General features: G+C 36.7%; 49 protein-coding genes and 2 other annotated features (2 of these 51 only partly in view). Of the genes, 32 read left to right on the forward strand and 17 right to left on the reverse strand.

Going from position 1 to position 57,671, the window contains the following annotated elements; genetic code table 11:
* Positions 1–106, forward strand: partial view of an ATP-dependent nuclease gene (locus tag BLT48_RS11065; RefSeq protein ID WP_267462148.1) — the 3' portion only. 1,559 nt of this gene lie to the left of the window's left edge; 106 of the gene's 1,665 nt are visible here — the last part of the coding sequence; its start codon lies off the left edge, out of view; it ends in the stop codon at positions 104–106.
* Between the two features lie 259 nt (positions 107–365).
* On the opposite strand, the gene BLT48_RS11070 is transcribed toward BLT48_RS11065, so the two are convergent.
* Genes BLT48_RS11070 through BLT48_RS11080 form a run of 3 tightly spaced genes read right to left on the reverse strand, consistent with a single transcriptional unit; the run spans position 366 to position 5,157 of the window.
* Positions 366–2,189: an ABC transporter substrate-binding protein gene (locus BLT48_RS11070; RefSeq protein WP_089977964.1), complete on the reverse strand. Its 1,824-nt coding sequence runs from the start codon at positions 2,187–2,189 to the stop codon at positions 366–368.
* Positions 2,190–2,245: 56 nt separating this feature from the next.
* Entirely contained in the window at positions 2,246–3,709 is a 1,464-nt protein-coding gene (locus tag BLT48_RS11075; protein WP_089977967.1) for an ABC transporter permease, read from the reverse strand.
* Between the two features lie 17 nt (positions 3,710–3,726).
* Positions 3,727–5,157 carry an ABC transporter permease gene (locus BLT48_RS11080; RefSeq protein WP_089977969.1) on the reverse strand — a complete coding sequence of 477 codons (1,431 nt, stop codon included), beginning with the start codon at positions 5,155–5,157 and terminating at the stop codon, positions 3,727–3,729.
* A 113-nt stretch (positions 5,158–5,270) separates the two neighbouring features.
* Positions 5,271–5,556, reverse strand: a binding site (T-box leader).
* A 217-nt stretch (positions 5,557–5,773) separates the two neighbouring features.
* On the opposite strand from BLT48_RS11080, the gene BLT48_RS14390 reads away from it, so the two are divergent.
* From BLT48_RS14390 to BLT48_RS14565, 4 genes are all read left to right on the forward strand, one after another.
* Positions 5,774–7,504 carry an ABC transporter ATP-binding protein gene (locus BLT48_RS14390; RefSeq protein ID WP_089977972.1) on the forward strand — a complete coding sequence of 577 codons (1,731 nt, stop codon included), beginning with the start codon at positions 5,774–5,776 and terminating at the stop codon, positions 7,502–7,504.
* Positions 7,505–7,945: 441 nt separating this feature from the next.
* Positions 7,946–8,320, forward strand: a complete 375-nt coding sequence (locus BLT48_RS11090; RefSeq protein WP_439328947.1) for an NAD(P)H-dependent oxidoreductase — start codon at positions 7,946–7,948, stop codon at positions 8,318–8,320.
* A 57-nt stretch (positions 8,321–8,377) separates the two neighbouring features.
* Positions 8,378–8,548 (forward strand): hypothetical protein, encoded by a 171-nt coding sequence (locus tag BLT48_RS13920; protein ID WP_176944119.1) that lies wholly within the window; start codon positions 8,378–8,380, stop codon positions 8,546–8,548.
* A 2-nt stretch (positions 8,549–8,550) separates the two neighbouring features.
* On the forward strand, positions 8,551–8,805 hold the full coding sequence (locus BLT48_RS14565) for a cyclic nucleotide-binding domain-containing protein (RefSeq protein WP_369332861.1): 255 nt from the start codon (positions 8,551–8,553) through the stop codon (positions 8,803–8,805).
* A 200-nt stretch (positions 8,806–9,005) separates the two neighbouring features.
* On the opposite strand, the gene BLT48_RS11095 is transcribed toward BLT48_RS14565, so the two are convergent.
* On the reverse strand, positions 9,006–10,277 hold the full coding sequence (locus tag BLT48_RS11095; RefSeq protein WP_089977981.1) for a DEAD/DEAH box helicase: 1,272 nt from the start codon (positions 10,275–10,277) through the stop codon (positions 9,006–9,008).
* 683 nt (positions 10,278–10,960) lie between these two features.
* Between BLT48_RS11095 and BLT48_RS11100 the strand changes: the two genes are divergently transcribed.
* From BLT48_RS11100 to BLT48_RS11110, 3 genes are read left to right on the forward strand one after another with little or no spacing between them, the layout of a single operon-like run.
* A complete protein-coding gene (locus BLT48_RS11100) occupies positions 10,961–12,001 on the forward strand; it encodes an ABC transporter substrate-binding protein (protein WP_089977983.1) in 1,041 nt (346 codons plus the stop codon).
* Between the two features lie 24 nt (positions 12,002–12,025).
* Positions 12,026–13,093, forward strand: a complete 1,068-nt coding sequence (locus BLT48_RS11105; RefSeq protein WP_089977984.1) for a FecCD family ABC transporter permease — start codon at positions 12,026–12,028, stop codon at positions 13,091–13,093.
* A gap of 2 nt (positions 13,094–13,095) precedes the next feature.
* Positions 13,096–13,854, forward strand: coding sequence for an ABC transporter ATP-binding protein (locus tag BLT48_RS11110; protein WP_089977985.1), 759 nt, complete (start codon positions 13,096–13,098; stop codon positions 13,852–13,854).
* Between the two features lie 497 nt (positions 13,855–14,351).
* Here the strand turns inward: BLT48_RS11110 and BLT48_RS11115 are convergent, their stop codons facing one another.
* Together BLT48_RS11115 and BLT48_RS11120 are read right to left on the reverse strand one after the other, a co-directional pair.
* Entirely contained in the window at positions 14,352–15,062 is a 711-nt protein-coding gene (locus BLT48_RS11115; protein ID WP_035021545.1) for an SWIM zinc finger family protein, read from the reverse strand.
* Positions 15,059–17,596 (reverse strand): DEAD/DEAH box helicase, encoded by a 2,538-nt coding sequence (locus tag BLT48_RS11120; protein ID WP_089977986.1) that lies wholly within the window; start codon positions 17,594–17,596, stop codon positions 15,059–15,061. The genes BLT48_RS11115 and BLT48_RS11120 overlap by 4 nt, the downstream gene beginning before the upstream one ends.
* Positions 17,597–17,808: 212 nt before the next feature.
* Here BLT48_RS11120 and mazE point away from each other — a divergent pair, with 212 nt between their 5' ends.
* On the forward strand, positions 17,809–18,033 hold the full coding sequence (gene mazE / locus BLT48_RS11125; RefSeq protein ID WP_023176946.1) for a type II toxin-antitoxin system PemI/MazE family antitoxin: 225 nt from the start codon (positions 17,809–17,811) through the stop codon (positions 18,031–18,033).
* Between the two features lies 1 nt (position 18,034).
* Positions 18,035–18,409 (forward strand): type II toxin-antitoxin system PemK/MazF family toxin, encoded by a 375-nt coding sequence (locus tag BLT48_RS11130; protein ID WP_023176947.1) that lies wholly within the window; start codon positions 18,035–18,037, stop codon positions 18,407–18,409.
* Positions 18,410–18,460: 51 nt separating this feature from the next.
* Here BLT48_RS11130 and BLT48_RS11135 read toward each other — a convergent pair whose 3' ends face one another.
* On the reverse strand, positions 18,461–18,859 hold the full coding sequence (locus BLT48_RS11135; protein WP_035021552.1) for a VOC family protein: 399 nt from the start codon (positions 18,857–18,859) through the stop codon (positions 18,461–18,463).
* 243 nt (positions 18,860–19,102) lie between these two features.
* Between BLT48_RS11135 and BLT48_RS11140 the strand changes: the two genes are divergently transcribed.
* Positions 19,103–19,915, forward strand: a complete 813-nt coding sequence (locus BLT48_RS11140; protein ID WP_089977990.1) for an alpha/beta fold hydrolase — start codon at positions 19,103–19,105, stop codon at positions 19,913–19,915.
* A gap of 74 nt (positions 19,916–19,989) precedes the next feature.
* Here BLT48_RS11140 and BLT48_RS11145 read toward each other — a convergent pair whose 3' ends face one another.
* Together BLT48_RS11145 and BLT48_RS11150 are read right to left on the reverse strand one after the other, a co-directional pair.
* Positions 19,990–21,804 (reverse strand): ABC transporter ATP-binding protein, encoded by a 1,815-nt coding sequence (locus BLT48_RS11145; protein WP_089977992.1) that lies wholly within the window; start codon positions 21,802–21,804, stop codon positions 19,990–19,992.
* Positions 21,797–23,545: an ABC transporter ATP-binding protein gene (locus BLT48_RS11150; protein WP_226776718.1), complete on the reverse strand. Its 1,749-nt coding sequence runs from the start codon at positions 23,543–23,545 to the stop codon at positions 21,797–21,799. Before BLT48_RS11150 ends, BLT48_RS11145 begins: the two co-directional genes overlap by 8 nt.
* 162 nt (positions 23,546–23,707) lie before the next feature.
* Here BLT48_RS11150 and BLT48_RS11155 point away from each other — a divergent pair, with 162 nt between their 5' ends.
* Both BLT48_RS11155 and BLT48_RS11160 read left to right on the forward strand, forming a co-directional pair.
* Positions 23,708–24,526, forward strand: coding sequence for a MerR family transcriptional regulator (locus tag BLT48_RS11155; protein ID WP_089977999.1), 819 nt, complete (start codon positions 23,708–23,710; stop codon positions 24,524–24,526).
* Between the two features lie 171 nt (positions 24,527–24,697).
* Positions 24,698–25,249: an HAD-IIIA family hydrolase gene (locus tag BLT48_RS11160; protein WP_089978003.1), complete on the forward strand. Its 552-nt coding sequence runs from the start codon at positions 24,698–24,700 to the stop codon at positions 25,247–25,249.
* A 593-nt stretch (positions 25,250–25,842) separates the two neighbouring features.
* Here the strand turns inward: BLT48_RS11160 and BLT48_RS11165 are convergent.
* Positions 25,843–27,345 (reverse strand): WD40/YVTN/BNR-like repeat-containing protein, encoded by a 1,503-nt coding sequence (locus BLT48_RS11165; protein WP_244885821.1) that lies wholly within the window; start codon positions 27,343–27,345, stop codon positions 25,843–25,845.
* A gap of 446 nt (positions 27,346–27,791) precedes the next feature.
* Between BLT48_RS11165 and BLT48_RS11170 the strand changes: the two genes are divergently transcribed.
* The 4 genes from BLT48_RS11170 to BLT48_RS11185 all read left to right on the forward strand — a co-directional run bounded on the left by BLT48_RS11170 (position 27,792) and on the right by BLT48_RS11185 (position 32,743).
* Entirely contained in the window at positions 27,792–28,448 is a 657-nt protein-coding gene (locus BLT48_RS11170) for a potassium channel family protein (RefSeq protein WP_023176953.1), read from the forward strand.
* Between the two features lie 4 nt (positions 28,449–28,452).
* Positions 28,453–29,802, forward strand: a complete 1,350-nt coding sequence (locus tag BLT48_RS11175; RefSeq protein WP_035021564.1) for a TrkH family potassium uptake protein — start codon at positions 28,453–28,455, stop codon at positions 29,800–29,802.
* A gap of 168 nt (positions 29,803–29,970) precedes the next feature.
* On the forward strand, positions 29,971–30,678 hold the full coding sequence (locus BLT48_RS11180) for a DsbA family oxidoreductase (RefSeq protein WP_089978006.1): 708 nt from the start codon (positions 29,971–29,973) through the stop codon (positions 30,676–30,678).
* 289 nt (positions 30,679–30,967) lie between these two features.
* Complete coding sequence (locus BLT48_RS11185; RefSeq protein ID WP_226776716.1) at positions 30,968–32,743, forward strand: DUF2207 domain-containing protein; 1,776 nt, start codon at positions 30,968–30,970, stop codon at positions 32,741–32,743.
* Between the two features lie 113 nt (positions 32,744–32,856).
* Here the strand turns inward: BLT48_RS11185 and BLT48_RS11190 are convergent, their stop codons facing one another.
* Positions 32,857–33,744 carry a GIY-YIG nuclease family protein gene (locus tag BLT48_RS11190; protein ID WP_089978009.1) on the reverse strand — a complete coding sequence of 296 codons (888 nt, stop codon included), beginning with the start codon at positions 33,742–33,744 and terminating at the stop codon, positions 32,857–32,859.
* A gap of 47 nt (positions 33,745–33,791) precedes the next feature.
* Positions 33,792–34,274: a DNA-deoxyinosine glycosylase gene (locus BLT48_RS11195; RefSeq protein ID WP_089978012.1), complete on the reverse strand. Its 483-nt coding sequence runs from the start codon at positions 34,272–34,274 to the stop codon at positions 33,792–33,794.
* A gap of 234 nt (positions 34,275–34,508) precedes the next feature.
* Between BLT48_RS11195 and BLT48_RS11200 the strand changes: the two genes are divergently transcribed.
* Together BLT48_RS11200 and BLT48_RS11205 are read left to right on the forward strand one after the other, a co-directional pair.
* Positions 34,509–35,042, forward strand: coding sequence for an RDD family protein (locus BLT48_RS11200; RefSeq protein WP_081896474.1), 534 nt, complete (start codon positions 34,509–34,511; stop codon positions 35,040–35,042).
* The gene (locus tag BLT48_RS11205) at positions 35,043–35,807 is read left to right on the forward strand and encodes a class I SAM-dependent methyltransferase (protein WP_089978014.1); all 765 of its coding nucleotides are present in this window, start codon (positions 35,043–35,045) and stop codon (positions 35,805–35,807) included.
* A gap of 502 nt (positions 35,808–36,309) precedes the next feature.
* On the opposite strand, the gene BLT48_RS11210 is transcribed toward BLT48_RS11205, so the two are convergent.
* Both BLT48_RS11210 and BLT48_RS11215 read right to left on the reverse strand, forming a co-directional pair.
* Positions 36,310–37,962, reverse strand: coding sequence for a peptide ABC transporter substrate-binding protein (locus tag BLT48_RS11210; RefSeq protein ID WP_089978017.1), 1,653 nt, complete (start codon positions 37,960–37,962; stop codon positions 36,310–36,312).
* A 239-nt stretch (positions 37,963–38,201) separates the two neighbouring features.
* Positions 38,202–38,606, reverse strand: a complete 405-nt coding sequence (locus tag BLT48_RS11215; protein ID WP_089978020.1) for a zinc ribbon domain-containing protein — start codon at positions 38,604–38,606, stop codon at positions 38,202–38,204.
* A gap of 259 nt (positions 38,607–38,865) precedes the next feature.
* Here BLT48_RS11215 and BLT48_RS11220 point away from each other — a divergent pair, with 259 nt between their 5' ends.
* The 7 genes from BLT48_RS11220 to BLT48_RS11250 all read left to right on the forward strand — a co-directional run bounded on the left by BLT48_RS11220 (position 38,866) and on the right by BLT48_RS11250 (position 47,084).
* Positions 38,866–40,050, forward strand: a complete 1,185-nt coding sequence (locus BLT48_RS11220) for a CapA family protein (protein ID WP_035021576.1) — start codon at positions 38,866–38,868, stop codon at positions 40,048–40,050.
* A 58-nt stretch (positions 40,051–40,108) separates the two neighbouring features.
* Entirely contained in the window at positions 40,109–41,023 is a 915-nt protein-coding gene (locus BLT48_RS11225) for an ABC transporter ATP-binding protein (RefSeq protein ID WP_089978024.1), read from the forward strand.
* Positions 41,024–41,025: 2 nt separating this feature from the next.
* A complete protein-coding gene (locus tag BLT48_RS11230) occupies positions 41,026–42,624 on the forward strand; it encodes an ABC transporter permease (RefSeq protein WP_089978028.1) in 1,599 nt (532 codons plus the stop codon).
* 146 nt (positions 42,625–42,770) lie between these two features.
* Positions 42,771–43,038 (forward strand) — a binding site (T-box leader).
* A 60-nt stretch (positions 43,039–43,098) separates the two neighbouring features.
* On the forward strand, positions 43,099–43,944 hold the full coding sequence (locus BLT48_RS11235) for an SAM hydrolase/SAM-dependent halogenase family protein (RefSeq protein ID WP_089978031.1): 846 nt from the start codon (positions 43,099–43,101) through the stop codon (positions 43,942–43,944).
* Between the two features lie 20 nt (positions 43,945–43,964).
* Positions 43,965–44,519 (forward strand): ECF-type riboflavin transporter substrate-binding protein, encoded by a 555-nt coding sequence (locus BLT48_RS11240; RefSeq protein WP_089978034.1) that lies wholly within the window; start codon positions 43,965–43,967, stop codon positions 44,517–44,519.
* A 31-nt stretch (positions 44,520–44,550) separates the two neighbouring features.
* Positions 44,551–46,266, forward strand: coding sequence for an ABC transporter ATP-binding protein (locus tag BLT48_RS11245; protein WP_089978038.1), 1,716 nt, complete (start codon positions 44,551–44,553; stop codon positions 46,264–46,266).
* Positions 46,257–47,084, forward strand: a complete 828-nt coding sequence (locus BLT48_RS11250) for an energy-coupling factor transporter transmembrane component T family protein (protein WP_035021583.1) — start codon at positions 46,257–46,259, stop codon at positions 47,082–47,084. Before BLT48_RS11245 ends, BLT48_RS11250 begins: the two co-directional genes overlap by 10 nt.
* A gap of 309 nt (positions 47,085–47,393) precedes the next feature.
* Here BLT48_RS11250 and thiD read toward each other — a convergent pair whose 3' ends face one another.
* On the reverse strand, positions 47,394–48,221 hold the full coding sequence (gene thiD / locus BLT48_RS11255) for a bifunctional hydroxymethylpyrimidine kinase/phosphomethylpyrimidine kinase (RefSeq protein WP_035021584.1): 828 nt from the start codon (positions 48,219–48,221) through the stop codon (positions 47,394–47,396).
* A 541-nt stretch (positions 48,222–48,762) separates the two neighbouring features.
* The gene (locus BLT48_RS11260; RefSeq protein WP_089978041.1) at positions 48,763–49,851 is read right to left on the reverse strand and encodes an iron-containing alcohol dehydrogenase family protein; all 1,089 of its coding nucleotides are present in this window, start codon (positions 49,849–49,851) and stop codon (positions 48,763–48,765) included.
* 744 nt (positions 49,852–50,595) lie between these two features.
* On the opposite strand from BLT48_RS11260, the gene BLT48_RS11265 reads away from it, so the two are divergent.
* From BLT48_RS11265 to BLT48_RS11280, 4 genes are all read left to right on the forward strand, one after another.
* Complete coding sequence (locus BLT48_RS11265; RefSeq protein ID WP_089978045.1) at positions 50,596–51,582, forward strand: mannose/fructose/sorbose PTS transporter subunit IIA; 987 nt, start codon at positions 50,596–50,598, stop codon at positions 51,580–51,582.
* Positions 51,583–51,618: 36 nt separating this feature from the next.
* On the forward strand, positions 51,619–52,419 hold the full coding sequence (locus BLT48_RS11270; protein WP_023176994.1) for a PTS mannose/fructose/sorbose transporter subunit IIC: 801 nt from the start codon (positions 51,619–51,621) through the stop codon (positions 52,417–52,419).
* A gap of 21 nt (positions 52,420–52,440) precedes the next feature.
* The gene (locus BLT48_RS11275; RefSeq protein WP_035021587.1) at positions 52,441–53,352 is read left to right on the forward strand and encodes a PTS system mannose/fructose/sorbose family transporter subunit IID; all 912 of its coding nucleotides are present in this window, start codon (positions 52,441–52,443) and stop codon (positions 53,350–53,352) included.
* Between the two features lie 155 nt (positions 53,353–53,507).
* Positions 53,508–53,885, forward strand: coding sequence for a DUF956 family protein (locus BLT48_RS11280; protein ID WP_035021588.1), 378 nt, complete (start codon positions 53,508–53,510; stop codon positions 53,883–53,885).
* A gap of 195 nt (positions 53,886–54,080) precedes the next feature.
* On the opposite strand, the gene BLT48_RS11285 is transcribed toward BLT48_RS11280, so the two are convergent.
* Complete coding sequence (locus BLT48_RS11285; protein ID WP_267462146.1) at positions 54,081–54,365, reverse strand: helix-turn-helix domain-containing protein; 285 nt, start codon at positions 54,363–54,365, stop codon at positions 54,081–54,083.
* An 8-nt stretch (positions 54,366–54,373) separates the two neighbouring features.
* On the opposite strand from BLT48_RS11285, the gene BLT48_RS11290 reads away from it, so the two are divergent.
* Both BLT48_RS11290 and BLT48_RS11295 read left to right on the forward strand, forming a co-directional pair.
* A complete protein-coding gene (locus tag BLT48_RS11290; protein ID WP_226776762.1) occupies positions 54,374–56,146 on the forward strand; it encodes an alpha-galactosidase in 1,773 nt (590 codons plus the stop codon).
* 714 nt (positions 56,147–56,860) lie between these two features.
* A protein-coding gene (locus tag BLT48_RS11295; protein ID WP_035021590.1) for a peptide ABC transporter substrate-binding protein crosses the window boundary here: on the forward strand, positions 56,861–57,671 show its 5' portion. 1,157 nt of this gene lie beyond the right edge of the window; only the first 811 of its 1,968 coding nucleotides appear in the window; the start codon lies at positions 56,861–56,863; the stop codon falls past the right edge of the window.

A 57,671-nucleotide genomic window follows, 5' to 3' on the forward strand; every position in this document is an offset into this window, starting at 1 on the left:
GGAAATTGTTAATAATATTTTTAATGAGGTCAATGAAGATTGCAAGCAAAGTTCTGTAGAAGCAGAAACAGAAACAGAAAAAGTTAAATTAATTACTAATAGTTAACTTTTATATTTTAAAAACGGCTTTGTAAGTCCAAGTCGGGAGCGTCAATGGTGTTTGATAGTTCAACGACTTTCGTGGGATATTATTTCTTTTGTTTGCGATGATATCCGCCACCGTGAATTACCAGCAGGTTATGGTGACTTTAATTCTATAGGGGAACTCACTTGTTTTCCATTTAGACAAAATAAAGGACGTTAGTGAGATTTCTCTCACCAACGTCCTTTATTGTACAACCACGAAGAGCCGTTTTTTTATGAGTTTAGTTCGCTGAATCTAAATAATTTTGATAGAATTCTTCTACTTTAGCTGGATCGGCTACTAACTCATTTCCAGTGTCGACTAACGGACTAACAGTCGAGTAAGCTTTTAATTTCAAACCATCGTAAGCAGAACTGATTTCATCTTGGTTGATGGAGTAAAGAATCGATTTACGCAAATCGGCACTATCAGAAACATCCCGTCCATTGGTATTGAACAACATGTACGTTACACCATTACTTGGCATACTTTGTAATGTTAAGCTGTCTTCGCCTTCAACAACGTCATATTTTGTTTCATCTAATCCATACAATAAGTGGATTTCACCAGAACGTAAAGCAGATAGGGCACTATCCGCATCTCCGATAAAACGAACCGTCACATTAGCAATCTGTGCTTCGTTTTCTGTTCCAGCCATATAAGCCGGATTTTTTTGGAAAGTTGCGGCATAGTCGTCTTTTTGGATCATGATGTAAGGACCGCTGGCATACAAATGATTGTCATATGTTTCGCCTTTTGTTACGGTCCGTTGGTCTCCGTAAGGGATATCAGTAGTGATATCAAAGTTTTCGATATCGTATGTGTTGATGCTTTCAACTTGTTCTTGTGACACGATTCCTGCAGATTGGTGCGCCAAGTAGTTTAAGACTTGCGGGAAAGGTTCTGTTGTGGTCATTTTGATCACTTGGTAATTTCCTGAAGCATTATCAACTTGTTCTGCATCTTCTACAACTGCAGCAATAGGAGCTTCTAAACCAGCTTCTAAAGCTTCTTTGACAGACCCGCTGCCGTCAGACAACTGAGCATTTTCAAGTTCAGCAAGATCTGTAACCAAGCTAGCCGAGTCGATGTGCTCATGTAAACTGTACGTCCGGTGGTCTGGTACAGAATTCGGATTTTTTGCGCGGTTTAATGAGAAAATAGCATCTTGACCACTGACCATTTTACCAGTATCGACAGCTTGTCCATCTTCAACGGCTGCAAAATTAATATCATCGCGTAAAATGAAGTAGTAATCCGAGTTGCCGTCTGCGATTGCGTGGTTGTAACTTAAAGAGCCATCAGAAACAACTTTGTCATCATCTGTTAAGTTCACTAAGCGGACATACATATTCGTATTCAATTGATTAATCGATCCGTCATTGCCTTTGATAGGGTCTAATGAAGTCAAATCTCCCATCGTTTGCGTCAACAGCAGGGATTCTGTATCGTTCAAAGCTGTATCGTTAAATTGCACGTTTTCCCAAGCAAAAGCACGTGATTTTGACAAACGAATAGAATCAGGCTTTAAGAGTTCGCTGTTAAATGCTTGAGCTTTTAAAGAAGTATACAGCGGGGCGATATAAGCATTTTCAGTAACTAAGACATCTTCTAATTCTTTATACGTTTGAGTATACTCATCAGCAGTTTGCAGAGCTGCTTCATCAATCAAAGCATCTACTTCGCTGTTTGACATGCTGCTGTTATCGCCGTCTGTAATAAATAAAGAACGCACAGCATAGTCAGGATTTCCGGTTACAGTTGTCCAGCTTGAGATCGCTAGATCATAATTACCAGCTTCTTTTTGGGTTTGGAAACTAGCATAGTCCGGCTGAGTATTCAATTTTACATCGAAGCCATTTTTGATCAATTGATCTCTGACGATATTCATGTCGGTTTCATTGCTTGAAGTGCCTAATAGTTCAATGGTATTTTTTGCCGTTGTTTCACTCGTCGAAGCAGCAGAGTTGCCGTTGCTCGCTTGGTCTTCTGTTTGCACACCACAAGCTGCTAATAAAACCACACCAGCTGTAAGAGTTAGTAGAGATAATAATCGTTTTTTCATTGCACTTAACCTCCAAGTTTTTTTATTGTCTATAAAACAAAGATAATGAACCCTTATTAATTCAATTTTGGATCGGTGGCATCTCGGATACCATCGCCTAAGAAATTAAACGATAAAACCAGCAGGATAATCGCTAACCCTGGATAGATCGCCAAATACGGACTAGTCTCTAAGTATTGGCTGCCGATCCTTAAAATATTTCCCCACTCTGGAATGTGAGGTTCAACCCCAAGTCCAAGATAACTTAAACTGCTTGTCGAAATAACGGCCGTTCCGATTGTTAACGTTGAACGAACGATCATTGGAGCCATCGCATTCGGGATAACATGCCTTGAAATGATCCGGCCGTTAGTTTGTCCCAAAGCCCGAGCTGATTCAATGTATTCCAAATTGCTGACTTGCATGACATTGGCTCGCATCGTTCTAGCATAAGATGGAATCGAGCCTAAACTTAATGCAATGACTAAGTTCGTTGTTGAAGCGCCAAATGCCGCTATGATCGTAATGGCTAACAGCATGCCGGGAATGGCGTAAAGCACATCCAATAATCGCATGATCACGTTGTCGGTCGTACGGCCGTAAAAACCAGATATTGCGCCTAAAACACCGCCAACGACTAAAGGAATAGCAGTTGCGATCAAACCGACAGACAACGAAATTTGTGTGCCGAAAATAATTCTTGAAAAAACATCGCGTCCATAATTATCCGTGCCAAAAGGATAACGTAAAGAAGGACTTTGCAAAATCGAGCTGTAGTCATTTTGAACCGCAAAAGAATAACTAAACGTCCAATTACAGGTAACCGCCAGCATGATCAAAAAAGTAATGAACAGCAGTCCAAGCAAAGCGGCTTGATTTTTGATCAACTTTTCGCGAATACTGGTTTGACGTTTCCCTATGTGGTCGGGTTTATTATTTTGATACAAAGAAGCTGCGACAAAAAAGACAAGTATGTTCCCTGTAAGACCGGTCAGCGCCAGTATGAGCAACGTTATTTTTTGAACCGTTGGCTGCCAGTCAAACCATCTTTGTCCAAAGGCTAAAACGAAGCTATGGAAAATCAGAGAAGCAATCATCAGATAAAAGAGCGGTAAAAAAGTGTTCGATACAAACGGTTTGAACACATTCAATGCCGTCACAGCAATGACGAGTACATCTACCAACACCATATAAATAGCATAAATCAGGCTAGTCGTTAGTGTTTTTTTCAGCGTGATGATTCCTGAAATAAAAGCAAAGATATTTCCAATCAAAAGACTAAAGAGCATGACCACTGAAAGGATTTTAACTGAAGGAAGTTTTATTTCAGCATGGAAATCGTCTTTTTTGACCATTTGGAGTAACCATTGGTGTACTAAACTGACGAGTACATTTAAAACACCTATTCCTAGAATCACCGGTTTAAATCCAAACGGCTGAAATTGAATGCTCAGCAGTATCCATAATGCGGCATACCCCCAAGTCAATCCATTGTTGAAGCGGATTTGTTGGTAAACTAAATTTGTTTGGTATGATTTCACTTAAGAGACACCTGCTTTCATCGTCCGCTTTTGATCCGAGAACGAATTCGTGGATCAATAAAGCTGTAAAGTAAGTCAATAAAGACATTGACCATCGATAAGATAACGGCGATATAAATAACGCCGCCCATAACACTTGGGATATCTGGAACAAACTGTTTATCGACAATATAGCTCCCTACACCATTGATATTAAATACTTTTTCCGTCACAGAGGAGCCGCCCAGCATTCCGCCAAACTGTAAGCCAATAATCGTAACGATCGGAATCAAAGCGTTTGGTACGGCATGCCGCAGAATAACTCTTCTAGTTGACAGGCCTTTAGCTCGGGCTGTCAAAATGTAATCTTCATTGATGACTTCCAGTGTCGATGAACGGGTCATTCGCGCAACCGAAGCCATCAAGCCCGTTCCCAGAACAACGGCTGGCATAATAAGAGAAACCAGATTGTCCGCATTGTAAGTAGCCGGCAGCCACCCTAAGTTGATAGAGAATGTCAAAATAAAGATCAATCCTTGCCAGAAACTAGGAATGGATATTCCGATCAAAGCAATCAACATAAAAAGATGGTCAAACGTTGTGTTAGCTTTAACCGCTGCATAAATTCCAGCAGGGAGAGCAACTACAACGGAAAGCGCCAAGGCGAATAAAGTCAATTGTAAAGTGACTGGGAAGCGACGCATGATCATTGTTACAACACGTTCATTTCCTTCAAAAGCATTGCCTAGATCAAATGTGAAAATACCTTTGATGGTTCGGCCCAACTGGATCAGATAAGGATCATCTAAGCCATGAACAGCATTAAAGTTGATAATTTGTTCAGGCGTTGCTTGTACTCCTAAAATGTTTGTCGCTGAATCTGAAGGCGATAAGTACAATAAAGTAAAGACGATAATGGTAACGCCGATAATAACGAACACCATCATAATTAAGCGATCAACAATGTAGCGCAACGTAGGAATAGAGACGATCAACAAGAGTACATACATAGGCAAGCCCAGAAATAGAGACAAAACAAAACCCAGCGGCTGCTGCAGCCATTTGACGGTTTCATTCAAGAAACTGGGCTGCTCGCTAGTTGATTCTTGGTAATAAGCCAATGTACGCTCCTTTAGTTCTTTTTGATAAGCCGTCTGATAAAGTTCATTCACTCTTTTTTCCATCTGTGCTTTCGAGCTGTTTTGCTGCAGAAAATCAGCCTTTCGTTTTTCTTGGTTCAGAAGGTTTTCCTTTAAAGCCGCTGCCGCACCGCTTTCTTCAAATGTTCGTTTGATTTTTTGCTCTACAGCGTGTAATTCAGATAAGCGATTCTTTAGTAAGTAGCGGATGAGCACGAGCAGTTGAAACGGGAAGCTGAGCAAACCTAAACCCAAGGCAATAATGCGTTGCTGAGAAGCTTCTTGATAAGATTGACTGATCGTTTGCAGCCAATTTGGTTTGGCGTGCATGGCATTTCCTCCTTTCGGTTTTTTATTTTTTTAGTGATTCGTTAGATGTGATTTTTCCTGAAAAACAAACAAAAAAGCCCTTAAACGGCTCTTCTTCATATGATGAAGAGCTGTTTAAGGGCAAAATGCAATATTTTACGGTTCCACCTTAATGGTTACAAAGAGAAAAAGAACTGCCATTCTTGTTTTACTTTGTATGCTTAATTCGGTACGGCGCCATAAATAACAGACGGATATACCGATTTGCTGTAACGGGCAAACCCGATATGGTCTAAAGAAATGTTCATTCAACCATACAACTCCAAGATGCACTTCCAAATTTTCTTCCAGATCCCTTTCCACCAGACGGGACTCGCTGTGCTGTCATCCAACTTGTACTTTTCTTTTCATCGTTTTTCAGAGGTGTTCACTTGTCTAACTAGACATAAATATAGCAAACACTCTTATATTCGTCAAGCGATTAAGTGAAAAACTTTTAATTAGTAAGTAACAGGGTTTATTTTTAGATTGAATCGTGTTACATTTCTAAGCAAGAGAACTGCCATTTAATACCTAAAACAGCCTAAACAGGATCATCTTTATTTATTTTGACTAAGAATGGTTAAAGGAGTCGCTTATGGAAACGCTATTGAATGTAAACAATTTATCTGTCTCTTTTACGACAGGAAGCAGTACACAGCAAGTCACCTCGAATGTTTCTTTCGCAGTTAAAAAAGGAGAAACACTGGGAATCGTTGGAGAATCTGGCAGCGGAAAGAGCGTAACGGCTCGCTCGATTATGGGGTTGTTAGCGCCCAATGCCTATGTTCATTCTAAAAGCAATATTGTATTTATGGGGAAAGATTTGCTTAGCCTGCCTGAGAAAAAAATGAGAGGTATACGGGGAAAAGATATCGGGATGATTTTTCAAGATCCGATGACTTCTTTGAACCCAACGATGACAGTCGGAAGCCAAATCACTGAAACGATTCTTTATCATGAAAAATTATCGAAAATAGAAGCAGAAATCCGAGCAAAAGACATTATGCATCATGTTGGGATCACTGATGTAGACGTACGGTACAAACAGTATGCCCATGAATTTTCAGGAGGCATGCGTCAGCGGATGATGATTGCTTTAGCGTTAGTCTGCAAACCGGCACTGTTGATCGCAGATGAACCGACAACAGCATTAGACGTCACGATCCAAGCTCAAATTTTGGACTTATTAAAAGAGGTTCAAGAGAAGTTTGGGACAGCGATTATTTTGATCACACATGACTTTGGTGTTGTAGCAAATATGTGCGATCAAGTGATCGTTATGAAAAATGGCCAAGTAGTAGAAACAGGCGAAACAAAAGACGTTTTTCAGCACCCGAAAGAAGCGTATACTAAAATGCTTTTGGCTGCCATTCCCAATTTGCATAAAGAAAAGTCAGAACGACATAAAAAAAAGCTGGCAGAAATCCACTCAGGAAAACGAAAAAAACTGCTAGACGTTTCTCATCTAGAAAAACATTTCCCTTTAGGAAAAACCGGTCTATTAAAAGCAGTAGACGACATTAGTTTTGCCGTTTACGAAGGAGAAACCCTTGGATTAGTCGGAGAATCGGGTTCGGGGAAATCGACTACTGGACGAACGATCCTTCGTTTACATGAAGCGACTGGTGGAGAAACGTTGTATCAAGGGTTTGACTTGAACCATTTGTCTCAAAAAGAATTAAAAACCATGCGCAAGCACATGCAGATCATTTTTCAAGACCCCTATGCTTCTTTGAACCCACGAATGAAAATTCAAGACATTATTGGTGAAGCTTTGGATATCCATCAGTTAGCAAAAAACAAAAAAGAACGCAACAATAAAGTGGCTGAATTGCTGAGTCTCGTTGGATTGGACGAAGGATTTGCCCAACGTTATCCACACGAATTTTCAGGTGGTCAAAGGCAACGAATCGGAATCGCACGAGCTTTGGCAGTGGATCCGGCATTTATTGTGCTCGATGAGCCGTTATCAGCGTTAGATGCTTCTATCCAAGCTCAAATTGTTGAACTGTTAGAAGAGTTGCAAGAAAAATTAGGGTTAACCTATTTGTTTATTGCCCATGATTTAGCAATGGTCAAACAGATTTCAGATCGAGTAGCTGTGATGTATAATGGGCGAATCGTAGAATTAGCCGACGCGGAAGAATTATTTTCAAATCCCATCCATCCGTATACGAAAAAACTTTTATCGGCTATTCCAGTTCCAGATCCAACTTACGAGGCGACCAAAAAGCCGATAAGCGCAGTGGCCGATGAACAAGCTGCTTTTCATTCGGAAAAAGCTACCTTTAAAGAAGTTAGGCCTCATCACTGGGTGGCTCAATGAGCGGAAAGACAGTAAACAGAAAGTAAAGACAATTTTAAATAATTGGGAACTAGGTTTCAAAAAAGAAAAAGGTTTAAATCAAAGGAGAATTTGATTTAAACCTTTTTTCTTTAAAGATAGTTACTGGTGTTAACACAATATTGCCATGAATTGACCGGTATGGCTACAAGGATACGCTATCATTGGTTAACGCAATAGTTGGTTGAGATGGTGTTTTTAGGCAAACAGCAGTAATGGGAACTGAAAAGTTTTTTAGCAATAAGATAGAGATTCAGAAAAAGCTTATCAACATACTGAATGGGCGTTAAAAGAGTTCCTTGTAAACATGATAGGAACTGAGTTTTAAAAATGACTTTCTTCCAGAATAAACAAGTTTACTCGCTACTTTAAAAATAAGAACAAACGAATGGTTGAAACTTGAAAGCTCGCGATTTGTGTGAAATGGGTTTTGATCCAGTGTTAAAAGCTGAAGAAACAAATCATATTAAAAATGGTGAGTTTATTCGTGATTTAAAGGGACCACTGGCAGACGTAAAGGTGGAGCAAGAATTAATTATTGAAGCAGATTTACTGCTTTATATTTTCCCGATTTGGTGGAATTCCATGCCAGCAATCATGAAAGGATATGTCAATCGGATATTTTCTCATGGGTTCTTTTACAATATGGACGGTAGCCCTGATCGTCGATTAATCGATATGCAAGCCTATATAATCAGTACGACAGGGCAACCCCAGGAATCGAGCGATAGTAATGGTTTAAATGATGCAATCAGACGTTTATCATCTGAATGGATGTTTATGACAATAACGGAATAAAACTAGGTAATTCATAGTACCAAGTAGCCCACAAACGGGTCTAAAGGAGGTCTCAACATGAATTTACGTGATAGCTGGGGAAAATACAAGGCTGTTGAAGATTTCAATTATTCCGATATAGAGGAGTATATTAGAGACATAGGGCAAACTAGGTTGTTTAATTCAGGTAAAGCGATTGTTGAAAAAAATGATTTTCTTCTTATATTTATTTTATCGTTGAAGGGATAGCAATTGGGCAAAGGCGCTATAAAGATGGCAATGAATTCAGTTATTTCCAAGTAGATAAAAAAAGCGGCAACATTGGTTTGTTGGAAGTACTGAGTAATAAAGAGCAGTATGTAGCTACGATTACTTGTCTAACAGATGTAACAGTTGTCAAATTAGAGTCCGCTGTTATATATGAACTCATCATGAATAATCTTAATTTACTCAGAAAATGTTCTTTTTTGTTGGCGAAAGATTTGTCTAACAGATCTGGTGTTTAGAAAGACCTGTTTGTATGTATTAGATATAAAAAAAAGCCACTCTCCATTGAGTAGCTTCAAACCTTAACTGCTGGCATATATTTTGATAGTAGTAAGTTGAAAAATAGTATATTAATACTTAATGAATGTTTTTTTTAGTTTCATCTACTTCACCTAAGTCATTACCGATGTAAAGCAGGAGGCTTTGTCAACCGGTTATTTTACGTGTTTTTCGTTTGTACACGAGGTCTTTGTGCGGATTTTTGACCGCCTCTTCGACCTTGTTTACTTTTAGCGCGTGTTCCACTATTGCGCGTGGCAACTGCTTTTCTCGCCTGCTGTGTTGGTGCTTGAGTGCCTTCTTTCAAAAGATAAGGATGGTCTTTTATGACTGGAACTTTCCTCTTACTAAGTTTTTCAATGTCGCGCAACAAGTCTGATTCTGTTTCATCACAGAAAGAGATAGCTTTTCCACTTAGCCCTGCGCGCCCTGTACGGCCGATACGGTGAACGTAGGTTTCTGGAACTTCAGGCAAGTCAAATTGGATAACTTGCGAAAGCTCAGGCACATCGATACCACGGGCTGCGATATCTGTCGCTACGAGAACGCTAGTTTTCATGGTCTTGAAGTTTTCTAAAGCTTGCTGACGCGCATTCTGAGACTTGTTGCCGTGAATCGCTTCGGCGGAGAAACCCGCTTGCAAAAGTTTTTTGACGATTTTATTGGCGCCATGCTTGGTTCTGGAGAAGACTAGGGAGCGCTCAACCTGCTTATTCTTCAAAAGATAGATAAGTAGGTTAGTTTTGTCGGTCTTGGCTACGCGGTAAACGTTCTGTTGGATGACTTCAACAGTTGATGAAACCGGATTGACTACCACTTTTACCGGGTTTGATAAAATGGTTCCTGCAAGTTTTTCGATTTCACTCGGCATCGTTGCTGAAAAGAACATGCTTTGACGTTTCTTAGGCAATTCGCGGATAATATGGCGTACATCACGTAACATCCCCATGTCCAACATCATATCGGCTTCGTCCAAGACGAAGAAATCAACCTGATTCAGTTTGACAAATCCTTGTCTGATAAGGTCCAAAAGTCTGCCTGGCGTCGCGACTAGGATATCCGTTCCACGTTTCAGCGCGGCTGTTTGAGGATTCTGGGAAACGCCACCAAAAATTACTTGGATATTCAATGGAAGGTATTTAGCGTATGTTTGGAAACTATCACCGATTTGTATGGCAAGTTCACGTGTAGGAGCAAGGATTAAGGCTTTGATGGCCCCTTTTCCAACGGTTTTTTCTTCCATAATATTTTGAAGGATGGGTAAAGCAAAGGCAGCTGTCTTACCAGTACCAGTTTGGGCACAACCCAACAAGTCCTTGTTGTTCATCAGATGCGGAATGGCATCCTCTTGGATAGGCGTTGCTTTCGTATAACCTGCTTCTTTCAGTGCGTGCAATAGGTGTTGGTTCAATTCTAATTCATTAAATAACAAATGGTTCTCCCTCGGCATGGTATACATGCATTTAATTTTTTGTGAATGTGTTTCGGATTAGGTTGGTTTAGCATACAAGAGTCTGACTATCTTTCAAAAATCGACCTAATCCGAACAAGTATATAGTTTCTCTGAGAAATAGCATGACTGGCCTATTGTATCAGAAATGGAAGTGAGAGTCACATTATTCCGGTTTTGGGGTTTTAGAGTTTTTATTTTTATATAATAGAGATTTCCAAAAACACTTGCTTTTGGAAAAATAACTATTTATCTTATGTTAATTTTTACTTTAGTGAAAGAAAATTTAAAATTCGTTTTATCATACTGCCATTGTTTAATAAAAAGAGACAATAGTGTCCGCAAGTGAAAAAAATCATAAGTTAGCCAAATTAAAATAGGATTTAGAATTCTAATGAATATATTTTGTCTAAAGGACTTTTTTGAATTAACCAATAGAAAAGTATCGAAATAGTAATTCTTATTCTGTTTATTTGTGAATATTTTAACATTTATATTTACTTTAACAAAATTCAATCATATAATTAGAAATGAAGATACTTATCAATTTAAAAAAGTTTGATTTGTCTTATCTGATACCTGATTTTAGACAATAACTGAAGGATTGAAAGTATAAAACTGAACGGATAAAAATAAAATACATACAATATTTGGAGATGAAAAAAATGACTATACTAAAAACTATGAAATTCTTAGGCCTTGTTACGGCTTCAACCTTATTGCTAGGTGCGTGTGGACAAAAAAATGTTGCAGAAGAGCAAACAGCTGCGAGTGAACAGTCAACGGAACAGACCGGAAAAACAACTTTTCCATTAACGTTGGATAATTACACTGCGTCATCAGAAGGCGCAGTATTTTCAAAAAAAGAAGTAACGTATGAATCTAGTCCGAAATCGATTGTAGCCAATAATCAGGGAACAGCGGAGTTGCTGATCCAACTTGGATTGGCTGAAGACATTGTAGGCGTAGCTGCCTTATACGGTGAAGGCGATGAAACGGTAACTGAAGATTTTTCAAACATTCCTGTTTTGTCAGAAGGATATGTTGGAAAGGAATTAGTCGTAGGTGCTGATCCAGATATCGTTGTGGGACGTGGACAACTGTTTGCTAATGCCGAATGGGGAACAGGAACGGTTGAAGAATTGAATGATGTGGGTATCCAGACGTATATTCAAGCGACATCAACGACTGGCGCAACTTTTGAGGATTTATACACAGATATTGATCAGTTAGGAAAATTATTTGCGGTTGAAGAAAAAGCACAACAATTTTCAACAGATGTGAAAAAACGGATGGACGCAATCGTCGCAGCCATTCCGGATAAACAGGCAACACTTGATTATGCCTATATTTTTGGGGCAGAAGGTACTAAAGTGGATATTTACAGTGGTGCAGCAGACACGTACTTAAACGATGCATTAAGCTATATGAGCTTAGAAAATACATTTGCAAATGCAACGGGAGAAATCAGCGTGGAAGCCTTATTGGAAGCTGATCCAGATGTATTATTATTGGTTAACTATACGGGTGGACGTGATCCAAAAGAGAGCTTAGCTGATTTGAAAGCAAATGATGCACTTTCAAGTCTGACAGCGATCAAGGAAGACCATATCTATACGATTGATTACAATCAGTTCTGGAGTTACGGGTACCAAGTTTTAACCGGTATGGAACAACTTAGTGCTGAAATGCAGTCAAAAAATTAATTCATAGTAGAAGGGAGTAAACGGATGAACCACATCGATAAACAACGCAAATTATTTTATATGTGTTTACTCCTATTTACTGTATTGATTATTTTTTCGATTGGAATCGGTGTCGCGGTCGGGCAAGTCGCAGTGCCTTTAAAAGAATCTTTTCAAATCCTGCTTAAAAATTTGTCAGGGGGAAGGATTGATAACTTACCGAGCGTTTCTTCTGATTCTTTTGAAAATATCATCTGGCAGATTCGTTTTCCAAGAGTACTCTTAGCGATGCTCACAGGTATGGGCTTATCCTTAGCTGGAGCAGTGATGCAGACAACGGTCCAGAATCCACTCGCAGATCCTTATATCTTAGGTATTTCTTCTGGAGCCTCTCTGGGTGCGACGTTTGCGATTATGATTGGCTTTGGTGGAACCAGTATCTTGGCACAGTTTGGGTTATCTTTTTGGGCATTTTTAGGTGCTGTGACAGCTGCTCTTCTGGTCTTAATGTTATCGAATGCTACTGGACAAATTAATTCGATTAAATTGATCTTATCCGGGATGGTATTAAATGCTCTCTTTACAGCCTTTTCCAATTTCATTATTTATATCGCTAATGATGCGGAAGGGATTCGTTCAGTTACTTTTTGGATGATGGGAAGTTTAGTCGGAGCAAGTTGGTCCAAGTTACCTTTGATAGCCACCGTTGTCCTGGTTTGTTTGCTCTTTTTCTTAACGCAAATACGGACGTTGAATCTTATGTTATTAGGCGATGAATCAGCTATTACGCTTGGGGTAAATTTGAAATTTTATCGCAAATTGTATCTCGTTATTACGTCGGTTCTAACTGGGGTCATTGTGGCAAATACTGGAATGATTGGATTTGTAGGGTTGATCATCCCACATATTGTTCGTGGGATAGTCGGGTCAAATCATCGATACTTTTTACCATTATCGGTTTTTTCAGGATCTTTATTTATGGTATGGTGTGATATCTTGTCTCGTATTATCCTGCCAACGGTTGAACTGCCTATTGGTATTTTGACATCTTTAATTGGTGCACCACTGTTCATTTATATTTTTGTGAAAAAAGGCTACGAGTTTGGAGGGTAAGTATGAATTTAACGATTGATAACGTATCGGTATCTATTGCCTCTCAGAAGATTATAGAAGGTGTTTCCTTGCACGTTAGTAAGAATCAGTTTGTAGGTGTGATTGGACCGAATGGCTGTGGGAAATCGACTTTATTGAAAAGTGTTTCTAAACTACTTGAACCCAGTAAGGGAGTCATTACTCTGGGTGATGAAAATGTTCAACATCTTTCAAATAAACAGCTCGCAAAAAAATTAGGTGTCGTGGGACAGTTTCACGAAATCAATTTTGATTTTTCTATCCGTGACATGTTATTACTCGGACGCTCACCCTACAAAGGTTTGATGGAGAGAGACAATGCTTTAGATTATGAAATTGTTGATCAGGTTCTTCTCCAACTGGACTTGGAAAAAATCGCGGATAGGAGTTTCTTATCCCTGTCCGGTGGAGAAAAACAGCGCGTTATATTAGGCAGAACCTTGGTCCAACAACCTAAATTTTTAGTTTTAGATGAGCCCACCAATCATTTGGATATCAAACATCAATTGAGTATTTTAAGAACAGTCACTTCCTTACCTATTGGTGTATTAGCAGCTTTACATGATTTGAATCTAGCTGCACGCTTTACGGATTATTTGTATGCGATGAAAGATGGACGGATCATTCAAGAGGGAAGACCTGAAGAAGTGTTAACAGAAGCGGTCATTAAAGAATTGTATGAAGTGGATAGTCACACCTATGTTAACCCTATTTCAGGTAACCAAACCATTGAGTTTCTATGAAAATAAAAAAGAATATTTACGCTTTACACCCTCCTAATAAGCAACAAAGGTTGAATGGATTGATATCTAGTTGGAAAAGTATTTAATTATTAAATGTAAATACTATAGGTGACTATATTCTGTTACAAATTTGTTTTTAAAGGGAGATTTTTTTCATGGATCATTTATTAGGAAAAGTAGTAATTATTACCGGTGCAGCACAAGGTATGGTGAACTTGCCTACCATATAGCATCTTAGTAGTTAATCCATACGGTAGTCATTGTAAGCTTGCCTACATGTAGCATCTTAGTAGTTAATCCATATGGTAGGTATTGTGAGTTTGCCTACCGTATGCATCTTAGTAGTTGATCCATACGGTAGACATTGTAAGTTTCCCTACCGTAAATATTTTATTAGTTAACTCATATGGCGCTCAAAATGTTTTTACCTGTAAATTACACTAAACTATTACATATATGGTAGTTTGGATAGGCTGTATTCTACATTGAAGCAGCCCTTATAAATCAAAAAGGTCAATAATCGCATCGTCTTCAATAATACGACTAGATGTTGCAGTATGCGCATTTTCTAATAATGTCGTCATTTTTTCTTCAACGGATTTTTTGATTAAAGCCGTTGTATCAATTCCCCGCAATTCGAATAGAAGCAATGGGTCCAAATCCAATTTAGCTCCTACAGCGTAAAGGACTGCAGAAATATGTTTGCACATATGTGCCCAATCCGGACAATTGCAAGAGAGGTTGATTTCGTTTAGATTAGGAAACAAGCCGTTCTCGTTGGTCAAAAAAGTTTCAGCGAGTGTTTTAGGGAATTGGCCATTTGCCAGTGCTTCTAAACTTTCAATGTGTCCGCCGATTTGGTGAACGAATCGTTGATCCGTAATCGGATCGATGGCAATGTCGACTTGATATAATTTTGAGCTGCTGCCGCAGACAACTCCTTGAATGATTCCTTTTTCAATCGTTAAATCAAAGACAAAACCATTTTTGATGTACGAACGTCCGCGGTTGATGCGGTTATCATAATCCGCATAGTGTTTTAGATGATCGCACCACGCTTTTCCCCAAAAAGAATTGGCGATTTTAGTACCTGTAAGCAAAATAGGCTGAGCGTCAGGATGCTTTCTTTGATAGGTCGTCAGTTTACGTTCAGCTTTTTCCTTTTTTTCGGCCATACTTTCATACTCATAAAAACCATATCGGCTCATTTGTCATTCACCTCCAAAGTAAAGAGATTCCTTAAGTCATCGTTACTCATTTCTGTCAGCCAATTCTCGCCGCTTGTTTCAGTAATCAAATCATTAGAAAGTTGTGTTTTTTCTGTTAATAGTTCGTCGATTTTTTCCTCAATCGTTCCACTAGTCACAAATTTATACACAAAGACATTTTTTTCTTGCCCAATTCGAAATGCTCGATCGGTTGCTTGGTTTTCAACGGCTGGATTCCACCATCGGTCAAAGTGGATGACATGGTTTGCAGCCGTTAAGTTCAGACCGACACCGCCAGCTTTAATAGAGAGTACCATATAAGGTGTGTACGTATCAGGATCGTTGAATTGATCAACCAGCTCACCGCGTTTTTTTACGGGAACTCCGCCGTGCAAGACCAACCCCGATTGGCCAAAAACTTCTGCTAAAAATACATTGAGCGGTTCGCACATTTCCTTAAATTGTGTGAAAATCAAGACTTGTTCGTGCTTGTCACGAATCGTTTCGCAAATGCTCTGTAAGGCTTCAAATTTCCCACTGAGTTTTGGTTTGAATTCTTGATTGCCTAAATACTGGTCTGGGTGATTGCAAATTTGTTTGAATTTAGAAATAGCCGCTAATACTAAACCTTTTCGTTGAATTCCTTCAGTTTCTGCCATCGATTTTTCGATATCTCGCTGAAGTCCTTTATACAAGGCAATCTGTTTTTTGGAAAGCGAAACGTATTCTTTCTGTTCATTTTTTTCCGGCAAATCGGAAATAATGCGTCGATCAGTTTTCAGCCGTCTAAGAATAAATGGCGAGATCATTTGGCGTAACGCTCCATAGTCGGTGCCTTTTTTGATTTGTTTTGCGAATTCTGCTTTTGATCCTAACAATCCGCTATTTAAAAAGTCAAACACACTCCATAAATCTGAAAGTCGATTTTCAATTGGCGTTCCGGTCATCGCGATTTTTGCGTTGGCTTGCAGGGCTTTGATACTTTTAGTCTGCTTAGTTCCCGGGTTTTTAATGGCTTGGGCTTCATCTAAAATTAGAAGATCAAACTGTTCTTCTTTGAGTGCTTCCATTCTAGCAACCATGCCATACGTCGTGATAAACAAGTCAGCTTCTACATCTTGAACGAAGGTATTCTTTCCGTGCAAAATTTGTATCTGTAAATGGGGTGCAAAGCGGGCAGCTTCTTTCTTCCAATTTTCCAGTAAAGAAGCCGGGATAACTAAAAGAGCCCGTTTGTTTTCTTGACGCAGAGAATCTAGCAGAGCCAAGATTTGAACCGTTTTTCCTAAGCCCATATCATCTGCTAATAAGGCGCCAAAAGTCTGTTCTTGCATAAAGTTTAACCAGTTGTATCCTACTAGCTGATACGGCCGCAAACTTGCTTGAAAAGATTTTGCAGGTTGTTCTTGTTTGATTTGAGTAGGAGTGATCATTTGCTGGAAAACGGTTTGCAGCCATTGGCCATTCGTTGTTTCAATCAGAGAGTCGTTTTCTTCAGCGTCAGAAAGTTGTTGCTGCCGCAAAGCATCAAACAAGGTCCATTCGCTGTTTTCTTTCGTATCATAAGTTGTTAACAGCTGCTGCAGTTTTTCGTGGTTGATTTCAACCCATTTGCCTTTCAAGAAAGCCAATCCTTCATTTTGATGCAATAAGTCTTCAATTTCTGCTTTTGAGTATCGTTCTTCACCTAGATAGATTTCAGGTTTGCCCTCTAACAGAGCCTCTATTCCAATACTGCTCGGTTTTGTATCTCCAATGGTCACTTTAATGGTTGTTTTGCGCTCTTTTTTCCAAAAATCAGGAATGCGGCAAATGACTCCTTGTTCTTCATAAAGCGGCGTTTCTTTCAAAAATTGATAAGCTTCGTTTTCGTTGAATCTCAGTGGCGAAAATAATTCTCCGGATTCGACCAATTGAGAGATGAAAACAGACTCATTAGCTACCCGTCCAACAGCAGATAGTAAAGAAAGCATCTCGGAAGAATCATTGAATTCTGCAAGTGCATTTTTTAGCGGCATGTGACTGACTTTGTCTTTGTATTTAGTAGCATAAGTAGCTAGAAAAGCGAAAGGAAAGCCTTCTTGTTTGCTTTCGACCAAGTGAAAGTAAACTCTGCCCGCAACAATTAAGGACCTGTTTTTTGATTGAATATATTCAGAAACACTGCTTTGAAGATGACTCAGCTCTTCACTAAAAATCGCTGCTAATTCCTGATGAACGTCTTTCAACCATTGAACAGTAATAAATTCATAGCCTGTAACAAAAGGAGCCTTGTTCATAAGCTGTTGATAAACCGTTTCTGAAGGGAAACGAAAGGTACGAGTCACTTCAATTTCTCCGTCATTTTTTAACGCAGATACAAACTCTTGCGCTACATTGATTAAATAAGCAATCGAGACATCCGTTTCTACTGATTCTGTAGAAAAACTTTGCTCATAAAGAGTCTGAAAAGGTGCATCTTTCAATGCATATTCATAGTCTACTTCCGGGTTTTCAATATAAAATCCTTTTTCTGAAAAAATTGCTTGTGCCATGTATTTTTAGCCCTTTCTTTTGAATTATCCGATTGAGAAATTAGAAAAGTACCAATCGGAATAAAGATTTCTTTTAGAGTATTATACGATTTTTAATATCAAACTGAAAGCAAGAGAGAAATTTTTAGTTTTCAAAACCTAATAGTAAATACATTGTATTTACTATTAGGTTTTGGTAAAATATGGGTGAACTAATAAAGGAGATGAGCATAATGAAGACTAGAAAACAAGGAAATGCCATTGTATTAACAGTCCCTACGAAGTTCAATCTTCAACCAGATCAAGAATATGTAGCCGTAAAAGGTGAATTAGGAAGTATTACTTATGTACCTAAAGTAAATAATATTTTTGAAAAAGCTCTAGAAAATAACGAAACTTTAAGATTTGAGGATGAATTTAACGAGGATAAAAAATTAATTGGAAGAGAAGAAGTGTAATATGATTTACTCGATTAATGATTATACACCAAAACAAGGGGATATCGTTTGGATAAATTTTAATCCTAGTGCTGGAAGAGAAATTCAAAAGAAAAGGCCGGCTTTAGTTCTTAGCTCAGATGCTTACAATGCCACAACTGGGTTTATACAAGTGTGTCCAATTACGTCCACCAATAAAAGTAGACCAGGGTTTATTCCTTTATCGAAGGATCATACCATCCATGGAACAATCAATGCGATGCAAATAAAAGGGTTCGATTTTATGGCAAAAGAAAGAGCCGTGACCTTTGTCGAAAAAGCTACGACTGCCGAATTAGGGATTGTTGCCCAAGTAGCTACCGATATTTTTTCCTTTGATAAGTTGTTAGGAGAATAAGAACCTTAAAAGTAATTTATCCGCTACGAATCTTAAAATTTTATCATGTGTCTACATTGCCATCCAACTGGGCTCCAAGGTATTTCCATCTGGATCTTGTACTTCAAGTCCAAACATTTGGTCTTCAGACATCCCCATGTCTACTTTATGGAAATCACCGCCATTGGCTTTGGCTGTTTCAGCAAATTTTTTGACTGCATCAGCACTTTCTAGACTAAATGCAATTAGAGAGCTGCTAGTGGTTTGAGTATCAGCAATTGTTTTATCTTTAATGAAACGGCTATAAAATTCGTGATTTAGTAGCATGATCCAAAAATGATCATCCCAAACCATTGCGACAGCTTCATCATTTGAGAATTCGTTATTTTTAGTAAAACCTAATTTTTCATAGAATGCAGCAGAGCGATTGACATCAGATACAGGGAAATTTACAAAAACCATTGTTGGCATAAAAATCCTCCATTCTCTTCATAGACTGATTTTATTACAAGTAAAGCATCTCACGAGGAAACTTTTTTGTCAAAAATAGGAGATTAAATTGCGCTAGTCATTCTAAGATGTCTGCCCAGTCTACATGAGTAAGGAATAAAGGCTAAAACCGATAAATTGGTGAGAGGCTCTGAGCTTTATCCCGTTAAAAAAAGAAGCTCTTCTATTATACTTAGGTAGAGAAGGTAGTAGGAGGTAACTAAGATGAAAAAAATGATTAAGGGAACGAATCATGCGTCTATTGCAGTGGAAGATGTAGGAGATGGGCAGCCAATTGTTTTCTTGCATGGATGGCCGTTTGATCATCAGATGTTTGAATACCAATACAATTACTTTTTGCCTAGAGGGTATCGCATGATTGGAATCGACTTTCGTGGGTTTGGTGAGTCAGATTTAGTGATTGAAGATTACGGCTACAATACACTTGCGGACGATGTTAAGAGCGTTTTAGAAGACTTACACATTGAAGAGGCTATTTTAGTCGGGTTTTCAATGGGCGGAGCGGTTGCCACGAGGTACATGGCTCGTCATAAGGGATTTGGAATTAAGAAGCTGATTTTGATCAGTGCAGCAGTTCCTCAATTTGCTAAGAAACCTGCTTACTCCATTGGGATTAAAAAGTCAGAAATCACAGCCATGGTTGAACAAATTCAAGTTGATCGTCCTAAACTAATCCAAGACTTTATTAAAAAGCTGTTTCATGAGAAAACCTTAGTCTCCTATAAAGGTTGGCTGACAAATTTGGCATTAGGGGCTTCTTCTTATGGAATGATTCTTTCAGCTCTGGCTATGCGAGATGAGAATGTACGAGAAGACCTTGAAAAAATTACGGTATCGACCTTAATTTGTCATGGCAAAAAAGACACTGTTTGTTCGTATGAAGTGGTGGAAGAAATGACTCAATTGATTTCTAAAACTATTGTCGTGCCCTTTAGAAAGAGCGGCCATGCGATTTTCCATGATGAGACAGAAAAATTGAATCGGACGATGTTGATGTTTATTCAAAATAAGAACTAAAGAAAAAAGCTAGAAACAGAATCTGTTTCTAGCTTTTTTGTCTAATAGTCATTTTTCACATAATTCTAGTAAACTTATGCTGATTGGAATTGACTTTGATAAAGATCAGCATAGAAACCGTCTTTTTCCAATAACTCATGGTGGCTTCCAGTTTCAATAATATTCCCTTTGTCCATAACTAAAATGAGGTCTGCATTTTTAATTGTCGACAATCGATGGGCAATCACAAAGCTGGTTCTGTCCAACATGAGATGATCAATTGCTTGTTGGATTTTAATTTCCGTTTTAGTATCGATACTTGAAGTGGCCTCATCTAAGATCATGACTTTCGGATCGGATAAAATGGTCCGAGCAATGGTTAACAACTGTTGTTGTCCTTGAGAGATCATATTATTTTCACTCGAAATAATCGTATCATAACCTTCTGGTAACGTTTGGATAAAAGAGTCACACTGAGCTTTTTTAGCTGCGGCAATAACTTCTTCTCTAGTAGCGTCTTTCTTTCCGTAGCTAATATTTTCAGCAATGGTTCCTTCAAATAACCATGTATCTTGCAAGACCATACCAAACTGTTTTCTTAGATCATGTCTGGTGAGGGTGTTCGTGTCGATCCCATCAAATAAAATAGAACCACTATTAATTTCGTAGAAACGCATCAATAAGTTTACAAGTGTTGTTTTCCCAGCACCCGTAGGACCTACGATGGCAATCGTCTTTTTAGGTTCTGCAATAAAATTAACATCTTTCATGATCAATTGGTTTTTGTTGTAGCCAAAGCTGACATGCGAAAATTCGATTTGGCCAAGAGGATTATCGATCACATTAGCCTTTTTGATATCAGGAACTTCATTTTCTGCATCTAAAACTTCATAAATCCGTTCAATGGCTGCTAAACAACCTTGAAGCATGTTCACGACGTAAGAGGCTTCTGTAATGGGATCTGAAATTTGATTGACATATTGTAGAAAAGCTTGAAGCAATCCGATTGTTATCGTTCCTTGGATGGCTAAAGTAGCGCCCATTAAGGCACTGCTGATATACGCCAATTGAGTAATGCTTCTCATGATAGGGTAGATTGCAAAGTTAACAAATTGGGCCTTTTTATGTGCTTTATATTGTTCGTCGATTAATTGATCGGCTTTTTGAATGACTTCTTCTTGTTTATTAAAAGCTTTAATAATCGTGTTTCCGGAATAATATTCCTCCGTAGCGCCACTTAATTTTCCTAAGGTATACATATTGTCGCCAAATAACGTTTGATTCTTTTTAGAAATGACTTTCGTGACGATAATATTGACCAGGATCATACAAATAATAATCAAGGATAAGCGGCCGCTAACATAAATCATTAGACTCAACCCAACAATGACAATGATGATTGAACTAATAAACTGATTAAAACTCATGATAATAAAGTTCGCTACTTTATCTGCATCGGCTGTCGTTCGACTTAATAGATCGCCTACTTGTGTTTGATCGTAAAAATTTAAAGGCAATTTATTTAGTTTAGCTGTTATTTTCTTTCGTAAGGTTAGACTGGCCTCTTCGCTGACAGAGGCGATTAAATATTCCTGGAAGTAATTACAAATAAATATGATTCCAGCAATGATTAATAAGATTAAAAGTGGTCCCGTGATTGCAGCTCGAATACTTTCCATCATTGAAGTACCCGGTAATTTTACAGCTTCAATTAGTCCATCAATAGCTTGAGCTGTAACTAAAGGAATCGAAACATAGGCTAATGTGCCAATGATGTTTGAAAGAATAGCTGGAATGGTTTTCTTTTTTTGAAGCATTAGCAGTTCGAAAAAATAATGAACGGCTTTTTTTAGATTTTTTGGTTTTTCTGAGTCTAGTTCTTCTAAAAGCACTTGTTCTTTTTTAGACATTTTCTTTCACCTCGCTTTTAGACAGCATATTTTGAGATTTAGCTAATTCTTGATAAACAGGATTTTTTTCAATTAATTCTGAATGGGTTCCTTTACCCACAATTTTCCCTTCGTTTAAGACGATGATTTGATCAGCATCAATGATCGTGCTGATTCTTTGGGCAATGATTAACGTTACCGCGTCTTTCAATTCTGGTTTTAAAGCGGCTCTTAGTTTCGCATCTGTTTTATAATCCAGTGCTGAAAAACTATCGTCAAATACATAAATCTGAGATTTCTTTATCAGTGCACGTGCGATTGCCAAACGTTGTTTTTGTCCTCCAGAAAAATTGGTTCCCCCTTGAGCTACCAAGGCATTAAATTGCTGATCCTGTTCTTCTATAAACGGTAAGGCCTGAGCAACCTGAGCTGCATGTCTCAATTCATTAACCGTAGCTTCTTTATTCCCATCTAAAATATTATCCTGGATGGTTCCACTAAATAAAAATGCTCTTTGTGGGACGTAGCTGATCAATGAACGAAGGTCCTTTTGAGAAAGTTTGCTGATATCTGTACCGTGTATCAAAATGCGACCCTTTTGAATGTCATTGAACCGTAAAAGGATTTTAGCAATCGTACTTTTACCGGATCCCGTTCCACCAACGATAGCCAATACTTCACCTGTGTTGATTGAAAAATCCATGTCTTCTAGGACTGATTTGTCAGCACCTTGATATTTAAACGTTACGTTTTCAAATGACAAAGCAGGCTGCACAGTAACATCTACTTTTTCGTTTAACTGACTATCATCTTCCACTTCTGGCTGAAGTGTCAGTACTTCTTGAATTCTATTTAATGATGCGATTGCTCTAGGTATGTTAAACATAATCAAAGCGGTCATGATAAATGAAGACATTGTGATGACTGAGTACCCGATAACGGCAGTAATGGAACCTACTTGAATGGTGTTGTCTGCAACTAAGGAACTCCCCACCCAAATAATAGGGATCATCGTAAGGGCGTTCAGGCTAAAAGCAACAGGTGTTAGAAAGGCAAAGTACTTATTGATCCGAATCATGTTAGCAGCAAAATCATTAAAACTACCATCAACTTTATTTTTTTCATATTCAGCGTTATCAAATGCACGAATAATTTTTACGCCTTTAAAAAATTGTCTAACAAGCATTGTCATTTTATCCATCTTTTTCTGAATGTTATTGATCAAGCGAGTGGATTTAAACATTACGGCAGTAATCACACCGATAAAAATAAGAATGGATATAAGTGGAATGACCGTCATCATAGGGGAAATCCGATAAGCTAATACAATAGAAATGACTGCCATAAATGGACTCGGTAAAACCATTTGAAAGAGAGATAAAGTTACTTCTTGAATATTGACAACATCACTAGACGTTCTCGTGACTAAAGAGGCCACACCAATTTTATTAGTGTCATTTAGTGACAAATCTTGTATTTTTCTAAATAACTTTTTACGGGTTTCTTTTCCAAAACGTGAAGCAATTTCAGAAGTGTAGTAACTTCCAAGCACCCCAACAAGAGCACCTACAAGAATAGTAAGCAACATCTGAATTCCAATAGAAGAAACGACGTTGGTATTTTTTTCTAAAATACCTTTATCAATGAGTTGAGCAATTAGATAAGGGATGAATAGAGTTGCTACGGATTGAAGTAAAATTAAGCTACTTGTAGCAAGGACAAGCAGTTTGTTTTTCTTTAAAAATGTAAAAAATAAATGCATATTGTTCATGTCTCCTTTTAGTTATGCGTATAAACTTACTTCAGATAGCATAAGAGCGGGCTCGATGCTTTGAAATAAGCGAATAATAGCAGTATAATCTGTATAGCAACTATACAGTCAAGTTTTATTTTCAGAAACTGTGGATGGGAAGAGAGGAATCATATGGAAAAGGAATATCTAACCATTAGTCAGTTTTCAGCTTTATCTGGAATCAGTCGAAAGACTCTGATTTATTATGACAAAATTGATTTGTTCTCACCTAAAATGGTTACAGATAAAGGGTACCGAATGTATGAAGAAAAACAATTAGATACTATTAGTGTCATTTATATTTTAAGAGAATTAGGGAAATCAATTAAAGAAATAAAAATCTATTTACAAGAACGAACTCCAGAAAAAATGCTGTCGTTGTTCCTAGAAGAACAAAAACAGATTGATAAAAAAATTAGTACGTTACAGCAATACAAAGATATGTTGGAAAAAAGAATCGAGTTAACAAAGTTGGCAGACGTAATAACTGTTGGAAAACTTACTTTTATCCAGAAAGAAAAGAAACCGATACTAATCGGTAAAAAAATAAATCAACAAAACAATGAAGCCCTCATTGATTTCTATTCACTTATTGACCAACAACAAATTGTCCAAGGTTTTCCAATAGGAGCGATTATTGGAAAAAATGAATTGGCCAATGGTGAATTTTCAAATTTTAGTTATTTTTATATCAATAAATCGACTGAAGATAAAAATCAGTTAAGTATAAAGCCTGAAGGATGTTACGCAGTCATGTATGATTATTGTGATTACAATAAAACCGAAAAACTGTATCAGAAAATGTTGGATGGTTTAGTAGAAAATGGTTATGAGATTGATGGGGATGCCTATGAAGAATACATCATTGATGAAGTTGCAGAAAAAAATCCAGAAAAGTATTTGGTTAAGGTAATGATTAAAGTGAAAAACGAAAATGAAAAAATATCGTAAGCTTGTATATAACTTTTATAACTCTTTATTAAGGGAATCTATCGTAAAATTTAAAAGTAGCTGTCAAATTTATGTTGCTTTGTCACGAGTAAAAATTAGTGCAGATATTGTATGAAGTTCTTTAATGAAAATTGTGGGACTTAAGTTTTATACAAGAAGGGGAAAATTTGTATGAATAAGGCGATTTTTTGGGATTTATTAGGTACTCTAGGTGGAAGTAGCCATACATTGATTAATAATAATTTTGAGTTCTTTGACCATGCAATTCCAGCATTGCAAAAAGCTACTGAAAATAATTATTTAAATATCATCATTACGAATCAAAGTCATATTGCTCATAATCGACTTACTCTTGAGGAGTATAATGATTCATTAAAGAAATTGATAATTAGACTAGAAGATAAAGGTATTAAAATTACTGAAGTATATACCTGCCCTCATGCTAAAAAAGATAACTGTCAGTGTAAAAAACCGCAGCCTTTATTAGTTAACCAAGCAATTAAAAAATATGATTTAAACCAAAATGAAAGTTTTATAATTGGAGATTCTGGGAAAAATGATATGTTGCTTGCAAATAATTCAAACATGAAAAGTATCTTAGTTCTTACAGGAGAGGGAATTAAGAGCTTAACAGATTCTAGACAGTTATGGAGTGAAATGAGACCTACTCATATTGCAGAAGATAGTTTAGATGCTGTTAATAAAATTGTTCTCTTTCTGTAGTAGAGTGTCATGATAATTTAAGTACTAAAAATTATATTAGCAAAAGATAATAAGTTACAACAGATATCCAATTGAACTAAATTCATATGCTACTACTCAGATGGTTCTTGAGTACTATAAACAATATTTCATTTGCCCTATTTGGTACTAAAAGTGTACTTAATGAGCTTAAGTACCACAAGTATGATTTTATTTGATCCATACGGTACTAAAAGTGCACTTAAGTACCATAAGGATCACTTCATTTGACTTATATGGTACTCAAATTGTATTTAAGCACCATAAGCACCGTTTTATATGATCCATACGGTGCTTAAAGTTTTCGCAAATTTTGTAAGCATCCTGTTGTTAAACCCATATGATGCTCAGAATGATATACATTGAGAAATTTAAACGAGACCTTACCGTTCTATATGGAAAGATACAGCATATTCTTTAGGAAAATAAATTAAACTCAAAAGTTATTGATGCTTGTATAGTGCAAAATAAAAGTAATAAAAAGTGCTATTATATTTAGGGAGAAAAATAATAGTTAAATGTAAAAAGCTATCCACACTTTTAAAGGTGTAGATAGCTTTTTATTCATCATTTTACTAAACCTCTCCAACATATACCCAAGTTTCGCCATTGTCTTTAGACTGATACAAGGCTTTACTGCCGCCGTTATAATCGCCATCTTGACCTTGACCCACTTGAATAAACAAATTGTCGCTTTCTTTATAAGGCATTTCCGGAAAATCGAAAGGAGCGTAATTCTCTGTATCGGTTAAAGGAACTTCGATCGTTGGCAATTCTACTTTTTCAAAAGTGACGCCCCCATCAGTTGTCCGATAGATGTCTGCATAACTGCCCCCACTGCGGGACAATCCAATAAATCCAAGGTTCTCATCAATAAATGTTATCCCAGATGAAACGCCTAATTGCCCTGAAAATGGATCGGAGTTGACGTCTTCCCAAGTATTTCCACCATCTGTCGTTTTATTCAAGGTATAAAAGCGTGAGCCTAACGCAGCATCTACTTCGAATAATTGATAACCGAGTTTTTCAGTCAAAAAGTAAGTTTCATTGTCGTTCATGTTTTGATCTGTTGGAACGTCTCCAATTTGCGCAGGAGATACTGTTGGTGAATAGTCAACAAAACGTACAGGAGCGATCGTGTTGTTATTTGGGGTATAAACAGAAATCGTATAGCCAATAATTTCATTGAAGGCTGTTTCGATTGGAAAAGTATCTCCCTTTTCATCAAAGTAAAAGACGCCTTCAGTATTGTATCCCCAACTACGGGAACCAGCATAATAGATGCCAAGGGTTTCTTCATCCCAATTTTTCACAGTGTCTTTTATCGGAAGATTTTCTACTGCATCTAGCAGCGGTTGAAGTCTCATGGTTTTCTCAAAAGTTGGATTCACGTTTCCGTTTAAAGTCACACTGAGATCAGCACTTTTTGAATTATCATAATCAATCAAAAAGCTTTCCGTCTCGCCATCTTTGTTTAGACCGTACAAAAAACTGTACAAAGTAGTAATATCGCCCTTTTTATTAAAAGTCAATTCGACCTGATTGCTGACATACAATTCTTCTGGCAAATCATATTTTGTTTCAAGATCTTCGAACAATCCATTCAATCCATCTTCGTAAATATTATTATGAGCAAACTGGACTCCACTAGAATGCAAATAATCTTGAATCACAAAGGCTAATCTCCCTTGCAGATTTGTGCCACTTTGATAGAGGCTTACTCCTGATGCAACAGTGATCAAAAGGAAAGAATTAATGCTGAAAAGAAAAAGAAATTTGCTGCGTCTTATGGAACGAGAAGAAGCGGACTGTTTTTTATTGAATTTCCATACATACCAATAAAGACCCCAGCCTACCCAAACAAACAGACTAAGAAAAATGGTTAAAATAATGGGAGCTTTCTGAGCAATCCCGCCGTATTGAGCAAGTGAACATAAGTAATAACACCCTATAGCATAAATAGCTACGGTCACAGGATTAAAAATAAAAGCTCTTAATTTGTAATTTTTATTCTTCAAGTAAATTTCATCTCCAGTTGTATAGTTTAATTTCTGCGGTAATGAGTTATAGATGATCAAATAAGTGCAGTAAACGATTAAAAAAACAATACCAATAGATTATTCGTCTATAGAACAGTATACAATAAAATAAAATAGGACTACAGCCAGTTAGTAAATATAAAGAAAAAATTATACTTAGCAAATAAGGAGTTTATAGAAATTACTTGAATTATGATAATGCGCATACTATTATGACTTATAAAGAATAATCCTATATTTGCAGATACTAACGTAATCAAATGTACAAATATAGGTAATGGATCACAAAATTTTGCCTTTAAAAAACGTAATGAATTTTTCAACTATCCTTAACTTTAACAAGAATTAGCCCATCAATTGTACAAAGGAATGAAGTCTTAGAAAAATCAAATCAAAAATCTAATAAATCCTTTATTTTCACGTTATTGATAAATAATAAGCTATTAGTACCCATGATTTTATGGAGATTAGGCAGGAGTTGAATTATGAAAAAAGAATTTGTAGTTATTGGGTTAGGAAGATTTGGAGCAAGTGTCTGTAAAGAGTTACATCGTTTGGGGCATCAAGTTTTAGCGATAGATATAAAGGAAGAAAAAGTAAATGCGGTTTTAGACTATAGTGAAAAAGCTGTAATAGCAGATGCTTCCCGTGAAGAAGTTCTGAAGTCACTTGGTGTTGGAAACTTTGATTATGCTGTAGTTGCGATAGGAGATAATATGCAGGCTAATATTATGTGTACCCTATTATTAAAAGAACTGGGTATGGAAAATGTATGGGTAAAGGCTCAAGATGCTAATCACAAAAAAGTTCTTGCTAAGATTGGTGCGGATAGAGTCATACAACCAGAATACGATATGGGAATTAGAGCTGCTAATCAAATGCAATCTGGAAAACTTCAAGAGTATATAGAACTTTCTGAAGAGTACAGCATATCAGAATTAGACATTTCTAAAAGATTAGCTAATAAAGCGCTCAATGATTTAGATATCAGAGCAAAATATGGCTGTACTATTTTAGCTATAAAAAATGGAGAGAAGGTAAATATATCACCTTCAGCAGAAGATAAATTATACGAAGGCGATATGATTGTCGTTATGGGGAAAAACGATGATATAAAACGTTTCGAAGAGAAAGGATTGTAGATTGATGAATAAGATTATTTTAAAAGGGTATTTAAAACAATCTACTAGTCGTTTAAATCCTTCGATGACAGTCGTTACAAGTTTTTTTATTCTTATTTTAATGGGTACTGTATTATTAAAATTACCTATTGCGACTACACAAACAATTTCATGGATAGATACTTTATTTACTGCTACTTCTGCAGTTACAGTTACAGGTTTAATCGTAGTTGATACTGGTACAGCTTTTACGCTATTTGGACAAACGGTTATTATGTTTCTTATGCAACTTGGCGGATTAGGTCTAATGACGTCTGCAGTTTTTATTTTTTTCATATTCAAACGAAAAATTGGCATGCAACAAAGAAATCTTATTAAAACATCATTAAACCAAGATTCCTCAGGAGGAATTATACGATTGGTTCGTTATTTATTATTTTTCTCTTTCAGTATTGAACTAGTTGGATTTATCTTATTGGCTATCAAATGGATTCCAGAATTTGGATTAAAAAAAGGCTCTTTCTATAGTTTATTCCATACTGTCGCTGCCTTTAACAATGCTGGGTTTTCTCTATGGTCAGATAATTTATCCAACTATGTAGGAGACCCTGTAGTTAATTTAACCATTACAAGTATGTTTATTTTAGGAGGAATAGGATTTACAGTTCTTTTAGATGTGTGGAATAAGAAAAAATTTAAATCATTAACTTTGCATTCAAAAGTCATGATCGTAGGTACATTAGTTATAAACATTATTGCAATCCTTTCAATTTTTATTTTAGAATATTCCAATCCTCAAACTTTAGGTAATTTATCATTTGGAGATAAAGTATGGAGTGCTTATTTTCAAGGTCTGACTCCTAGAACAGCTGGTTTTAATTCTATTGATATAACTGCACTGACAGTACCCGCCATGCTGTTAACTGTGCTACTGATGTTTATTGGGGCAGGAAGTGCTTCAACTGGTAGTGGAATCAAGCTAAGCACGTTTATTATTTTACTTTTAACAACAATTACAATTTTAAAAGGTGGAGAAGAAGTGTCTTTGTTTGGGCGAAGGATAAAAAGTAATGCTGTTTTGAGAGCTTTTACTCTAACCATGGTAAGTTTTTTATTGGTTTTTATAGCTATCCTTATTTTAACTATAACTGAAAATGGACCATTTATTGCTATTACTTTTGAAGTTGTTTCAGCATTTGGAACAGTTGGACTTTCAGCTGGGCTAACATCGGAGTTATCAACAATAGGTAAATTTGTTATCATGATTGTCATGTTCATCGGACGTCTTGGTCCTGTTACGATTGCTTCTACACTGATAGCTAGAAAAGAAAATTCTTTATTGCGTTACCCTCAAGAAGATGTCTTTATAGGATAGTATTAAGTCCTATCAGCTTTGATTCTAAAAGATATATTGATTTTGGAACAGTTTTGAGTGCTAAAAAGTTTTCTGAAGTTGTAGCAATTAAATAAAATAACTATCAATCAATTTAAAAAAATAAACTATTTTAAATGGAAATAATGAAATATGAATAGGAGTGTTGTAATGCAAGTCGAATTTTTCCATGATGTGATCTGCAGTTTTTGCTTTCCCATGTCTTATCGCATGAGAAAAGTAGCTAAAAAGTATCCAAAACTAGAAATTATCCATCGTTCATTTGCTTTAGGATGGGAGAAAGAACAGTTTATCCAACAATTTGGTTCTCATGAAGCGGTAAAACCTGAAGTGATTCATCATTGGGAACAAGCCAATCAAAATGATGATGAACATCGCTTCAACATTGAAGGTATGAAAGAAAAAGACTTCTTGTTTCCAACATCTAAAAATGGATTGAAAGCCGCAAAAGCTGCTGGAATGATTGCTGATCAAGAAGCCTATTGGGCTGTCTTTGATGGCTTACAACAGGCTTTGTTTGTAGAAAACAGAGATATTTCAGACATGAAGATTATCGATAGTGTTGTGAAACAAACTTCTATAGATTTTGATGCTTGGAAAACTCAATTTGAAAATCCAGAAACAGAACAAGCTGTGATGGAAGATTTACAACGAGTGCAAGACTATGGTATCCAAGGAGCTCCTGCTATAGTGGTGAACCAAAAATATTTAATCAGCGGAGCACAACCGCAAGAAGTGATTGAACAAACTATTGAACAAATTGCTAAAGAAGAAGGATTTCAACTAAAAGGATTAACCTTAATGGGGTCAGATGCTGCAGCGTGTAATATGATTGATGGCAAATGGGTCTGTGACTAAAATATTCGTTAACATCGAAAAGCGCTATATAGTATAGAAGAGAGTTTAAGTTGTTTCTAGAAATTAGTTTTATACTGATTTTAAGAATTAACGATAAAGCTCTCTTTTTTTACACAAAAAAATTGTTTTAAAAGAATACATAGAGAAAATGAAAAAGACTTCTAGAAGTTATTTAGGGAAAACGTTTCCTAGTGTATCGTGATATTGTGTATACTAGAGGTATAGAGAAAAATTCGGACTCAAAACTAGTTGGAAATGAGTTTTGTAAAAGAGAAATAGGGGGAAGTAAATGAATAAAAGGGTAAGAAGGTCGCTTAGTATTGGTTTAGCATTTTTGTTTAGTATGGCTTTTGGCGAAACGGTTTTTGCGGAAAATCAATTATCGGATATGAGAATCGAAATCGAACTGCAAGAAGATGGATCGGGGATTGTTACAGAACATAGAAAGATGAACATGGATGATGGTACTGAATTGTACATCGTGTTGGATGATCTGCAGGATTCAAAATTGCTTGATTTTTCAGTAGCCGGTTATCAAGAGTTGGAACCATGGAATCCAGACGCTTCACTAGAGGAAAAGGCAGGTCAATACGGTACTGTAGGAACAGGTGATGGGGTAGAACTTATATGGGGTATAGGTGAGTATGGAGAAAACGACTACGAAGTAACGTATACCATATCAAAATTAGTTCGCGAATTGGAAGATGGACAAGGACTGCTATGGAACTTTGATACGTTTTCCGATATTCCAGCTGAAAATTTGACGGTTGAAATTACTGGATTTGAACCCTTTACAGAAGATAATGTCCGTTTCTGGGGCTTTGGTTTTGAAGGGGATATGCAATTAGAGGGCAACACGATCGTTTGGGAAGCTGAGGAAGAAGTAGACGACAGCAACGATGTAACAGTATTGCTGCAATTTCCTCAAGGAATGTTCACTACACAAGCCAGTGCAGGTATGACTTTGGAAGAACAGCGTGACATGGCCATGAACGGCTCAGCGTACAATGATGAGCCTATTTCTAACACGATACCTATCGTCATTTTTTCTGTTCTAGCAGTCGCTGTTGGAGGAATCACAGCTTTTATTATCAAATATTCTAAGAAATTAAAACAAGCGAGAGAAGAAGCTGGACAAATGCGTACGGGAATACAAAGAATCAAGGAACACAAAGGAGTTGTCTTAGAAGAGATTCCTTATAAAGGAGAAGACTTTGCAGGAATTGCATATTTATTGCAAGACATGGACAAAGGTTATTTTGAAGATTATTTCTCAGCTTATTTACTGAGATGGTCATATGAAGAACGGATCCTTATTCACACCACTGAAACCAAATCATTATTTGGTGAAGGATTTGATACGGAAATAGAAATCCTACATTTTCAGGAAGAACGTGCACGTTATCCTCAGTCATTCAGTGACTTCGTTGCTCATCTAGAAACAAATGGTGAGACCTATGAAACTGGATTATGGTTGATGTTATTGGATGCTGCAAATAATAATGGTTTTGTAAAAGACGATGATATGAAAAAATGGGCAAGAAAACATGCCAAAGAAGTAGGCAAGTTTGCAGATTATTTGATTGACTACTCAAAAGAGTATTTAGAAAGAGAAGGCCTTATTTCTTTTGGAAAAGTTGACGTATGGGGTGCAAAACATGAGGTATCTGTTGCCAGTCCAGAAGGCGACGAACTGTTTGACCGTTTGGTTCAATTTGATAACTATTTAGAAGAAATAGACTTAGAAGGTTTTGCGGACTACACCAATCCATTTACATTTGAAGAATTTCTATTCTGGAATACCTTGTACTTTAGAAGTGAGGACATAACAGATGAATTCAAGGAAATGATTCCGAATCCGAATGATGTCTCTGGAGACAACTCCTTCATCTATTATTATTGGTATTGGAACGGTATGACTGGATTTAGACACAACTGGTCTAGCGGATTAGCAAGTGGTGGATTTAACTCAAGTGCTTCATCAGCAGCTTCCGGAACAGGTGGATCAACTTCCTTTGGTGGAGGTGGAGGTGCCGGTGGTGGAGGCGGCGGAGGGGCTCGATAGAAAGAGCCTCTTGATAGTTTGATGCACGTTAATTAACTTTAGATATAAAAAGACAAAATATCGTATAAAGATATTTTGTTTTTTTATTGTGATAGATTTAGGTTAATGAATGTCTAATCAAATCCAACATAAACTCTCTCGCTTTGGATATTACAAGGTACTCCATTGCTATTAACGTATTGATAATTTGTTAATTTGATATGATCTGGGAAAAGTTGAATACCATCTATTTCTGTTAGTGGTTCGGCATATTGATAGAAATTATACCTTTTTTGCTTTCTTCCAGATTTTGTTGTGCTGTGAAGTACTTCATATCTAGGATTATCTTTAATGATTTTAAAAGCACTAACGATCATGCCGCTGCCAGGATAGACACCTAGGATATATTCTATACTGTTTGCTTTATCTAAACTCATTACCCAATCACCCAACGTTCTCTTTTTAAGGGCTTCTGATTCAGGATTGTACATTTCTTCAGCCTTTAAATCTTTACTAGAATCAGACCTATCTTTAGTTGGCTTGATTTTTACAAACATAATTTTATGGGGTCTTAATTGATTAATATTAACGGGTTTTGGACTAAGTGCATCTTGTAACAGTTCGACTCTTCCAAAAGTTTGCAAGGCATCTTTCTGTCCATCAGAACGATGACCACTCATAATATTAGTCAACTTTTTCACGTTAAGTTTTTGGTCATCAATCAGTTTGCAAAAATTAATAACCGCATTTTCTACGTGGAAGGCTTCATCTTCACTTAATCCAAAAGTCAAAATATATTTCTCAACTTCCATACCATTTGAATGAATAGTCTTTATTTCATGTAATTTTTGCTTTTCCACAAGATCATTGGAAAATTCAGTTTTTAGATAATCTAATTCATGAGCGAATACTCTATTTTTTGTTCCTTTACCAATATAAAAAATTGTATGGTCAATAGGATTAACTAAAATATAAACGTAATAGCGAAGCTGAGTAATAACTTCTTCTGTAAAGCGATTCATTGTATTAATTCCTCCATGTCTATTGTAAGCTCTGAATAAATTACTCTTTAAGAAAGAAAGGGAAGTTGGAGAGCTTCTTTCCATTCTATTTTCCGTTCTTGTGCTTTGCCGTTATTTGCACCACTGGTGGATAAACATTTTATAACAGTGTGGTACTCAAAAATAGCTGATTTTAAAACTTCTTGATAAGCTTTATCTCCATTTGCAATGACAAGTTTAATGGAAGCAGTTGAAAGTAATGCATCAAAATCATTTAATTTTGTTTGTTTAAAGTTACTATCTAAACTCCCAATTCTATCAAAATGACTATAAATATCCCATAGGCCAATTTGGTTTTGCACCAATAATTCCAACCTTTTTTCATAGTCGATTGGATCAGTAGTATTTAAAGATTCAGAAATAATTTTCCAAAATTGATTGCCTTTACTTGCATAGTATTGTTGCAATTCTAACGACTTTACACTTGGAGCACTGCCGAGTATTAAAATTTTAGTGCTTTTATCATAGACTGGTGCTAAACCACTTTTCATAAGTTATACTCCTTAATCGCAAATTTGTTTTAGACGCTTTTTATATGTAAAAAATGAATCGGTATCTTTCAATTGTATAGTAAAAAAACGCGAATTCCTATAGTGTTATTGTCGTTGCAGTAGCTTTTATATATTTTAGTTTTTTTCTAAACGTGTGTTGAGCTTTTACGTAAACCTGATAAGTAAAAATATGTAGTATAATTGATGCATAAGTTCAAATTGAGGTTTGAAAGGGTGAAGCTAGTGAGGGAGAATAATCCGATACGAGTGCAAGCAAGGATCAAAGAACTGGCAATTGATTATGGTGTGATTATGTTTTATCTTGTTTTACTTCTTCTGGCTAATTTAGTCTTTTATTTTCTAGTGTTAGACGGAATACCTGAATTTACAATCGTTCAATCCCAACTGATAGCGACGTTTGAATCGGTTGTTCCGATAGTGCTGATTTTCTCGCTACTTGATTACAAGAAACCTTTTGGAACATATGGTAAGAGAAGAGCGGGTTTAAAAGTACAGTATAAAACGCCTTCGTTTTTTAGAAGTTTGGTTAGAAATAGCATTAAGTTTTTACCGTGGCAGCTTGCTCATATTGGAGTCATCGATGGTATTTATTCTGAATTTGCAACTTCGAGTTCGATTATTTTTACAAATGCTGGAATCCTGTTAGCTCTCATTTTATTGGTTATGGGATTTTTTAGAAAAGATAAACGTCATTTAGGTGACTTAATAGCCGGGACTCAAGTCGTTCTAATTAGGAGGGAATCATAAGTGGAACAGAATATTGATGCTGAAGAAGCGATTAGAAGATGGGATTCTTTTGCCGATACGTACTCAAAAAATCACAACGAACAAGGAGATATTCATAAAGAAGTGTTTTTAAATCCTACTTTATTTTCTCTTATGGGCGAATTAAAAGATAAACAGGTTTTGGATGCAGGATGTGGCGAAGGATATTTAAGCAGATTGTTGTCCAAGGCTGGATCGAATGTAACAGCTGTGGATTACTCTTTGAGAATGATTGAAATTGCACAGGAGAGAACGCCAGTTGACTTACAAATTAAGTATTTAAGAGGCAATTGTGAGAAGTTGGATACGCTCGAAGACAACAGTTTTGATTTGATTGTGTCAAATATGGTGATACAAGATCTACCAAATTACGAAAATGCCTTTCGAGAAATGTTTCGTTTGTTGGTAGACGGAGGAAGTTTTATCTTTTCAATTTTGCATCCTTGTTTTGTAACTCCCGGAAGTGGGTGGGAGAACAATAATAGTGGTGAAAAATTGCATTGGAACGTGGATCGTTATTTTTATGAAGGTGCCTACGAACAACGATTAGGGGATAAAGAAAAAGTACTATTTTTCCACAGGACGTTAACCAGTTATGTTGATAAGTTAACTAAAGTAGGCTTTATGATAGAAAGTATAGTCGAACCGAAGCCATCAGAAATAATGTTGGAAAAATATCCGTCATTTGAAGAAGATTTGAGATGTGCTGATTTTATGGTGTTTAAGGTCACTAAGTTAAAAAGATAGAATGATAAGAATTTGAAAGGATAGACTCTATTGTTGTCAATTGAATACATGATGGTTCGTAAAGTAAGGGCAATGTGGACCTTTTTTAATGACAAACGTATGTGTAAAATAGTTCTCGAGAAGATATTATTTTTTACAAGCAGAAAGAAAGAAGGCGTTCTATCATAGATGTATGCTTGAGCGGCAAATACATCTATGATAGAACGCCTTCTTATGAATAGAATTATATCAAAATTGTACAAAAAAATAAAAGAATCAAGCTGTTTCACGAGAGTACGTCTCGATTATCCGAGGCACGCCGACGTTGATTCAACTCAAAGTCGTTTTCTATTTGAGTTGACACAATTAGCTTTAGTTCTGTTAACTCAAAGCGGTTTTTCATTTGAGTGGACGTAACGAGCCTCAGTTTATTTTATGTTTGAAAAGAAATCGGTTTTTATATATCAAAAAAAGAAGATAATTCCGTTAATATCAGGAACTATCTTCTTTTTTGTTTTACTGATTACTTTTTAACGCTAGCGCGACTTAAGTCAAATTCTACACCAACAGAATTGAAGAGGATTCCTTCAACAGCCGGATTACGAAGTTGTGTTTCTGCCTCTTGGCACAAAGGGATGAATGCAAAGTCGTCAGTTATGACTTTATGAGCTTGTTGGAGATTTTCCCAACGTTTTTCATCATCATTTGCATTTGTGGTTTTCGCTTGGTCGATCAAAGCATCATAATCGCTATTTGCGTATCCACCTTCGTTATAAGGAGAATCGCTGTATAGCAGGTCCATAAAGTTGATGGCATCTGCAAAGTCAGCACCCCATCCAGTAAGCAGGATATCAAAATCACGACTATCTGCTAGAGCAAGACGGTTCTTCTTAGGTACATTACGTAACTCAATAGAGATACCAGGCAAATTGTTTTGAATTTGACCTTGGATGTATTGACTGATTTGCTTGCTCTTTTCATCATCGTCTCCAACAAAAGATAAAGAGATACTGTCTACGCCTAACTCAATTTTTGCTTCATCCCATAATTTCTGTGCACGTTCTACATCATAGGAAAGGAAAGTTCCAGCTTCTTCAGTAAAATCCTCACCAGTAGATGGGTCAGTTACAAAATCAGCTGGTAAAAATCCGCCGATTTCAGTTGAACCATCCGCTAAAACAGTATTCACTAAATCATCTGTATTGATAACTAATCCTAAAGCTTCTCTTAATTTTTCGTTTTGCAAGTAGTCATTATCCCAGTTGAATTCCAAATAAGAAGTTCTAGCTTTCTTTTGAACGACAACATTTTCGTCTTCAGCGAATTGCTTAACGATTTCTCCAGTTAATTGAGCGTTATCTGCTTGTCCACCTTCAAATAAATTAACAGCAGTACTTGTTTCTTTTACAACTTGAACATTCACTGCGTCTAACGTTACTTCATCAGCTGCATAGTAGTCGTCATTTTTTACTAAGTCCCAAGTTAGCCCTGTGCCATCCCAATTTTCTAATGTAAATGGACCATTAGCGAGCAAGGCTTCACTAGAAGTTCCATAATTATCTCCTTGTTCTTGAACAAAGGCTTCATTTTGAGGGAAGAAAGCTGTAAAAGCTAACAAGAATTCAAAGTAAGGCGTTGGTTGCGTTAGGTTAAAGGTAATTTCATGATCGCCATTAGCTGTAACGCCAAGTTCGCTGACATCTGCTTCACCAGCCATGATTTCAGGTGCATTTTCAATCGTTTCTGCTAGATAACTATAAGAAGCACCAGTATCAGGATCGACTAATTTTTGCATAGCGTACACGAAATCATTTGCTGTAACGGGATCGCCGTTAGACCAAACAGCATCGTCACGAAGCGTATACGTGTATGTAAGTCCATCTTCTGAAATCACTCCTTCGTCAGCTGCAATAGCAGGGACAGGATTTCCTTCTTCATCAATACGTAATAATCCTTCAATAACATGTCCTAAATAATTGGAACTATTGATATCAGTGATTAAAGCCGTATCCATGGTAGATAACTCCGTAGGGGCAGTATAATTAACGACCTGTTCCCCAGAGGTAGAGCCTGCAGAATCATCGCTCGTTGAATTTGAAGAATCTCCATTTCCACCGCACGCAGTTAATAAAAATGCTGTACTCATTGTAGCTGCTAATTTATATGAATTTCTCACTATAAACACTCCTTAATCTAATTTAGTTAACCTTATTTTAATAGGATAACACGTTTATACAAAAAAATGTATGATTTAACCTAAATATTTGCATAATTCTGAATAAAAGACAGAATATAATACGAATAAAGGGTGTCGCTCAATTTTTTTTGCAAAAAAAAGAGTCTTCTTACAAGTTATCGCAAATCAACGATAAGCTATAAAGAAGGCTCCATTTCTAAGATAGAGGTTGCTACTGACTAAGTTTTTTTGATGAATTGATCTTTGCAGTGTGGACATTTGATACTGATTTTTCCTTTGTTTCTCGGTACGCGCAATTTTTTATGACAGTTGGGACAAGCGTAATACTTGTAAACTTTTCGTTGCAGAAATTTATTTCGCTTTTGGTTCCAACTCCTAGTAAATTGACGAGTGGATGCTAAAAATTTTTGGTTTTCCTGATACCGTTTTGTCCGATTGCGAGAAAATGTTCGATAGTAACCAAGAATAATAGCTGCCCAACCGAGTAAGCTAATGATTGACCAATTGAATAAGTTAGCTAAGACAACAACAGCCAGTCCTCCATAAAGCAAATAAGTTGAAAGTTTATCTACGCCATATCTGCCAATCATAAATTTTTGAATGTAAGTTTTAAATTTTCTCATTTAAAATTTTCTCCTCTTTTTCTTTGTTTCATAAAGATTACCATCAAATAGTGTAACATGCTGAACAGCATTCAGCGACCGTCTTTAGACTGAGTTTATCGAACAATAAGTTACCCAAACATCAAAAAGTTGGAATCCTAAAGTAATAGTTAAGTTTTTTTGCTGAAATGGTTTTCATAAGGCTTTACATTTGGGGGTAAAACGCTTACGATTTACATAAAGAATGTGTTTGGGTAGATTCGAAGAAAAGAGGGATATCATGAAAAAAATTGGATGGTTAGTAATAGCATTAGTAGTAAGTGGATGTGCAAAGTCAGGGGTTGAGAAACCTAATGAAGATAGCTCAGAGCAGGTTTCATCAAGCGAGTCATCTTTGCAAACGGAAAATCAAGCTGGAGAAGAAAAAAGAGTTTCATTTGTGGGAGTGGGAGATAACCTAATTCATAATGTGATATTTGAAGAAGCGCAAGTAGAAGACGGAACATTTGATTTTAAACCTATGTTTGAAAATGTAGCTGAAGATATTGAAACAGCAGATTTAGCTTTTATTAATCAGGAGACTTTGATGGGTGGAGATGAATTTGGTTTCTCGGGTTATCCAGCCTTTAATACACCTAGCGATATGGCAGATAATCTAAATACTTTAGGGTTTGATTTAGTAAATGGAGCATCCAATCATTCGTTGGACAAAGGCAGACAAGGTGTCATAAATACTTTAGAAATATGGGATAAGCAAGAAAATATGGTTTTTACTGGAGTGTTTGATTCACAAGAAGAACGAGATGCGATACCAGTTATTGAACGTGATGGAGTAACATTTTCCTTTTTAGCCTATACATACGGAACCAATGGGATTGAACCGGATGTTTCGTATCGTTTAAATTACTTTGATGAAGCATTGATTACTCAAGATATTGAACGAGCAAAACAAATCAGCGATTTTGTTATTGTCTCTGCTCATTGGGGTGATGAACACATGCTTGAACCGAATGAATTCCAAAAAAAATATGCTCAATTGTTTGCGGACTTAGAAGTAGATGCAGTAATTGGGACTCATCCTCATGTAATTCAACCGATTGATTGGGTAGAAGGGAAGAATGGGAATCAGACACTAGTCGTTTATTCATTAGGTAATTTCCTATCTGCGATGTCTACAGGAACTGAAAATAATATGTTAGGCGGTATGATTTCTTTTGATTTTGTAGTGAGTGAAGAGGAGAAAACCATTGAAAATGTGAATTGGGATGCAACAGTAATGCATTATACAGGTGCTAAGAGCGAAGCTGCGGATTTAAGAAAGAATTTTAGAATTTATAAGCTGGATGATTATACCGAAAAAATTGCCAGTCAACATACTCTTAACAGCTCTCAAGGAAATCAACTTTCTAAAGAGTCTTTGCAACAGACAACCGAAGCAGTTATTGATGCTGAATTTCTAAATTAGAAGAAAAAAATACAAGTAGTACCATTAGTTAAAAGTTATTTCAATAGGAGGTATAAAAATGAGTTTAGTAGAAGTAAAAGGCTTAACTAAACGATTCGGAAAATTTACTGCTTTAAAAAACATCAATCTCTCTGTAAATGAAGGTGAAATCTACGGGTTCATTGGTCCTAATGGTGCCGGGAAATCTACAACTATTCGTGTTTTACTTGGGATGTTGAAACCAAGTGAAGGACAAGTTACAATTTTTGGACAAGATGCTTGGAAAGATGCTGTAGAAATTCATAAACGGGTAGCATATGTTTCAGGTGAGGCTAATCTATGGCCTAATTTAACCGGCGGCGAAGTGATTGATTTATTCTTAGCCATGCGTGGCAATGGAAACCAGAACCGGCGTGATGAATTGATTCAACTGTTTAAACTGGACCCGTCAAAAAAATGTCGCACTTATTCGAAAGGAAATCGACAAAAAATAGCCTTAATCGCTGCATTTGCTTCTGAGGCAGACTTGTATATTCTTGATGAACCAACTGCGGGTTTGGATCCACTGATGGAGCGCATTTTTCAAGAACTTATTTTAGAGATGAAACAACAAGGCAAGAGTGTATTGTTGTCGAGCCATATTCTGTCCGAAGTTGAAAAGCTGTGTGATCGAGTAGCCATTATTCGCGAAGGTGAAATTATTGAAACGGGAACATTAGCTGAGATGCGCCACTTGACCCGAACAAAATTGACTGTTGAAACAAGTGAACCTTTGATAAATTTGTTCGAGCTAAAAGGTGTACAAGATGTTGTCCAAACAAATACGGGATGGGTATTTCAAGTAGATAGTGAAGAACTGGCAGAAGTTATTCGTTATATCAGTCAATTTGGTGTTTTAAAACTTGAAAGTGCTCCTCCGACTTTGGAAGATTTATTTATACGTCACTACAAAGGGGACAGTCAGGAACAAAGCGGCTCAAAAGGAGGTGTCTAGCAATGTTTACTCAGCCATTCAAAGGAACTGGTCAAATCATGCGACTGCTTTTTCAACAAAATGGAGTGAAAATTGGTTTATGGTTAAGTGGTTTGATTGGTGTTTCAATCGCTACAGTAACTGCCTATATAACCATTTATACAGGCCAAAAAGAGATTATAGAATTTGGTTTAACAATGCAAAATCCCGCTATGATAGCCATGCTAGGATCGCTTTATGAAGTGGAATTTTTTAATCTAGGGGCCGTTTTTGCAAGTGAAATGTTATTGTTTTCAGCTATTGCAGTTAGCGTGATGAATATCTTATTAGTCAGTTCCAGTACGAGGATGGATGAAGAAGAAGGCCGATTGGAAATGATTCTAGGATTGCCTGTGGGGCGACTAGCGTATTTAGCTGCAACAATTAGTATGATGGTTATCGTAAATAGTTTATTGTTTATGATTCTGTCGCTAGGTCTCGGCTTATTTAACAACGAAGCTTTTAGTATGGAATCTGCTTTGCTATATGGTGGTATTCTTGCAAGTACAGGGCTGTTTTTTGCAGGTATTACCGCCGTTGCAGCACAATTAACTGAAACATCTAGAGGTGCTACAGGAATTTCTTTTGCTGTATTGATAGCGGCCTATATCATAAGAGCTATTGGAGATGTCAGCAATGAATTACTATCACTTGTCTCTCCCTTGGGTTGGACTGTTCGAACAGCGGTATTTGTCGACAATGACTGGTGGCCAGTTAGTGCGTTAATTAGTGGGATGACTATTTTATTCGTGAGTGCGTTCTATTTAAACCAGCAAAGAGATATTAATGCCGGTTTATTGCCTGAGCGTAAAGGAAAAGTTTACGCTTCGAATGTTTTAAAAAGTCGATATGGGTTAACGTGGCGATTGGAAAAAGGAACAATTATTTCATGGGCTATTGGCATTTTTCTAATGAGCGCTGCTTTCGGTTCGATTTTAGGCGATTTAGAAGCTTATTTCTCAGACTTTGAATTGGTTCAAGTTATTTTAGCCGATGACTTAAGTGATTCAATGACTGAGCAGTTTATTACATTATTGGTGGGTATTATGTCTGTCTTTTCTGCTGTTCCAACGGTATCAGTTTTTTTAAAATTGAAAAAAGAAGAACGAATGGGTCGAACGGAAAACTTTTATAGTCGAGCGGTTTCTCGAAATAAAGTGATGGGAAGCTATTACGCCATAGCATTTTTAACGGCTGTACTGATGCAATTGCTGATTGGATTAGGGTTGTATGCTTCGGCAAGTCAAGTCATAAAGACAACCATTGGTGCAGGAACGGTTATCGCATCGGGACTGGTCTATATCCCAGCTATCTGGGTAGTTTTAGGTTTAACAACAGCACTTGTAGGAGCATTTCCTAAGAGAACAGGTTTGATTTGGACCTATGTGACTTTTGCCATTTTTGTCATTTATCTTGGCAATTTACTCGAATTTCCAGAGTGGGTAAACAACATTTCTGCTTTTCATCATATCCCTCAACTGCCAAATGAAGAAATTGCTTGGTTCCCAATGATTAGTTTAAGTCTAGTAGGGATTGCTCTTTCTGTGATAGGTTTTCTAAGTTATAACAAAAGAGATATTTAACGAAGCGTTACAATAGTTAATAATTTGTATTTCAGTACTCATGAAATAATTTGAAAGATTAGTAAAATTCATTTTAGTTATTGACATGTATGTAATCAGTCTGTTATTATTCAATTAGATTAAAAAACAATGAGTTTTAAATGATAAAAAAGACTTTGATAAGGAAAGTACGTCAGAAAATAATTTTTAGAAAGCCCGGATGATGGAAAAGGGTAATGATAGTTCTGATGAAAAATGGCCTTTGAGTTGAGCAGTCGAGTGAGAGTTTCTTTTAGACTGTTACGGTAAGCATCCGTTATCTAATGCATCAGTTTACAATCTTTCATTTGTGGGATGGTGTACTGAATAAGGTGGAAATAGCGATATTTTCATAAACTAAGGTGGTAACACGGAATTTAAATGTCCGTCCTTTCTAGTTGAAAAACTAAGATTGGACGGGCATTTTTTTTGTATAAATGAAATGGGGGAATAGTAATGAAAAAAACGGTCAAAAAAATTGTACTTCAAACAGATTTTGGATTAGAAGACGGTGCTGTTAGTGCCATGTATGGAGTTGCATTTAGTGTAGATTCATCGTTAGGAATTTATAATTTAACGCATGAGATTCCACAATACAATATCTGGGAAGCTTCTTACCGATTGTATCAGACGGTTAATTATTGGCCACAAGAAACTGTTTTTGTTTCAGTTGTTGACCCAGGAGTAGGAACGGAGCGATTGAGTGTCGTTGCTAAGACTGCGGATAATCACTATATTGTGACTCCAGATAACGGAACGTTAACACATATACACGAAAGTATCGGTGTCGTTGAAGTTCGTCAAATCGATGAATCGGTCAATCGATTGCCAAACTCTGGTGAATCTTATACATTTCATGGGAGAGATGTTTATGTTTACACAGCTGCTCGTTTAGCAGCTGGGGTAATTTCATTTGAAGAGGTAGGTCCTATTTGCGACTTAAATAAAATCGTTAGCTTACCACATCATCAAGCTGAAGTAGTAGAGAATAAGATTGTTGGGAATGTTGCTATTTTAGATGGACGTTTTGGCAATCTTTGGACAAATATCTCACGTGAATTATTGTTTGACTATGGTGTGAAGTATGGGGATAATATAGAAGTTACGATCTCGAACTCTTATACTATTTTTTATCAAAATAAAATTCAAATTGGTCAATCTTTTGCGAAAAGCCATGTAGGCGATCCTATTTTATTTATTAATTCATTAGATAAACTAGGTGTCGCAATCAATCAAGGTTCATTTGCTGGTGCTCACCATATTCAAAGTGGCGATAATTGGAAAATACAGATAAAAAAATAATAGAATTGGAGATGAAGTAAATGAAAAAAAGTGAATTATCTATTAAAACTATAGTTGCTATTGGGATTGGGTCAGCGGTCTTTGTTATTCTTTCACGTTTTGCGGCAATTCCAACACCGATTCCCAATACGAGTATCCAAACATCCTATGCCTTTTTAGCTTTAATGGCAGTTGTGTTTGGACCGCTTGCGGGAGGGTTGATTGGTTTAATCGGTCATATCCTAACAGATGCCATCTCCTATGGATCAGTATGGTGGAGCTGGGTAATCGTTTCCTTATTCGTTGGCTTTACTATAGGTTTACTGACAAGAAAAATCCAAGTAGAAGACGGAGAATTTAACAAAAAAGATATCATTCGTTTCAATATCAGCCAAGTCATTGCGCAAGCAATCGGCTGGTTTGTACTTGCCCCTTCTTTAGATGTTTTAATTTATGCAGAACCGGTAAATAAAGTCTTTACACAAGGAATTGTAGCCGGTATTTCCAATATCTTAACCGTTGGAATTATTGGAACAATCTTATTGATAGCTTATGCAAAAACGCGAAACAAAAGTAATAGTTTAATAAAAGAGTAGTCATCTTTTATTGGTGAAAAGGAGCCGAATCATGAACCAAGTGGCTATTGAATTCAAATCATATACATTTAAATACCGTAGTCAAACGGAACCAACACTACTTGATATCAACCTAAAGATTCAAGCAGGTGAAAAAGTCGTCATCGTTGGACCATCTGGCTCAGGAAAAAGTACACTAGCTCATTGTATCAATGGGCTAGTTCCTTTTGCGTACCGAGGTGAAAGCAGTGGAGCTTGCTTAATCAATGGAAAAGAAACCAATTCACTAGATATTTTTCAATTATCAAAAATGATTGGAACGGTCTTACAAGATTTGGATGGACAATTTATTGGTTTGACTGTAGGCGAAGACATTGCTTTTGCTTTAGAAAATGATAGAGTTGAGCAAAAAAAAATGCATAAAAGAGTGACTCAAGTAGCTGGGCTTGTAAAAATAGAAAACCTTTTAAATGCCTCTACACATGAATTATCAGGGGGACAAAAGCAACGGGTATCAATGGCAGGAGTGCTCGTTGACGATGTTGATATTTTACTCTTTGATGAACCGTTAGCAAATTTAGATCCTGCAACTGGTAAACACGCAATTGCTTTGATTGATGATTTGCAAAAGCAAACAGATAAAACCACCATTATTATTGAACATCGCTTGGAAGATGTATTGTATCGAGATGTTGATCGCATTATAGTAATGAGTGAAGGGCGAATTGTAGCTGATGCGGCTCCATCAGAACTGTTAGCAACAGATGTACTCGCAAAAAGTCATTTAAGGGAACCACTTTATTTGAAAGCTTTGCAATACGCTGGTGTTGCGATTAGTTCTGAAATGTCGCCTGAACATATTGAGCGTATAACACTTACAAACCAAGACGAAAAAAAGGTGAGACAATGGTACCAACACCCTGTTCAACTAGTTAAGGATAAAAAAACTGAGACTATTTTACAGGTAGAAAATTTGTCTTTCCATTATCCAAATGCGCAACATACTCTAACCGATATCACGTTTACGATTCAAAAAGGTGAAATGGTCAGCATTGTGGGAAAAAACGGAGCTGGTAAATCGACATTATCAAAATTGATTTGTGGATTTGAGCGGCATCAAACTGGGAAAATTATTTATCAGGACAAAGATATCAGCAAAGAATCGATTACAAAGCGTGCAGAAGCGATTGGTTTAGTGATGCAAAATCCAAATCAAATGATTTCTAAACATTTGATTTTTGATGAGGTAGCTTTAGGACTACGGTTACGTAATGTGAAAGAAGATGAAATACGTCAACGAGTTGAAAAGACATTAACCATTTGTGGCTTGTATGCTTTTCGCAATTGGCCAATTTCAGCTCTAAGCTTTGGTCAGAAAAAACGAGTGACTATTGCAGCGATTCTCGTATTAGAACCAGCTGTATTAGTTTTAGATGAACCGACAGCGGGACAAGATTTTCGTCATTATACAGAAATTATGAGTTTTTTAACTGAATTGAATCAACAAGGAATCACGATTTTAATGATTACTCATGATATGCACCTTATGTTGGAATACACATCAAGAACGCTTGTCATTGGTGAGGGAAAACTGCTTGCCGATGCTTCAGCAATAGAAGTCTTGGCAAATGAGTCACTAATTGCACAAGCCAATTTGACTAAAACATCTCTATACCAATTGGCTGAAAAAATGTCTATCGCGGATCCGCAAGATTTTGTTTCCAAGTTTATTCATTATGATAAGGGGGTGCGCAAAACATGGCAGTAGAAATGTTGGCTTATATTGAGCGTCGTTCACCCGTACATGCATTATCTGGCGCAACAAAACTGATCGTCTTTCTTTTATTTTCAACGGCTGCGATGTTGACCTATGATACACGTGTTTTAGTGGTCATGCTAATGTTGAGTATTGGGGTATTTGCTATATCTAAAATCAAATTTCGTGAAATTGCTTTTGTTTTGTTATTTATTTTATTCTTCTTACTATTAAATAATCTTGCCATCTATTTATTTTCACCTCAAGAAGGTGTTCGAATTTATGGAACAAGTCATGAACTTTTACACATTTGGGGAAGATACAACCTCACTTTAGAACAACTATTTTATCAATTGAACGTGACGCTGAAATATTTTGTTGTGATTCCGGTAGCACTGCTATTTATAGTAACGACGCATCCAAGTGAGTTTGCTGCTTCGCTCAATAAAATTGGAATCAACTATAAAATTGCTTACTCGGTAGCACTCGCGTTAAGGTATATCCCAGATATTCAACGTGATTACCGCAGTATCTCACAGACCCAACAAGCTCGAGGCATCGATATTTCCAAAAATGAAAAAATGATAAAACGTATCAAAAATATTACGGCAATTATTATTCCATTAATCCTATCGAGTTTAGATCGAATTGAAGTTATCAGCAATGCGATGGAATTACGTGGTTTTGGCAAACACAAAAAACGAAGTTGGTATAGTGAGAAAAAAGCAACGAAAAAAGACTACGTAGTTATTTTTAGTGGCTTACTCATATTCATCATTAGTTTACTGATTACTTATAAAAATGGCAGTCGTTTTTACAATCCTTTTTAATAAGCAGCAGATTTAACTCAAATCTGCTGCTTTTTAGAAAATAAGAAGGAGAGTGCCATAGAAACAGAGCTATTAAGTCAATGGGGACATGATTCTCTTTCTTACAATTAAAACCCGCAGAATTGCATTTTCTATGCAATTCTGCGGGTTTTAGTTGTTGGTTGTACAAAAAAGCATATTCTTTAAACTTTTCGATAATGTAAAAAAGACGAATACACTAGTAAGAGGTGTTTTTAATAGTGTATCAACTATACATGAACAAATTTACTTGCCGCTTGAATTGACTGCAACCATTTGAAGGTACTTTCTTTAGATTGTTTCTGAATCTTTCAATCTGTAGGCACCATGGAAAACTGGTCCAACAAATTTATTAAAACGAAAGCCATGCTCAATAGCAGCGGTCACAAAGTCCTTAGCTTTGAAGATAGCTTCTTTTTCGGATAGCCCAGTTGCTAGTCCAGCTGTGATTGCAGCTGCAAAAGTGCACCCAGCTCCATGGTTGTAAGCAGGCTGGATTTTTTCTGTTTCTAGTATGTAATGTTTTTCTCCATCATAATAAATATCTATTGCTTTATCTCCTTCAAGGCTTTTGCCACCTTTAACTACTACATGTTTTGTACCAAGATTAAAAATTTTTTCAGCAGCTTTTTTCATATCTTCAATGGTGGTTAATTTTCCTAGACCTGAAAAGATACCAGCTTCAAGAAGATTAGGAGTTGCCACATCCGCAATAGGCAATAAATACTTTTGAATGGCTTGTGCCGTTTCGGGATTTAATAATTCGCCTTCTCCTTTACAGGCTAGAACAGGGTCGATAACAACTTTAGGGAATTGATAAGCAGAGATTGTTTTGGCTGCAAGTTCAACAATTTCTACTGAACCAAGCATACCTGTTTTCATAGCGGCAATTTTAGTATCTCCTGCCAGAATAGTTTTTAATTGTTCTTCCACAATGGAAATTGGCAGAGTAGTGACATGATGCTTCCAATTATCGTCCGGATCCATCGTAGCAATAGTAGTCAAAGCCACCATGCCATAAGTGCTATATTCTGAGAAGGTTTTTAGGTCTGCCGCTAGTCCAGCACCGCCACTGGCATCGCTACCTGCAAATGTTAGAACTTTTTTTATATTATTCATTAATTTCAACTCCATAAATTTATTTTGGAACTTTTCTTTAATACGGATTGGGGATATCCTTATGAATATGCTTAATTCCTAGTCAGCCTACTAATTACGTCAACACTCACTTATTGAGGTATAGCAACTATCTTTTTTTTGCATATTGGTAGACATGTTCAGATGATTTTTCTTTTTTTCAGCAATAATATTAACAAGAACACTTCCCACAGTAATTTTATCAGTATTCTTCGTTGTTTCCAAATCCAAATGTGACCTTCTAACAACTCAGAAATTCCCATTTTTATAATTTCTTCTTGTTGTTTTTTATTTCTTGCAGCATTACCAGTCTATTCCAGAAGAAATGTTGTTTTCTTCTACCAACACCATTGAGAAAGAGACAAAAAAGACCCTTGCCCCTGCGCAAAGGGACAAGGGTCTACACTTCTACTTTTGATTATCGATTTTTGTTATTTTTTAATTGAGATATAATGTGATTCACAGTATAAACCTTGTGTTTTTTTATGTCAACCACTTTTTATGTCCAAGTTGGAAGTGCTTTTTAATGGTACACAGGAACAGATTCAGAAAGACTTTCTAAGGCCTTCATTGCATCCAATATAGTTTCTTTGGTTACGCCTGGTACGGCTAAATTGAATGTTTCTTTACTTGAAGCAGCAAATTCAGCAACCTCTTTTGCTTTATTTGAAAAGTCAGTCTTCACGTCAAAGTCAGAAAAACGATATGGGAAATGATTTGACTCAAAAAACGGCAGTAATTTCCTTACTTCTTTTTCATCTCCAGAAGCCCATAATTGAACTAAAATACCATAAGCAACTTTTACACCATGTTCAAAAGGATGCGTTTCTTGAATAAGCGACATTCCGTTGTGGATAGCATGTGCACCAGCCATGCGTCCATATTCTCCCGCAAATCCGCCTACTGTACCTGCGATAGCTACAACAGCCTCGGCAACTCGTTTGAAAGCATCGGTTACTTCAGAATTTTCTAGATTCCTTAAAGCTTCAGTACTGTCTTTTAATAATAATTCTTGAGTTACTTTCGCAGTTTTTAAACCCACTTGAACCATAGCAGGTAAGGTGCCTTCAACATGTCGAGTGATGCCTTCTGCTTCATACCATTTTGCCAATGTATCTCCAATCCCACCCATAAAATAGTTTTTAGGCGATTCCACTAATAAATCTAAATCCATCAAACAAAGCAAGGCTGCTTTTTCATAATAATCAACTACTTTGAAAGTATGATCAGGATGATATACGGCCGAAAGAGGAGTATAAGCCGAACAAGTTCCTAATACCGTTGGAATAGTTACATATTCTATTTTTAAGAGTTCAGCGGTACCTTTGGCGGTATCTAAAGCACGTCCACCACCGATGCCTACCACGCAGTCTGTTCCATTTATTAATGAAGAAAGATGTTTCATGTCTTCGTGAGAAGCTGTACCATCATACTGGAATACAGGCAAGTTCAAAGAACCAGAGTAATGCTTTTTAAAAGCTTGATAAGAAAGTTCACCTGTGATGATAACAGGATTAGTAAAAGAGGCTAATTTTTGATCTAAATAATTTAAAGCTCCAGACTCACATAAAAGTTGGCCAGGTCCAGGACGAACAACTTGACTTAAACGCATAATAAATTCCTTCTTTCTTTAATATAAATTAGTAAATATTTGTTGCCACAGTAGAGGAGGGAAAAATTTTCTTATAAAGAATTCTTACTGTTACAACACAGCGCTTAAAAAGATAAAAAAGGCCACCCATTCATTAGTTGAATGGGTGGCCTAAGTCCCATTCAGCCAAACAAGCTTGAATAGGACTTAAACGACTGCAAAATAGTACAGTGTCTAAATCCTGATTCTAATAATAATAGCTGTTTGATTGAATGAATATGTCATAAAAAGACATCCTCTCGTGGGTTAGTGAAGTTAGGATAACATTGTTTAATTAGAGAGTCAACATGAAAAACTAATTAATTTATAATCTTATTTATTTTAATAAAACAGTAGAATTAGCACTAATCTTAGCTAATACACTATAAGAAAAAAGAATAGAGTACAAAACGAATAACCGATACACTAATTAGTGTATCGGTTATTCGTTTTGTGTATCGTTTTATAGCCCTAGTATTCAAGGGTGCAAAGCAATACACTAAAGTTGGCACAGGAATTGCATATAGTAAGTGATGGACAACTCAATAAACTTGATGGAAAGTTTAAACGCTATCATGTTTAGGCAAAGGATATTGAAAGGTGGCGGTGTTGTAACTTTAAGAGTTGTGTTTTTAAGTAGAAAAAACTGAAAAACATGATGAAGAAGTGATTCTGTTAGTTTCGTCTCATCAGAAAATAGAAATAAAATATTTAGGAGGTAGAAATATGGTAGGAATTATACTAGCAAGCCATGGCGAATTTGCTGAAGGCATCTTGCAATCTGGCTCAATGATTTTTGGAGAACAAGAAAATGTTAAAGCTATTACCTTAATGCCAAGCGAAGGACCAGAAGACGTTAAAACAAAAATGAAAACTGCAATCGCTTCGTTTGACGATCAAGATGAAGTATTGTTCTTAGTTGATTTATGGGGTGGTACTCCATTTAACCAAGCAAACACCTTGTTTGAAGAACACAAAGAGAAGTGGGCAATCGTTGCCGGGTTAAATTTACCAATGGTAATTGAAGCTTATGCATCTCGCCTTTCAATGAATTCAGCTCAAGAGATTGCAGCGCATATCATTGAAACAGCAAAAGAAGGCGTGAAAGTTAGACCGGAAGAATTGGAACCTGTAACAAATACTTCTGCTGCAGCAGCTGCACCAGTACAAGGTTCGATTCCACCAGGAACAGTAGTTGGAGATGGTAAGATCAAGTTAGGTCTAGTACGTGTAGACTCTCGTCTGTTACATGGACAAGTAGCTACAGCTTGGACAAAATCTGTATTGCCAAACCGTATCATTATTGTATCAGACGCTGTTGCTAAAGATGATCTTCGTAAGAGATTAATTGAACAAGCGGCACCTCCTGGAGTTAAGGCAAATGTTGTTCCAATCGACAAAATGATTGAGATTACTAAAGATCCTCGCTTTGGTGGCACGAAAGCTTTATTGTTATTTGAAAATCCACAAGATGTGATTAGAGTCATGGACGGTGGCGTAGAGATTAAAGAAGTTAATGTAGGCTCTATGGCGCATTCAGTAGGTAAAGTGGTTGTAAGCAAGGTTCTTTCAATGGGACCAGAAGATGTTAAAGCTTTTGAAGAAATGAAACAAAGAGGCGTTAAATTTGATGTACGTAAAGTACCAAATGATTCTGGTGCTAATATGAATGAAATTATAAAAAAAGCAAAAAATGAATTAGCACGTGCATAATGAACTAATAAAATTAAATTAAATAGGAGGCCTATTATGTCTATAATATCAATTATTCTAGTAATTCTTGTTGCATTTTTAGCCGGTATCGAAGGAATCTTAGACGAATTCCAATTCCATCAACCATTAGTGGCTTGTACATTGATCGGTTTAGTAACAGGTAACTTAACAGCAGGTATCGTTCTTGGCGGAACACTTCAAATGATCGCTCTTGGTTGGGCAAACATTGGAGCAGCCGTAGCACCCGATGCTGCATTAGCATCAGTTGCATCAGCAATTATTTTAGTATTAGGTGGACAAGGTGTTGCTGGAGTTCCAGCAGCGATCGCAATTGCGGTACCACTTGCAGTAGCAGGACTTTTCTTAACAATGGTTGTTCGTACATTAGCTGTACCTATCGTACATTTAATGGACAGCGCAGCTGAAGATGGTAATTTCAAAAAAATCGAAATGTTGCATATGGCTGCCGTAGCTATGCAAGGGATTCGTATTGCGATTCCAGCAGCAGCTCTATTATTCATCCCAGCACAAACAGTTCAATCATTCTTAGAATCTATGCCAGCTTGGTTAACTGACGGTATGGCAATTGGTGGTGGAATGGTCGTTGCGGTTGGTTATGCATTAGTTATCAACATGATGGCTACAAAAGAAGTATGGCCGTTCTTTATTATCGGTTTTGTAGTAGCAGCAATTTCTCAATTAACTCTTATTGCTCTAGGAGCATTAGGCGTAGCTTTAGCTCTTATTTACTTGAACCTATCTAAAATGGGTGGTTCTTCAAATGGTGGCGGAAGCAACTCTGGTGACCCGCTTGGCGATATCTTAAACGATTATTAATCCTGAAGGAGGAGAAGAGACATGGCAGAAAAAATTACTTTATCTAAAAAAGATCGCTTAGCCGTAGCATGGCGCTCTACGTTTATCCAAGGTTCTTGGAACTACGAACGTATGCAAAATGGTGGTTGGGCTTACTCAATGATTCCAGCAATCAAAAAATTATACACTACTAAAGAGGACCGTGCAGCAGCATTAAAACGTCATTTAGAATTCTTTAATACTCACCCATACATTGCTTCACCAATTCTTGGAGTTACTTTAGCTCTTGAAGAAGAGCGTGCAAATGGAGCTCCAGTTGATGATGTAGCTATTCAAGGGGTTAAAGTTGGTATGATGGGTCCTTTGGCCGGTGTTGGTGACCCTGTGTTCTGGTTTACTGTACGTCCTATGTTAGGTGCTCTAGGAGCATCATTGGCAATGGGTGGAAGTATTCTTGGACCGATCATCTTCTTTGTAGCTTGGAACCTTATTCGTTGGGGATTCATGTGGTATACACAAGAATTTGGTTATAAAGCCGGTTCTAAAATCACTGAAGATCTTTCAGGTGGATTATTACAAGACATTACTAAAGGAGCATCAATTCTAGGTATGTTCGTATTAGCTGCTTTAGTACAGCGGTGGGTATCGATCAGTTTCCAACCAGTTGTTTCAAGAGTTCAATTAGATGATGGAGCATTCATCAAATGGGATGAACTTCCAGCAGGCGGAGAAGGAATTCGCCAAGCTTTTGAACAAGTAAACTCAGGATTGGCACTTTCACCTACAAAAGTAACAACTCTACAAAACAACTTGGATCAGTTGATTCCAGGATTAGCTGCATTGGCTTTAACCTTGTTCTGTATGTTCTTGCTTAAGAAAAAAGTTAGTCCAATCGTTATTATTCTTGGTTTATTCGTAGTTGGAATCGGTGGACATGTAATCGGACTTTTATAATCTAAAAGATAAGGAAGTCGTTTGAAGTCTGTGCATTACGATAAATTCGCACAAAAAAAGTGGCTGGGATCTTCTCAGTCACTTTTTTTATTGCTATAAGCAGTTGGTGCAACGTATAATAAATGAAACAGGATAAATGAAATGGAGCGGATAAAATGGTTGAATCAATTAACACAAAGGTAGACTTAGTAATAGACGCCACCGCTTTTACGGGCCTAACGGATTATGGGAAAATAATGATCGGCGATAACGGATTTGAATTTTTCAATTCCCGTGATGCGCGTAAATTTGTTCAAATTCCGTGGGAAGAAGTAGAGAACGTTATCGCTTCAGTAATGTTCAAAGGGAAATGGATCCCTCGTTACGCGATTGAAACAAAAAGATCAGGAACCTTCACTTTTTCATCTAAGAATCCTAAAGAAGTTCTACGGGCTATACAAGTATATGTAGATCCAAGTCATATGGTCCAGTCCTTAAGCTTTTTTGATGTTCTTAAACGCGCATTTAAATCGATTTGGAAAAAGAAAAAATGAACGTTTAGTTTATTTTAATGAAATAGTTAAAAAACAGCATGATCATTTCATGCTGTTTTTTTGTTGAGTTTTAAGTGTGAGTCTTAGTATAAGAATGAATAACAGCAGCGGTTATTCCAGTAGCTAATAAATAATTTTTTAACTGTCTTATTGTACCATGGTAAAGAAAGATGGATGCCGTCTTCGGATGCTAGTTTATTTATTAGTATTTTTGTCATGACTTTGCTTACTTGAATCGTTCCTTTGAGGGCTTACCAAACGCTCGTACTTATTATTCCCTTTTTCTTCTCTAAATATTGTAGGTGAAACGGAATAAAATTTTTTAAAAGCTTTTGAGAAAGTTAAAGAATCACGGTAACCAACTGAAATAGCAATCGTAGTAATGGTATTAGGAGATTTAATCAGTAAATCTCCGGCTCTTTTCATCCGAAAGTTCATTAAAAATTCTTGAGGAGACATATTTGCCATTGTTGTAAAGATATGATGCTATCTCAAAAATAAAAGTTCAGTTGTTGTATGGTGTCTTTGAAGAAAAAGACATCATCACGCGTGCAGTAACGATTACTAATATGGGTTCTGGAAAAGTAAATGTTTTGAAAGCCGACTCAGCAAGTTTAGACTATGCAGATAAAGATTTTGATATCATCCATTTTCATGGTCGTCACAATATGGAACGTCAATATGAACGGCTTCCGCTTAAAAACGGTACCTTTTCAATTGGATCGCATCGTGGTACTTCGAGTCATCAGCACAATCCGTTTATCATCTTAAGTGATTCGGAGACGACTGAAAGCCATGGGAATTGTTATGGAATGATGTTGATGTACAGCGGAAACTTTTTAGCAACCACTGAAAAGTCTCAATACAACCAAGTAAGAGCGGGAATCGGTATTGGCAGCAGAGGGTTCCGTTACTCATTGGCTCATGGCGAAACCTTCACTGCTCCTGAGGCTATTCTGAGTTATTCTGCTAATGGACTGGAAGAACTTTCGCACCATTATCATCACTTCATTCAGAAAAACGTGGTCCGTGGTAAATTCCGTGATCAGCGCCGTCCGGTTTTAATCAATAACTGGGAAGCAACGTATTTTGATTTTACCGAACAAAAACTTATTGACATCGCCCGTGATGCAGCTGGAGCAGGAATAGAACTGTTCGTAATGGATGATGGCTGGTTCGGTAAACGTGATTCAGACACGAGCGGCCTTGGCGATTGGCAAGTGAACCTGGAGAAAATACCTAATGGGCTGAAACAGTTAGCGGATACGGTAAACAAAGAAGGTTTGAAATTTGGTATCTGGTTCGAACCAGAGATGATTTCGGAAGATAGTGATATGTATCGGAAGCACCCAGAATGGAGCATCAATATACCGGGGCGCCCTGGGATTCGCAGTCGCGATCAGTATGTACTAGATTTTACGAGACAAGATGTTCGTAATCACTTAGTAGAGGAAATCACAGAAGTCCTTGATTCAGCTAATATTGAGTATGTAAAATGGGACATGAACCGCAGTTTATCTAACGTGTTCTCTGAGAACTTAGAAAGCCACGAGCAAGGCAAGTTCTATCATTTATATATTTTGGGATTATATGAAGTCTTAGAACGATTGACTTCTGCTTATCCAGATATTTTATTTGAAGGATGCAGCGGCGGTGGCGGTCGCTTTGACGCAGGGATGTTGTATTACACACCGCAAATTTGGACAAGTGATGATACAGATGCTGTCGAACGCTTGCGCATTCAACATGGGACTTCTTTTGGGTATCCGACTCGTACGAATGGCTCGCACGTTTCTGCTGTGCCTAATCATCAAACAAGTCGCATCACCCCTTTGAACACACGTGGAATTGTGGCGATGTCAGGTAGTTTTGGGTATGAATTGGATATTACCAAGTTGACTCAAGCTGAGAAAGATGAAGTAGCAGAACAAGTCGAAATGTTCAAATCTTATTATGATCTAATTCATGATGGATTATATTACCGTTTAACCAATCCTTGGGAAAATGAGAGTTTTACAGCTTGGCAAATTGTTTCAAACGATAAGAAAGAAACCTTAGTCAGCCTTGTACGAACTCGACAATATGCCAACGATCCTATTGCTATTTTTAGACTAAAAGGATTGGATCCTAAGCGAACTTATCAATTAGACGGAGAAGAAAAAGAATATACAGGAGCAGCATTAATGGCAAGCGGCTGGCCAGTGCCGCAAACGAGCCAAGAATATCAAGCCTTTACGTACCATTTTGTTTGCAAAGAATAATTTTCAGAAAACGCGTGCCTTTTATTTAAAGGCACGCGTTTTTTTGCTTGTCTTATAAAAATACTCAGTTAAAGAACCATGATGTTTTTCTTCTATAAATTAATGATTGTTAAAGTTAAGTTTTAAGAAAGAGAAGCAAGATGAAAAAGGTAAAAGTAGGAGACTTGATTAATACCGGCGACAGGTTACAAAAGATAAGGAATATTGGAAAGGCGAGCCGCAAACGTCAAAGCAAATACTGAAATGCTGATTTTTAGTGATGCAAGATGTTCATTGCCAATTAATTTTAAAAATGCATTTTTGATAAAAACACCTCTCGACATTAAAAAATGGTTAGAGTAAAATGATAAAATAGTTATTTAAATCAGGGTGTTTTTTTAATTTTTGAATATCCTGAAATGAAGAGATGATTTCCCTTTTGGAACTAATCATTCAATTCCCCCTAATAACTTTTGGATAATTAGAATACTGATAGGGATATCATTTTATAGGTAATACTTCTTGTTTAAAAAAATTCAAAATTTTATTTTTAAACATAAAAATGAAGGAGAAAGAGGGTAGCTGATTAGCAATATATTTGAGTTCTCTAATTTTATTTTATTGATATTATAGTTTTTACATTTCGCTTCTAAATACACTAGTTTGACTAAATAACTTTGTTTTGTAAAGAATAAAAAGTGATGAGATAAATGAGTAAGTTTATAAAGAGGAGGAATTAATTTGAAGAAAACAATACTATTATTTCTAGCAACTTCATTTGCATTGGCGGGATGTGCGGGGGCTAATGATGAAAGCAAAGCTAGCACTGATTCAACTACAGTAGTTGAAGGAGGAACTTATAACTACATTTACTCTACTGATATTGCGACCTTAGATTATCTTTTTTCGAGTCGTCAGACCAACAGTGTACATTATACAAACTTTGTGGATGGTTTACTTGAAAATGATTCATTAGGAAACTTAATTCCAGCTCTTGCAGAAGACTGGGAAGTTAGTGAGGATGGTTTAACTTATACTTATAAACTTCGTGAAGGTGCTAAGTGGGTAACGAATTCTGGAACAGAATATGCAGAAGTTACAGCTCACGACTTTGTAACAGGACTAAAACATGCAGCCGATATTAACTCAGAAACACTTTACATAGTGGCTGATAGTGTAAAAGGATTGGCAGATTATGCTAGTGGGAAAACTACTGATTTCAGTACGGTAGGAGTTAAAGCAATCGATGATTACACGGTTGAGTATACGTTAAACACTCCAGAATCCTATTGGAATTCAAAAACTACTTACGGTATTCTTTATCCTGTTAATGAAGAATTTTTGAATTCTCAAGGTGAAAATTTTGGTTCTGTTTCTCCAGATTCAATTCTCTATAATGGAGCATTCATTTTAACCAATAACACAGCGAAATCAGTTATCGAATATGAAAAGAACGAAATGTATTGGGACAGCGAAAATGTACATCTTGATGATGTGAAATATACGTATAATGACGGAAGTGACCCAGATGGTTTATTTACTTCTT

Origin of the sequence: Carnobacterium viridans, from assembly GCF_900102725.1 — a bacterium.
In the GTDB taxonomy this organism is placed as follows: domain Bacteria; phylum Bacillota; class Bacilli; order Lactobacillales; family Carnobacteriaceae; genus Carnobacterium_B; species Carnobacterium_B viridans.

Coding starts and splice junctions, on each gene's coding strand:
- BLT48_RS11090 (WP_439328947.1), top strand. CDS start 7,946: ATGGGTTTTGATCCAGTGTTAAAAGCTGAAGAAACAAATCATATTAAA.
- BLT48_RS11070 (WP_089977964.1), bottom strand. CDS start 2,189: ATGAAAAAACGATTATTATCTCTACTAACTCTTACAGCTGGTGTGGTT.
- BLT48_RS11265 (WP_089978045.1), top strand. CDS start 50,596: ATGGTAGGAATTATACTAGCAAGCCATGGCGAATTTGCTGAAGGCATC.
- BLT48_RS11170 (WP_023176953.1), top strand. CDS start 27,792: ATGAAAAAAGAATTTGTAGTTATTGGGTTAGGAAGATTTGGAGCAAGT.
- BLT48_RS11250 (WP_035021583.1), top strand. CDS start 46,257: ATGGCAGTAGAAATGTTGGCTTATATTGAGCGTCGTTCACCCGTACAT.
- BLT48_RS11120 (WP_089977986.1), bottom strand. CDS start 17,596: ATGGCACAAGCAATTTTTTCAGAAAAAGGATTTTATATTGAAAACCCG.
- BLT48_RS11115 (WP_035021545.1), bottom strand. CDS start 15,062: ATGAGCCGATATGGTTTTTATGAGTATGAAAGTATGGCCGAAAAAAAG.
- BLT48_RS11275 (WP_035021587.1), top strand. CDS start 52,441: ATGGCAGAAAAAATTACTTTATCTAAAAAAGATCGCTTAGCCGTAGCA.
- BLT48_RS11130 (WP_023176947.1), top strand. CDS start 18,035: ATGATTTACTCGATTAATGATTATACACCAAAACAAGGGGATATCGTT.
- BLT48_RS11080 (WP_089977969.1), bottom strand. CDS start 5,157: ATGCACGCCAAACCAAATTGGCTGCAAACGATCAGTCAATCTTATCAA.
- BLT48_RS11220 (WP_035021576.1), top strand. CDS start 38,866: ATGAAAAAAATTGGATGGTTAGTAATAGCATTAGTAGTAAGTGGATGT.
- thiD (WP_035021584.1), bottom strand. CDS start 48,221: ATGAATAATATAAAAAAAGTTCTAACATTTGCAGGTAGCGATGCCAGT.
- BLT48_RS11215 (WP_089978020.1), bottom strand. CDS start 38,606: ATGAGAAAATTTAAAACTTACATTCAAAAATTTATGATTGGCAGATAT.
- BLT48_RS14390 (WP_089977972.1), top strand. CDS start 5,774: ATGGAAACGCTATTGAATGTAAACAATTTATCTGTCTCTTTTACGACA.
- BLT48_RS11195 (WP_089978012.1), bottom strand. CDS start 34,274: ATGAAAAGTGGTTTAGCACCAGTCTATGATAAAAGCACTAAAATTTTA.
- BLT48_RS11155 (WP_089977999.1), top strand. CDS start 23,708: ATGGAAAAGGAATATCTAACCATTAGTCAGTTTTCAGCTTTATCTGGA.
- BLT48_RS11230 (WP_089978028.1), top strand. CDS start 41,026: ATGTTTACTCAGCCATTCAAAGGAACTGGTCAAATCATGCGACTGCTT.
- BLT48_RS11280 (WP_035021588.1), top strand. CDS start 53,508: ATGGTTGAATCAATTAACACAAAGGTAGACTTAGTAATAGACGCCACC.
- BLT48_RS11175 (WP_035021564.1), top strand. CDS start 28,453: ATGAATAAGATTATTTTAAAAGGGTATTTAAAACAATCTACTAGTCGT.
- BLT48_RS11135 (WP_035021552.1), bottom strand. CDS start 18,859: ATGCCAACAATGGTTTTTGTAAATTTCCCTGTATCTGATGTCAATCGC.
- BLT48_RS11240 (WP_089978034.1), top strand. CDS start 43,965: ATGAAAAAAAGTGAATTATCTATTAAAACTATAGTTGCTATTGGGATT.
- BLT48_RS11190 (WP_089978009.1), bottom strand. CDS start 33,744: ATGAATCGCTTTACAGAAGAAGTTATTACTCAGCTTCGCTATTACGTT.
- BLT48_RS11105 (WP_089977984.1), top strand. CDS start 12,026: ATGAACCACATCGATAAACAACGCAAATTATTTTATATGTGTTTACTC.
- BLT48_RS11245 (WP_089978038.1), top strand. CDS start 44,551: ATGAACCAAGTGGCTATTGAATTCAAATCATATACATTTAAATACCGT.
- BLT48_RS11100 (WP_089977983.1), top strand. CDS start 10,961: ATGACTATACTAAAAACTATGAAATTCTTAGGCCTTGTTACGGCTTCA.
- BLT48_RS11235 (WP_089978031.1), top strand. CDS start 43,099: ATGAAAAAAACGGTCAAAAAAATTGTACTTCAAACAGATTTTGGATTA.
- mazE (WP_023176946.1), top strand. CDS start 17,809: ATGAAGACTAGAAAACAAGGAAATGCCATTGTATTAACAGTCCCTACG.
- BLT48_RS11150 (WP_226776718.1), bottom strand. CDS start 23,545: ATGCATTTATTTTTTACATTTTTAAAGAAAAACAAACTGCTTGTCCTT.
- BLT48_RS11270 (WP_023176994.1), top strand. CDS start 51,619: ATGTCTATAATATCAATTATTCTAGTAATTCTTGTTGCATTTTTAGCC.
- BLT48_RS11180 (WP_089978006.1), top strand. CDS start 29,971: ATGCAAGTCGAATTTTTCCATGATGTGATCTGCAGTTTTTGCTTTCCC.
- BLT48_RS11110 (WP_089977985.1), top strand. CDS start 13,096: ATGAATTTAACGATTGATAACGTATCGGTATCTATTGCCTCTCAGAAG.
- BLT48_RS11140 (WP_089977990.1), top strand. CDS start 19,103: ATGAAAAAAATGATTAAGGGAACGAATCATGCGTCTATTGCAGTGGAA.
- BLT48_RS11160 (WP_089978003.1), top strand. CDS start 24,698: ATGAATAAGGCGATTTTTTGGGATTTATTAGGTACTCTAGGTGGAAGT.
- BLT48_RS11185 (WP_226776716.1), top strand. CDS start 30,968: ATGAATAAAAGGGTAAGAAGGTCGCTTAGTATTGGTTTAGCATTTTTG.
- BLT48_RS11145 (WP_089977992.1), bottom strand. CDS start 21,804: ATGTCTAAAAAAGAACAAGTGCTTTTAGAAGAACTAGACTCAGAAAAA.
- BLT48_RS13920 (WP_176944119.1), top strand. CDS start 8,378: ATGAATTTACGTGATAGCTGGGGAAAATACAAGGCTGTTGAAGATTTC.
- BLT48_RS11225 (WP_089978024.1), top strand. CDS start 40,109: ATGAGTTTAGTAGAAGTAAAAGGCTTAACTAAACGATTCGGAAAATTT.
- BLT48_RS11260 (WP_089978041.1), bottom strand. CDS start 49,851: ATGCGTTTAAGTCAAGTTGTTCGTCCTGGACCTGGCCAACTTTTATGT.